The 55,115-nt window shown below is 59.5% G+C and carries 59 protein-coding genes, 1 tRNA gene and 3 pseudogenes (2 of these 63 cut by a window edge); 23 read left to right on the plus strand and 40 right to left on the minus strand.

Features of this window, described 5'->3' with window-relative positions; all coding sequences use genetic code 11:
- The 4 genes from D3M70_RS13145 to D3M70_RS13160 form a co-directional block, all read right to left on the minus strand.
- Positions 1–962, minus strand: the 5' portion of a protein-coding gene (locus tag D3M70_RS13145) for an MFS transporter (RefSeq protein ID WP_120126184.1). The gene continues 379 nt to the left of window position 1, outside the view; only the first 962 of its 1,341 coding nucleotides appear in the window; the start codon lies at positions 960–962; its stop codon lies off the left edge, out of view.
- Positions 963–1,047: 85 nt separating this feature from the next.
- On the minus strand, positions 1,048–1,980 hold the full coding sequence (locus D3M70_RS13150) for a 3-keto-5-aminohexanoate cleavage protein (protein WP_120126185.1): 933 nt from the start codon (positions 1,978–1,980) through the stop codon (positions 1,048–1,050).
- A 127-nt stretch (positions 1,981–2,107) separates the two neighbouring features.
- Positions 2,108–2,896 carry an SDR family oxidoreductase gene (locus D3M70_RS13155; protein WP_120126186.1) on the minus strand — a complete coding sequence of 263 codons (789 nt, stop codon included), beginning with the start codon at positions 2,894–2,896 and terminating at the stop codon, positions 2,108–2,110.
- Entirely contained in the window at positions 2,893–3,615 is a 723-nt protein-coding gene (locus tag D3M70_RS13160) for a GntR family transcriptional regulator (RefSeq protein WP_120126187.1), read from the minus strand. The genes D3M70_RS13155 and D3M70_RS13160 overlap by 4 nt, the downstream gene beginning before the upstream one ends.
- Before the next feature lie 194 nt (positions 3,616–3,809).
- Here D3M70_RS13160 and D3M70_RS13165 point away from each other — a divergent pair, with 194 nt between their 5' ends.
- From D3M70_RS13165 to D3M70_RS13175, 3 genes are read left to right on the plus strand one after another with little or no spacing between them, the layout of a single operon-like run.
- Positions 3,810–4,838, plus strand: coding sequence for an acyl-CoA dehydrogenase (locus D3M70_RS13165; RefSeq protein WP_120126188.1), 1,029 nt, complete (start codon positions 3,810–3,812; stop codon positions 4,836–4,838).
- Positions 4,835–5,596 carry a PIG-L deacetylase family protein gene (locus tag D3M70_RS13170; RefSeq protein WP_120126189.1) on the plus strand — a complete coding sequence of 254 codons (762 nt, stop codon included), beginning with the start codon at positions 4,835–4,837 and terminating at the stop codon, positions 5,594–5,596. Before D3M70_RS13165 ends, D3M70_RS13170 begins: the two co-directional genes overlap by 4 nt.
- On the plus strand, positions 5,593–6,192 hold the full coding sequence (locus tag D3M70_RS13175) for a class I SAM-dependent methyltransferase (RefSeq protein ID WP_120126190.1): 600 nt from the start codon (positions 5,593–5,595) through the stop codon (positions 6,190–6,192). The genes D3M70_RS13170 and D3M70_RS13175 overlap by 4 nt, the downstream gene beginning before the upstream one ends.
- Before the next feature lie 325 nt (positions 6,193–6,517).
- Here the strand turns inward: D3M70_RS13175 and D3M70_RS13180 are convergent, their stop codons facing one another.
- From D3M70_RS13180 to pedF, 6 genes and pseudogenes are all read right to left on the minus strand, one after another.
- Positions 6,518–8,248, minus strand: coding sequence for a PAS domain-containing sensor histidine kinase (locus D3M70_RS13180; RefSeq protein ID WP_120126191.1), 1,731 nt, complete (start codon positions 8,246–8,248; stop codon positions 6,518–6,520).
- On the minus strand, positions 8,232–9,395 hold the full coding sequence (gene ercA, locus D3M70_RS13185) for an alcohol dehydrogenase-like regulatory protein ErcA (RefSeq protein WP_120126192.1): 1,164 nt from the start codon (positions 9,393–9,395) through the stop codon (positions 8,232–8,234). Before ercA ends, D3M70_RS13180 begins: the two co-directional genes overlap by 17 nt.
- 158 nt (positions 9,396–9,553) lie before the next feature.
- Complete coding sequence (pqqA, locus tag D3M70_RS13190; RefSeq protein ID WP_020289857.1) at positions 9,554–9,625, minus strand: pyrroloquinoline quinone precursor peptide PqqA; 72 nt, start codon at positions 9,623–9,625, stop codon at positions 9,554–9,556.
- A gap of 354 nt (positions 9,626–9,979) precedes the next feature.
- Positions 9,980–11,755 carry a PQQ-dependent methanol/ethanol family dehydrogenase gene (locus tag D3M70_RS13195; protein WP_120126193.1) on the minus strand — a complete coding sequence of 592 codons (1,776 nt, stop codon included), beginning with the start codon at positions 11,753–11,755 and terminating at the stop codon, positions 9,980–9,982.
- A 257-nt stretch (positions 11,756–12,012) separates the two neighbouring features.
- Positions 12,013–12,897: pseudogene (locus D3M70_RS13200) on the minus strand (substrate-binding periplasmic protein); the annotation flags it as partial.
- A gap of 5 nt (positions 12,898–12,902) precedes the next feature.
- On the minus strand, positions 12,903–13,379 hold the full coding sequence (gene pedF, locus D3M70_RS13205; protein ID WP_120126195.1) for a cytochrome c-550 PedF: 477 nt from the start codon (positions 13,377–13,379) through the stop codon (positions 12,903–12,905).
- Positions 13,380–13,499: 120 nt separating this feature from the next.
- Between pedF and D3M70_RS34200 the strand changes: the two are divergent.
- Both D3M70_RS34200 and sodC read left to right on the plus strand, forming a co-directional pair.
- Positions 13,500–13,580: pseudogene (locus tag D3M70_RS34200) on the plus strand (PaaI family thioesterase); the annotation flags it as partial.
- 149 nt (positions 13,581–13,729) lie between these two features.
- Positions 13,730–14,248 carry a superoxide dismutase family protein gene (gene sodC / locus D3M70_RS13210; protein WP_120126196.1) on the plus strand — a complete coding sequence of 173 codons (519 nt, stop codon included), beginning with the start codon at positions 13,730–13,732 and terminating at the stop codon, positions 14,246–14,248.
- Positions 14,249–14,368: 120 nt separating this feature from the next.
- On the opposite strand, the gene D3M70_RS13215 is transcribed toward sodC, so the two are convergent.
- From D3M70_RS13215 to D3M70_RS13225, 3 genes are all read right to left on the minus strand, one after another.
- On the minus strand, positions 14,369–15,088 hold the full coding sequence (locus D3M70_RS13215; RefSeq protein ID WP_120126197.1) for a dienelactone hydrolase family protein: 720 nt from the start codon (positions 15,086–15,088) through the stop codon (positions 14,369–14,371).
- 32 nt (positions 15,089–15,120) lie between these two features.
- The gene (locus D3M70_RS13220) at positions 15,121–15,909 is read right to left on the minus strand and encodes an SDR family oxidoreductase (protein ID WP_120126198.1); all 789 of its coding nucleotides are present in this window, start codon (positions 15,907–15,909) and stop codon (positions 15,121–15,123) included.
- A 73-nt stretch (positions 15,910–15,982) separates the two neighbouring features.
- Positions 15,983–16,522 carry a sterol desaturase family protein gene (locus tag D3M70_RS13225; RefSeq protein ID WP_120126199.1) on the minus strand — a complete coding sequence of 180 codons (540 nt, stop codon included), beginning with the start codon at positions 16,520–16,522 and terminating at the stop codon, positions 15,983–15,985.
- A 249-nt stretch (positions 16,523–16,771) separates the two neighbouring features.
- On the opposite strand from D3M70_RS13225, the gene ppnN reads away from it, so the two are divergent.
- The 4 genes from ppnN (at position 16,772) to D3M70_RS13245 (ending at position 20,041) form a co-directional block, all read left to right on the plus strand.
- Positions 16,772–18,145, plus strand: coding sequence for a nucleotide 5'-monophosphate nucleosidase PpnN (gene ppnN / locus D3M70_RS13230; protein ID WP_120126200.1), 1,374 nt, complete (start codon positions 16,772–16,774; stop codon positions 18,143–18,145).
- A 140-nt stretch (positions 18,146–18,285) separates the two neighbouring features.
- Positions 18,286–18,879: a GNAT family N-acetyltransferase gene (locus D3M70_RS13235; protein ID WP_120126201.1), complete on the plus strand. Its 594-nt coding sequence runs from the start codon at positions 18,286–18,288 to the stop codon at positions 18,877–18,879.
- A 136-nt stretch (positions 18,880–19,015) separates the two neighbouring features.
- Positions 19,016–19,423 (plus strand): type III secretion system chaperone, encoded by a 408-nt coding sequence (locus D3M70_RS13240; protein ID WP_120126202.1) that lies wholly within the window; start codon positions 19,016–19,018, stop codon positions 19,421–19,423.
- A gap of 171 nt (positions 19,424–19,594) precedes the next feature.
- The gene (locus D3M70_RS13245) at positions 19,595–20,041 is read left to right on the plus strand and encodes a CBS domain-containing protein (protein ID WP_120126203.1); all 447 of its coding nucleotides are present in this window, start codon (positions 19,595–19,597) and stop codon (positions 20,039–20,041) included.
- A 104-nt stretch (positions 20,042–20,145) separates the two neighbouring features.
- Here the strand turns inward: D3M70_RS13245 and D3M70_RS13250 are convergent, their stop codons facing one another.
- A complete protein-coding gene (locus D3M70_RS13250) occupies positions 20,146–20,895 on the minus strand; it encodes a hypothetical protein (RefSeq protein ID WP_120126204.1) in 750 nt (249 codons plus the stop codon).
- Positions 20,896–21,115: 220 nt separating this feature from the next.
- On the opposite strand from D3M70_RS13250, the gene D3M70_RS13255 reads away from it, so the two are divergent.
- From D3M70_RS13255 to D3M70_RS13265, 3 genes are all read left to right on the plus strand, one after another.
- The gene (locus D3M70_RS13255; protein ID WP_120126205.1) at positions 21,116–22,273 is read left to right on the plus strand and encodes a murein transglycosylase A; all 1,158 of its coding nucleotides are present in this window, start codon (positions 21,116–21,118) and stop codon (positions 22,271–22,273) included.
- 198 nt (positions 22,274–22,471) lie between these two features.
- On the plus strand, positions 22,472–23,686 hold the full coding sequence (locus D3M70_RS13260) for an MFS transporter (protein WP_120126206.1): 1,215 nt from the start codon (positions 22,472–22,474) through the stop codon (positions 23,684–23,686).
- A gap of 177 nt (positions 23,687–23,863) precedes the next feature.
- Positions 23,864–24,292 carry a MarR family winged helix-turn-helix transcriptional regulator gene (locus D3M70_RS13265; RefSeq protein WP_120126295.1) on the plus strand — a complete coding sequence of 143 codons (429 nt, stop codon included), beginning with the start codon at positions 23,864–23,866 and terminating at the stop codon, positions 24,290–24,292.
- A gap of 51 nt (positions 24,293–24,343) precedes the next feature.
- Here D3M70_RS13265 and D3M70_RS13270 read toward each other — a convergent pair whose 3' ends face one another.
- From D3M70_RS13270 to D3M70_RS13280, 3 genes are all read right to left on the minus strand, one after another.
- Positions 24,344–24,547 (minus strand): DUF2934 domain-containing protein, encoded by a 204-nt coding sequence (locus tag D3M70_RS13270; protein ID WP_120126207.1) that lies wholly within the window; start codon positions 24,545–24,547, stop codon positions 24,344–24,346.
- 222 nt (positions 24,548–24,769) lie between these two features.
- Positions 24,770–25,105: a hypothetical protein gene (locus D3M70_RS13275; RefSeq protein WP_120126208.1), complete on the minus strand. Its 336-nt coding sequence runs from the start codon at positions 25,103–25,105 to the stop codon at positions 24,770–24,772.
- Between the two features lie 160 nt (positions 25,106–25,265).
- Entirely contained in the window at positions 25,266–25,487 is a 222-nt protein-coding gene (locus tag D3M70_RS13280) for a DUF6021 family protein (protein WP_120126209.1), read from the minus strand.
- A gap of 168 nt (positions 25,488–25,655) precedes the next feature.
- Between D3M70_RS13280 and D3M70_RS13285 the strand changes: the two genes are divergently transcribed.
- A complete protein-coding gene (locus tag D3M70_RS13285; protein WP_375232965.1) occupies positions 25,656–26,207 on the plus strand; it encodes a hypothetical protein in 552 nt (183 codons plus the stop codon).
- A gap of 132 nt (positions 26,208–26,339) precedes the next feature.
- Here the strand turns inward: D3M70_RS13285 and D3M70_RS13290 are convergent, their stop codons facing one another.
- Positions 26,340–26,654, minus strand: a complete 315-nt coding sequence (locus D3M70_RS13290) for a hypothetical protein (protein WP_120126211.1) — start codon at positions 26,652–26,654, stop codon at positions 26,340–26,342.
- A gap of 186 nt (positions 26,655–26,840) precedes the next feature.
- Between D3M70_RS13290 and D3M70_RS13295 the strand changes: the two genes are divergently transcribed.
- Positions 26,841–28,064, plus strand: coding sequence for an acyltransferase (locus D3M70_RS13295; RefSeq protein WP_120126212.1), 1,224 nt, complete (start codon positions 26,841–26,843; stop codon positions 28,062–28,064).
- A 2-nt stretch (positions 28,065–28,066) separates the two neighbouring features.
- Positions 28,067–28,534, plus strand: coding sequence for a hypothetical protein (locus D3M70_RS13300; protein WP_120126213.1), 468 nt, complete (start codon positions 28,067–28,069; stop codon positions 28,532–28,534).
- 299 nt (positions 28,535–28,833) lie between these two features.
- Here D3M70_RS13300 and D3M70_RS13305 read toward each other — a convergent pair whose 3' ends face one another.
- Positions 28,834–29,994: an acyltransferase gene (locus tag D3M70_RS13305; protein WP_120126214.1), complete on the minus strand. Its 1,161-nt coding sequence runs from the start codon at positions 29,992–29,994 to the stop codon at positions 28,834–28,836.
- A 266-nt stretch (positions 29,995–30,260) separates the two neighbouring features.
- Between D3M70_RS13305 and D3M70_RS13310 the strand changes: the two genes are divergently transcribed.
- Positions 30,261–31,484, plus strand: coding sequence for an acyltransferase (locus tag D3M70_RS13310; protein WP_120126215.1), 1,224 nt, complete (start codon positions 30,261–30,263; stop codon positions 31,482–31,484).
- Positions 31,484–31,963 carry a hypothetical protein gene (locus D3M70_RS13315; protein WP_120126216.1) on the plus strand — a complete coding sequence of 160 codons (480 nt, stop codon included), beginning with the start codon at positions 31,484–31,486 and terminating at the stop codon, positions 31,961–31,963. The genes D3M70_RS13310 and D3M70_RS13315 overlap by 1 nt, the downstream gene beginning before the upstream one ends.
- 113 nt (positions 31,964–32,076) lie before the next feature.
- On the opposite strand, the gene D3M70_RS13320 is transcribed toward D3M70_RS13315, so the two are convergent.
- Positions 32,077–32,559, minus strand: a complete 483-nt coding sequence (locus D3M70_RS13320; protein WP_133306467.1) for a hypothetical protein — start codon at positions 32,557–32,559, stop codon at positions 32,077–32,079.
- A gap of 331 nt (positions 32,560–32,890) precedes the next feature.
- Here D3M70_RS13320 and D3M70_RS13325 point away from each other — a divergent pair, with 331 nt between their 5' ends.
- Both D3M70_RS13325 and D3M70_RS13330 read left to right on the plus strand, forming a co-directional pair.
- Positions 32,891–33,964, plus strand: a complete 1,074-nt coding sequence (locus D3M70_RS13325) for a heparin lyase I family protein (RefSeq protein ID WP_120126218.1) — start codon at positions 32,891–32,893, stop codon at positions 33,962–33,964.
- Between the two features lie 139 nt (positions 33,965–34,103).
- Positions 34,104–34,313: a DUF6434 domain-containing protein gene (locus D3M70_RS13330; RefSeq protein ID WP_120126296.1), complete on the plus strand. Its 210-nt coding sequence runs from the start codon at positions 34,104–34,106 to the stop codon at positions 34,311–34,313.
- Between the two features lie 117 nt (positions 34,314–34,430).
- Here D3M70_RS13330 and D3M70_RS13335 read toward each other — a convergent pair whose 3' ends face one another.
- The 10 genes from D3M70_RS13335 to thrS all read right to left on the minus strand — a co-directional run bounded on the left by D3M70_RS13335 (position 34,431) and on the right by thrS (position 42,664).
- Positions 34,431–34,649, minus strand: a complete 219-nt coding sequence (locus D3M70_RS13335; protein ID WP_120126219.1) for a hypothetical protein — start codon at positions 34,647–34,649, stop codon at positions 34,431–34,433.
- A 504-nt stretch (positions 34,650–35,153) separates the two neighbouring features.
- Positions 35,154–35,230: transfer RNA gene (locus D3M70_RS13340), tRNA-Pro, on the minus strand.
- A 90-nt stretch (positions 35,231–35,320) separates the two neighbouring features.
- Positions 35,321–35,677, minus strand: coding sequence for a MerR family transcriptional regulator (locus D3M70_RS13345; RefSeq protein ID WP_081566855.1), 357 nt, complete (start codon positions 35,675–35,677; stop codon positions 35,321–35,323).
- Positions 35,658–35,960, minus strand: a complete 303-nt coding sequence (ihfA, locus tag D3M70_RS13350; protein WP_002553164.1) for an integration host factor subunit alpha — start codon at positions 35,958–35,960, stop codon at positions 35,658–35,660. The genes D3M70_RS13345 and ihfA overlap by 20 nt, the downstream gene beginning before the upstream one ends.
- 3 nt (positions 35,961–35,963) lie before the next feature.
- Positions 35,964–38,345: a phenylalanine--tRNA ligase subunit beta gene (gene pheT / locus D3M70_RS13355; RefSeq protein WP_120126220.1), complete on the minus strand. Its 2,382-nt coding sequence runs from the start codon at positions 38,343–38,345 to the stop codon at positions 35,964–35,966.
- Positions 38,346–38,428: 83 nt separating this feature from the next.
- Positions 38,429–39,445 carry a phenylalanine--tRNA ligase subunit alpha gene (gene pheS / locus D3M70_RS13360; protein WP_120126221.1) on the minus strand — a complete coding sequence of 339 codons (1,017 nt, stop codon included), beginning with the start codon at positions 39,443–39,445 and terminating at the stop codon, positions 38,429–38,431.
- 105 nt (positions 39,446–39,550) lie between these two features.
- Positions 39,551–39,907 carry a 50S ribosomal protein L20 gene (gene rplT, locus D3M70_RS13365; protein WP_007905879.1) on the minus strand — a complete coding sequence of 119 codons (357 nt, stop codon included), beginning with the start codon at positions 39,905–39,907 and terminating at the stop codon, positions 39,551–39,553.
- A gap of 28 nt (positions 39,908–39,935) precedes the next feature.
- Positions 39,936–40,130 (minus strand): 50S ribosomal protein L35, encoded by a 195-nt coding sequence (gene rpmI / locus D3M70_RS13370; RefSeq protein ID WP_002553160.1) that lies wholly within the window; start codon positions 40,128–40,130, stop codon positions 39,936–39,938.
- A 60-nt stretch (positions 40,131–40,190) separates the two neighbouring features.
- Positions 40,191–40,742, minus strand: coding sequence for a translation initiation factor IF-3 (gene infC / locus D3M70_RS13375; protein WP_177418420.1), 552 nt, complete (start codon positions 40,740–40,742; stop codon positions 40,191–40,193).
- Positions 40,742–42,664 carry a threonine--tRNA ligase gene (gene thrS / locus D3M70_RS13380; RefSeq protein WP_120126222.1) on the minus strand — a complete coding sequence of 641 codons (1,923 nt, stop codon included), beginning with the start codon at positions 42,662–42,664 and terminating at the stop codon, positions 40,742–40,744. The genes infC and thrS overlap by 1 nt, the downstream gene beginning before the upstream one ends.
- Before the next feature lie 394 nt (positions 42,665–43,058).
- On the opposite strand from thrS, the gene D3M70_RS13385 reads away from it, so the two are divergent.
- Positions 43,059–43,373, plus strand: coding sequence for a hypothetical protein (locus D3M70_RS13385; protein ID WP_120126223.1), 315 nt, complete (start codon positions 43,059–43,061; stop codon positions 43,371–43,373).
- A 297-nt stretch (positions 43,374–43,670) separates the two neighbouring features.
- On the plus strand, positions 43,671–43,883 hold the full coding sequence (locus D3M70_RS13390) for a cold-shock protein (RefSeq protein WP_003179963.1): 213 nt from the start codon (positions 43,671–43,673) through the stop codon (positions 43,881–43,883).
- 62 nt (positions 43,884–43,945) lie between these two features.
- Here D3M70_RS13390 and D3M70_RS13395 read toward each other — a convergent pair whose 3' ends face one another.
- A complete protein-coding gene (locus D3M70_RS13395) occupies positions 43,946–44,269 on the minus strand; it encodes an I78 family peptidase inhibitor (RefSeq protein WP_120126224.1) in 324 nt (107 codons plus the stop codon).
- Between the two features lie 319 nt (positions 44,270–44,588).
- Here D3M70_RS13395 and D3M70_RS13400 point away from each other — a divergent pair, with 319 nt between their 5' ends.
- Complete coding sequence (locus D3M70_RS13400) at positions 44,589–44,786, plus strand: hypothetical protein (protein WP_120126225.1); 198 nt, start codon at positions 44,589–44,591, stop codon at positions 44,784–44,786.
- A 6-nt stretch (positions 44,787–44,792) separates the two neighbouring features.
- Here D3M70_RS13400 and D3M70_RS13405 read toward each other — a convergent pair whose 3' ends face one another.
- The 7 genes from D3M70_RS13405 to D3M70_RS13435 form a co-directional block, all read right to left on the minus strand.
- Positions 44,793–45,821, minus strand: a complete 1,029-nt coding sequence (locus tag D3M70_RS13405; RefSeq protein WP_120126226.1) for a nucleoside hydrolase — start codon at positions 45,819–45,821, stop codon at positions 44,793–44,795.
- A gap of 43 nt (positions 45,822–45,864) precedes the next feature.
- Complete coding sequence (rbsD, locus tag D3M70_RS13410) at positions 45,865–46,269, minus strand: D-ribose pyranase (protein ID WP_120126227.1); 405 nt, start codon at positions 46,267–46,269, stop codon at positions 45,865–45,867.
- Positions 46,266–47,183: a ribokinase gene (gene rbsK, locus D3M70_RS13415; RefSeq protein ID WP_120126228.1), complete on the minus strand. Its 918-nt coding sequence runs from the start codon at positions 47,181–47,183 to the stop codon at positions 46,266–46,268. Before rbsK ends, rbsD begins: the two co-directional genes overlap by 4 nt.
- 38 nt (positions 47,184–47,221) lie before the next feature.
- A complete protein-coding gene (locus D3M70_RS13420; protein ID WP_120126229.1) occupies positions 47,222–48,244 on the minus strand; it encodes a LacI family DNA-binding transcriptional regulator in 1,023 nt (340 codons plus the stop codon).
- A 1-nt stretch (position 48,245) separates the two neighbouring features.
- On the minus strand, positions 48,246–49,241 hold the full coding sequence (locus tag D3M70_RS13425; RefSeq protein ID WP_120126230.1) for an ABC transporter permease: 996 nt from the start codon (positions 49,239–49,241) through the stop codon (positions 48,246–48,248).
- Positions 49,241–50,791, minus strand: a complete 1,551-nt coding sequence (locus D3M70_RS13430) for a sugar ABC transporter ATP-binding protein (protein WP_120126231.1) — start codon at positions 50,789–50,791, stop codon at positions 49,241–49,243. The genes D3M70_RS13425 and D3M70_RS13430 overlap by 1 nt, the downstream gene beginning before the upstream one ends.
- Positions 50,792–50,856: 65 nt before the next feature.
- Positions 50,857–51,816 carry a sugar ABC transporter substrate-binding protein gene (locus D3M70_RS13435; RefSeq protein WP_120126232.1) on the minus strand — a complete coding sequence of 320 codons (960 nt, stop codon included), beginning with the start codon at positions 51,814–51,816 and terminating at the stop codon, positions 50,857–50,859.
- Between the two features lie 288 nt (positions 51,817–52,104).
- Between D3M70_RS13435 and D3M70_RS13440 the strand changes: the two genes are divergently transcribed.
- Positions 52,105–52,377, plus strand: coding sequence for a hypothetical protein (locus tag D3M70_RS13440; RefSeq protein WP_120126233.1), 273 nt, complete (start codon positions 52,105–52,107; stop codon positions 52,375–52,377).
- Between the two features lie 77 nt (positions 52,378–52,454).
- Here the strand turns inward: D3M70_RS13440 and D3M70_RS33155 are convergent.
- Together D3M70_RS33155 and D3M70_RS13445 are read right to left on the minus strand one after the other, a co-directional pair.
- Positions 52,455–53,362 (minus strand): (Fe-S)-binding protein (locus D3M70_RS33155; protein ID WP_256659834.1); only part of this gene is annotated, 908 nt, incomplete at its 5' end.
- Position 53,363: 1 nt separating this feature from the next.
- Positions 53,364–55,115: pseudogene (locus D3M70_RS13445) on the minus strand (FAD-binding and (Fe-S)-binding domain-containing protein); its annotated part runs 325 nt beyond the window's last position; the annotation flags it as partial.

Below are 55,115 nucleotides of genomic sequence, written 5' to 3' on the forward strand. Positions count from 1 at the left end.
ACCAGCATGCGCCGCGACCGCTGCGCCGTGGTGGCGAAACGGGGCAAGGCAATGGCGCCCAGCGCTGCCGCGATCCAGGGCAGCGAGGTCAGCAGGCCGATCTGAACCGTGCTCAGGTCGCCGTCTTTGCCGATGATCCCCGGTAGGAAGCAGATCACGGTGTAGACGGTGATCTGATGGCAGAAGTAGCCGACGCTCGCCAGCAGGATCTGCGGCGTCAGGCATTGTTTGAGCGCATGACCGCCGTGCCCGGCACCCTCCTCGGCTTCCGTCGCCAACTGGCGCTCGATCTGCTGCGCTTCGGCTGGGCTCAACCAGCTCGCCTTGCTCGGGCGGTCCGGCAATTTCTTCCACACCACGATGGCGAAGAACACCGCCGGCAACCCTTCGAGCATGAACATCCACTGCCAGCCATGCCAGCCGAACAGGCCATCGAGCTGCATCAGTGCGGCGCCCAAAGGGCCGCCGATGATGTTGGCCACACACACGCCCAGCAGGAAATAACCGGTGGCGCGGGCGCGCTGCTCACGTCCGAACCAGTAAGTGAGGTACAGCATTACGCCGGGAAACAGACCGGCTTCGGCAATCCCCAGCAACAAGCGCAAGACGTAGAACGACGTTTCGCCCTGGACGAAAGCCATGGCCGCCGAAATAAGCCCCCAGGTCACCATGATCCGGGCGATCCAGAATCGCGCGCCGACCTTGTGCATGATCAGGTTGCTCGGCACCTCGGACAGCGCATAGGTCAGAAAGAACAGCCCCGCGCCCAAGCCATAGGCCGCCGCGGAAATCCCCAGATCGACATCCAGCTGATGCTTGGCCAACGCGATGTTGGTGCGGTCGAGAAAACTCAGCACGTAGGCCGCGATCAGCAGCGGCATGAGTTTGACGAACAACAGCTTGTTCAGCGTGGCGGCATCGCGGGGTGAAGAAGGCGCTTCGGGCGTTTTTGTCATTGTCATTGCACGAACCTCGTTAATCTGGCGGCGGTATTGAACGGTGCGACCCGGCCGGCGGGCGCGCACCGTGTAAGCCCTGTGAATCGGATCAGAAATCCACTTCGTTCTTGCCCTTGAGTGCGAGCATCTCCCGCGCCTCGTCCGGGGTCGCGACACGGCCACCGAGCGCCTCGATCACGGTACGAATGCGCTTGACCTGATCGGCGTTGGACGCCGCCAGTTTGCCGGGACCGTCCCACAGCGAATCTTCAAGGCCGACCCGCACGTTGCTGCCCATCGCCAGGCCCATGGTGCCCAATGGAATCTGGTTGCGGCCGGCGCCCAGGATCGACCATTCATAGGCATCGCCGAACAGGCGGTCGGCGGTGCGACGCATGTGCGCCAGGTCTTCGGGGTGACCGCCGATACCGCCGCGCAGGCCGAACACCGACTGAATGAAGATCGGCGCCTTGAGCAGCCCGCGTTGCAGGAAATGCGCGGCGGTGTAGAGATGGCCGATGTCGTAGCACTCGATCTCGAAACGGGTGCGGTTCTCGGCGCAGGCGTTGAGGATGTGGGCGATGTCACGGAAAGTGTTGCGGAAGATGCGGTCGTCGCTTTCTTCCAGATACGGCCGCTCCCAGTCGTGTTTGAACTCGGTGAAACGGTCGAGCATTTCGTACAGGCCGAAGTTCATCGAACCCATGTTCAGCGACGCCAGTTCGGGCTTGAGCTGTGCCACCGGCTGCAGACGTTCTTCGACGCCCATGGTCGGTGCGCCGCCGGTGGTGATGTTGATCACCACATCGCTCTGGGCCTTGATCTGCGGCAGGAACTGGCGGAACAGATCGACGTCCTGACTCGGGCGGCCGTCGAAGGGGTCACGGGCGTGCAAGTGAACGATGGCAGCGCCGGCATCGGCGGCACAGATGGCGGCCTCGGCGATTTCCTGCGGGGTGATCGGCAGGTGCGGCGACATGGAAGGCGTGTGAATCGCACCGGTAACGGCGCACGTGATGATGACCGGACGCTTTGTGGACATGTGTGTTCTCCCTTGTTGTTCTTGATGAGAGTTGTTGTCGAGCTGTTTTGGTGAGCGCTGTTCGTGGTATGAGCGGGTATGGATGTGTCGCTGTTGGTGGTGTTGAAAACGGTGAATGCCGGTGCGCTCAGAGGTACTCGACGTTGCCGTCGACGCTGATGGCCTGCCCGGTCACGTTGCGGGCCGCCGGCGAGCAGAGGAACAGCGCCATGGCGGCGACGTCTTCGGCGGTGACCATGCGTTTCAGGGAAATCTTCTTCAGGTACTCCTGACGCATCTCGGATTCCGGCACATTCAGTTGCTCGGCGCGGGCGCGAATCACCCCATCCATGCGCGGGCCTTCGACGATGCCAGGCAGCAGCGCGTTGACCCGGATGTCGCTCTCGCCCAGCTCCGAAGCCAGGGATTTCATCAGGCCGACGATGGCCCATTTGGTCGCCGCGTAAGGCGTGCGCCAGGCATACCCCAGACGTCCCGCCACCGAGGCGATGTGGATAAGATGCGCGTTTGACGATTCCTTCAGCAGCGGCACGGCGTGGTGAGCGAAGCGATATTGCGCGGTGAGGTTGATGTCTATCGTGCGCTGCCAGTCCTGATCGGTAATGGCGTCGATCCCGGCCGTGGGCCCAGCGATGCCGGCGTTGTTGACCAGCACGTCGAGACCGCCGAACCGCTCGCGCTGCACCTTGAACACCGCCTCGATCTGCGCGGCATCGCCGACATCGGCGCGGGTCGCCACGCTGTCCGGAAAACGGTCGCGAAATGCCGCCAGCGCCGATTCGCTGACATCGCACACGTGCACCTTGGCACCCGCTTCGATGTAGGCCGCGGCCAGCACTTCACCGATCCCGGCAGCACCGCCGGAGATCAGAACCCGCAGGCCGCTGTAGGGAATCAATCGATTGAGAACGCTCATGCTTTTTTCACTCCTGAAGCAGACGACCGCGCACGGTCGTCGTTGACGAGCAGACGCGCCAGCGAATCGGCGGCCTGCATGATGTCGTCGGTCACCGCCGCCCGTGCCGCCGAACCATCGCGGGCGGCGAGCGCTTCGACGATGCGGTTGTGGGCCTCCATCGAGCGCTGCAAATGCGCCTTGTCTGGCGCGACCAGGGCGAAACACGGCCCCATGTGCAGCCAGAAATTCTCAACGGCAGCGACGGTCAGTTCAGCCTGGGCCACGGCGTAGATGCGCCGGTGAAAGGCGAAGTTGGTCCACAGATAGCGCGACACGTCGACCTTGTCGGCGGCTTGCTGCATCTGCCGGCACAGCTCGCTGATGTCAGCCAGATCGGCGTCGTTGAGCAGCACCACCGCGCGCTCGGCCAGCAGGCCTTCGAGGGCGACGCGGGCATCTCGAATCTCCCGCAGGCGCTCCGGCGTCATGACGCGCACCCTCAGGCGGGCAGTTTCGGTGACTTCAAAAGCGTTTTCCGCGCTCAGCCGGTGCAGCGCTTCGCGCACTGGCATGGGGCTTGAGCCCAGCGCGTCGGCAAGGCCACGGATGGTGAGTTTCTGACCGGGCTGAAAGCGCCCGCTCATCAATGCTTCGCGGATCTGCCGGTAGACCTGATCCTGCAAGGTGTCGCGCGAGACCGGACGCAGGGTCGGCAAGGGAATGGGGCGATCTGTCATGGGGAGAGAAGCCTTGTGTTGTCGTTCTTGTGGTTGAAATATGTGATCACAAATCAAATAAGTCAAATCATTTCCCAGTATGACTTTGTGTGACGGGCGCAGATTGTTTGAACCCCGCCCCGCCACGGCTGCCGAATCTGATGGGCAACGCGCGCATGCCGCGACAGCGTTGAAATGGACGAAGAGGCTCTGCAATGCAGGACGACGCACAAGGCATTGAGGCGGTGCTGGCGGATTTCGCCCGCCGGCCCAACCCGACGATGATCGACGACAGGCTGCGCGATGCCATGCGCCTGTGCGTCCAGCGAGGTCTGGATCAGCTGCCATTGCCCGGCGGCGGCCACACCCTCACCCGCTGGCAGCGACTGGCGGCGGTCGGCGGAATCGACCTGGCGCTGCTCAAACTCTATGAAGGCCACACCGACGCCTTGGCGATTCTGCGCGAACTTGATTGCCAGCCATTCAGCGAGCCCGGCATCTGGGGTGTATGGGCTGCCGAACCGCCGAATGCGCGGGTCATTATCAGCGAGCGTCGCGGCGACGAAGTACGCTTGAATGGGCTCAAGGCGTGGTGCTCCGGCGCGCAGCAAATCGACTACGCGCTGATCACTGCCTGGACCGAGCAGGAGCAACCGCAACTGATCGCCGTGAATCTCGATCAACCCGGTGTGAACATTGATGCCCAGGCCTGGCAAGCTGTCGGCATGGGCAGCACGGCGAGCGTCGACGTGCATTTCGAAGGCGCCCTCGGGCAGTGCGTCGGCAACAGTGGCGCGTATCTGTCCAGGCCCGGATTCTGGCAAGGCGGCGCTGGCATCGCAGCGGCCTGGTATGGCGCGGCCGTGGCACTGGCTCTCGCGCTGCATCGACAGCGGCAGAACGGCCGTCCCGATCCCCACGCTGACGCTCATCTGGGCGCGGTCGATGCTGCGCTCTGTGGGGCGTCCTCCGCCTTGCGAGCCTGTGCGACGTGGATCGATGCTCACCCAGATGACGATGCGAGTTTGCCGGTGCAGCGGGTTCGCGCCCAGGTCGAAATGGCGGTTGAACAGGTCTGCCGGCACGTCGGGCGAGCGCTGGGTGCCGCGCCGTTTTGCCGCGATCCGCACTTCGCCCGACTGGCGGTGGACTTGCCGGTGTTCATCCGACAAAGCCACGCCGAGCGGGACCTGGCGAATCTCGGCCAGGCGATCGCCGCCACGACACAGGAGTGGTCACTATGACTGCGGCACAACCCTTCGGCGTCAGCGGAACCCCTTTGAGTGAATGGCAGAACAGCACGGCGTTGCGCGGCGCATTGGCGGTGACTGTCGAGGAGCTGGTGCCTGCGGGTGCGAGGCTGGTGGTGCTCGCGCCCCATCCGGATGATGAAATCCTGACCTGCGGTGGTCTTCTGGCTGCGATGCTCGAGCGCCAGGATGACGTGCAGTTGATTTCGATCACCGACGGCGAAGGCAGCCATCCCGGTTCCGTCCAGTGGCCCACATCTAGGCTGCGCATCGCCCGCCAAAGAGAAAGCGAGTGCGCGCTGGCGAGCCTGGGTTTCGATGTGCCTCGGTTGTCCTGGCAACGGCTTGGCATCGCCGACGGGCAGGTCGCGGAACACGCCGAGTCGCTGATTGCACTGCTGAGCGAGGATCTGCGTTCGAGCGATGTACTGCTGACCACCTGGCGCCACGATGGGCACTGCGATCATGAGGCGGTGGGACACTGTGCAGCGCAAGCGGCGGCCAACGCAGGCGCGACGCTGCTGGAGGTGCCGGTCTGGGCCTGGCACTGGGCCGAGCCGAACGACCCGCGAATTCCTTGGGACCGGGCGCGCAAGCTGTCACTGAATGATGATCAACAGATGCGCAAACGTCGAGCAATCAATGCGCACCTCAGCCAATTGCAACCCGACTGCAGCACCGGCGCCCCACCGGTGCTTGACCCCATCACGCTGGAGCGACTGCTGCAGCCTTTCGAACTGGTGTTCCTGTGAGCCTTCCTGCCGACTATTTCGATGAACTGTTTGCCGACAGCGATGACCCGTGGGCCTTCCGCACCCGCTGGTATGAACAGCGCAAACGCGACCTGACCCTCGCCGCCCTGCCCCGTCAGCGCTATAGCCGAGTATTCGAACCCGGCTGCGCCAATGGCGAACTGAGCCTGCGCCTGGCGCAACGCTGCGACACGCTGCTGTGCATGGACATGAGCGCCAGAGCCGTGGAACTCGCCCGCGGTCGGTTGGCTCCCTACCCGCGGGCCGAGGTCGTCGAAGGTTGCCTGCCTGGCGACTGGCCGCAAGGCACGTTCGACCTGATCGTGATCAGCGAGTGGGCGTATTACCTGGAGCCCGCGCAGTTCGTGCAGGTCATCGAACGCATCGTCTCAAGCCTCACACCCGATGGCGCGGTGCTGGCCTGTCACTGGCTGCACCCGATCGACGGCTGCCCGATGCAGGCTCACGAGGCCCACGCCCTGCTCGATGAACACCTCTCGATGCCCCGCACGCTCAGGCACGAAGAAACGGATTTTCTCCTGGAACTGTGGAGCCGACAGCCAGGCGGGATCGATCTGGAGGAACGGATCCTGTAAGACCGTGCGGTCATCAGCGAGCCGGACTGCTGCAGAAATCGCGGTGGACCGACCTGTGCTGCGCGCAAGCCTGCGGTGTAGGAGTGAGCTTGCTCGCGATAGCGGTGAATCAGCCATGCACGCGTCGGCTGAACCACCGCTTCGCGACCGTCATAACCTCCGATTGCTCCTACAGGGCTTGCGTCGTGGCGCGGAGCGTGGGAACGATCATGGAAATCATCAACGCTTGTGGAACACGTCAGGTGGCGGTGGCACCTGCTTTTGGTTCTGGCCGAAGACCTTGGAAGCCGGGTGCCAACCTCAACCTTGCGTGATGGGCTGCCGCCTACCCCAGCAACTGACTCACCACCGCCCGCAGCTTCCCGGGTTTTACCGGTTTGTTCAGCAAGGGCGCATTGAGCTTCTGCAACGAACGGCGGCACAGGTCCGTGCGATCGGCAGTGATCATCACGCAGGGAATGTCCAGGGCGAAATGCTCGCGAATGTGCGCCACGACATCACACCCCAGCACCCCATGGTCGAGGTGAAAGTCGAAAAGAATGATCTCCGGCGCGCGTTCTTGCAGCACGCTGTAACAGGACGCCTGATCAGTCGCAGTCAAAACTTCACAGCCCCACTGCCCCAATAACGCCGCCATGCTCTCCAGGATGCTGGTTTCGTTGTCCAGCACCAGCAGCCGACGCCCAGGCAATGGATTTCCGGTACTGGGTATCTGTTGCGCGACAACGCTGATCGGCACGGGCATTTCTTCGGAAAGCGGCACGTCGATGGCGAATACCGACCCCTTCCCCGGTTGCGAACGCACCTGGATCCGGCAGCCGAGAATGCGGCCGATCCGCTCGACGATGGCCAGTCCCAGCCCCACGCCCTTGCGATCCGCTGCGCGGCCGACATCCAGTTGGTTGAACTCCAGAAAAATGGAGTCCAGGCGATCTTCGGCAATCCCGCGCCCGGTGTCCCATACCTCGATACGCAGCCCTTCGCCACGCTTGCGCGCGCCCAGCAGAATGCCGCCGTGTTCGGTGTAGCGGCAGGCGTTGCTGAGGAAGTTGCGCAGGATGCGGGTCAACAGGCGCAGATCGGTGCGAATGGCAAACTCGGGAATGCGCGAACGCAAGGTCAGGCCCGCTGCCGCCGCCACCGGTTCGAACTCGGAGACCAGTGGCGCGAGGACTTCCTCCAGCCGGTAGAGATCGATATCGGGCTTGATGGCCGCGCGGTCGAGTTTGGAGATGTCGAGCAGGTCAGTGAGCAGGTCCTCTGCCCCTTCCAGCGCCTGATGGGTGCGCTCTACCAGAGTTTGCTCGGCGTCAGGCAGGGTGCGTTCGCGCAACGTCGAAATCAGCAGCCGAGCGGCGTTCAAGGGTTGCAGCAGGTCATGACTGGCCGCTGCGAGGTATTTGTCCTTGCTGCAGTTGGCGGCTTCGGCGGCGTCGCGGGCGTCGCGCAGGTCATGTTCGATGCGTTCTCGTCGGGCGATCTGCTGTTGCAGGTTACGGTTGGCGTCCAGTAACTCATCGGTGCGGGCGGCAACGCGCAGTTCGAGCTGATCATTGAGTTCCTGCAAGCGCTGCTGGGCCAGCTTGCGTTCGGTGATGTCGGCGACAAAGCCTTCGAAAAGCCCTTCCTCATCGGGCTTGAGCAACAGGTTCATCAACACATCGACGTAACTGCCGTCCTTGCGCCGCAATCGGGTTTCATAACCTTGCAGGCTGCGTTCGCGCTGCAAGACCTGGGCGATGGCGTTCATTTCGACCTGACCGCCAATGAACAGCGTGCTGGCCAGGTCGTCGAGGAACAGCAGAATCTCCTGCTCGTCGCGATAGCCGAGCATCCGCGCCAGGGCCGGGTTGGTCGCCCGCAGCCCCTCATGCAGGCTGGCCTGAAAGATGCCGTGAACGGCGTTCTCGAACAGCCATTTGTAGCGGTTGCGCTCGGTTTCCAGTTCGCCGAGGCGCAGGGTCAGTTCCGGGTAATGGCTCTTGCGTGTCGAGTGGTTGCCCAGCCCGAGCAGCGCGGTCAGTGCGCGTTGATGCGTGTCAGAGGGCTTCGCCATAGACCACTTCGACGTCCCGCTGACTGGAAGCACGGGGGTTGGTCAGGATGCAGGGATCGCCCATCGCGTGCTGGGACAGGAATGGAATGTCGGCCGTGCTCACGCCGTGCAGGCTCAGGGTCTCGTGGAAACCGACCTGATGCTTCAGCGCGATCAAGTGCTCGACCAGACGCTTGCTGATCGCGACATGATTCAGACCACGGCAATCGATGCCCAAGGTCTCGGCGATGACCTTGAAGCGGTCCGGCGCCGAGCTGTAGTTGAACGCCACCACGTGCTCGACCAGCACCGCGTTGCACAGGCCGTGGGGCAGATCGAGAAAACCGCCCAGGCTGTGAGACATCGCGTGAACCGCCCCGAGAATGGCGTTGGAGAACGCAAGGCCAGCCTGCATGCTGCCGAGCATGATCTTCTCGCGCAGGGCGATGTCGGCAGGATTGGCAATCATCTGCACCAGATTGCCGTTGATCAGGCGCATGGCTTCCAGCGCGTGGGGGTCGGTCAGCGGCCCATGGCCCGTGGAAACGAATGCTTCGATGGCATGCACCAGCGCGTCGATGCCGGTACAAGCCGAAAGAAACGGGTCCATGCTCAGGGTGGTTTCCGGGTCGATCAGCGAGACGTCCGGCACCACCGCCTTGCTGACGATGGAGAATTTCATGCGCTCCTGCTGATCGGAAATGATCACGAACTGCGAGACATCGGCGGACGTACCGGCCGTGGTCGGGATCAGGATCAGCGGGGGGCTCGGCACGCGGATGGTGTCGACGCCTTCGAATTCGAGGATGTTGCGCCCGTGGGCGACTGCGATGCCGATGCCCTTGCCGCAATCCATGGGGCTGCCGCCACCGACCGCGACGATCACGTCGCAATGGTGTTCGCGATACAGCTCGGCGCCGAGCATGACTTCTTCGACCCGGGGATTGGGGGATACGGTGCTGTAGATGAAGTACTCAAGGCCTTGGGCCAGTAGGCTGGCTTCGACATCGGCGACCCAGCCGGCGGCGATGACGCCGGGATCGCTGACCACCATCACCTTGCGTGCGCCGAAGGTTTTCGCGTAATTGCCGACGCTGTGCCGACTGCCGGCGCCGAAGATGATTTCCGGGGACACGAATTTACGCAGCTGGTTGAGGCTCTGGCTCATATCAAGCGCATTCTTGTTGTTATTAGAGAATGAACGCCAGCCTAGAGTATCTGCCGGGTAATGCAACAAGACCAATGTCTGACGGTGTCGGCTCATGGCAAGGGTCTTCTGGCGGGAGGGTGAACCCGGTCAACGCGTCGATTGACCGGGTGGGTCGATCAGCGGCTGGCGAAGTACATCGTCACTTCAAAACCAATGCGCAAATCGGTGAACGCAGGCTTTTTCCACATGGACTGTTCCTCTTTTCGTTTTCTGGTTATGCCGAGTTGGTCCGGCACTGCCATTAGGGCATGAGGAAGGTGATGGGCGAATAGTACTTTGGCACTGAATTGATCGCCCCGGACGCTCTGCGTCCACACGAAAGCCGACGCGGAGCGTCGAGGGATGCATTCCCACGCGGAGCGTGGGAACGATCACGTCTCGCGAATGATTTGATGATCGTCCCCACGCTCTGCGTGGGGATGCCGCCCCGGACGCTCTGCGTCCACAACAGCGCCGACGCGGAGCGTCGAAAGCTGCATTCTCGTGCGGAGCGCGGGAACGATCACGTCTCGCGAATGGTTGAGCTCCAACAAGTTTGTGCCTCAGCGCCGGGTCACCCACTCCTTGGGCAGTTTGAAGGTCCAGAGCATGCCGCCCTGGTTGAAATCCTTCACTCGTTTGGCCACCTCTCCGCCCCACAACGGCACCGCGCCGCCCCAACCGGACAACACCGAGACGTACTGCTCGCCGTCCATCTCCCAGGTCACTGGCGAACCCAGTACCCCGGAGCCGGTCTGGAACTCCCAGACCTTGTCGCCGGTCTTCGCGTTGAACGCCTGAAGGAAGCCTTCCGGCGTGCCGGTGAACACCAGATTGCCCTTGGTCGCCAGCACGCCACCCCACAGCGGTGCGTAGTTCTTGTGGCGCCAGACCTCCTTGCCGGTCTTCGGATCGATGGCGCGCAGCACGCCGATGTAATCCTCGTTCAAGGGTTTGATGGTGAAGCCTGCGCCGAGAAACGCCGCACCTTTCTTGTAGGCAATGCCCTCGTTCCAGATGTCCATGCCCCATTCGTTGCCCGGCACATAGAACAGGCCGGTGTCGGGGCTGTAGGCCATGGGCATCCAGTTTTTCGCGCCGAGGAACGCTGGCGCCACGAACGCCGCCGAGCCCTTGGCCTCACCTTCCGGCGCACCGGGACGGCTGGCTTCGACGTAAATCGGCCGGCCATCTTTATCCAGTCCGCTGGCCCAGGTGATTTTGTCGGCGAACGGGAAACCGCGGATGAATTTGCCGTCCTTGCGGTTGAGCACGTAGAAGAAGCCGTTACGGTCGGCGGTCGCGGCCGCCTGTATGGTTTTGCCGTTTTCCAGGTAGTCGAAGGAAATCAGCTCGTTGACGCCGTCATAGTCCCAGCCATCATGGGGCGTGCTCTGGAAGTGCCATTTGATGGTGCCGTCGTCGGGATTCAGCGACAGTCGCGACGAGGAATACAGGTTATCGCCCGGGCGCATGTGCGAGTTCCAGGGCGACGGGTTGCCGGTGCCGATCAGGATCTGGTTGTTGCTCGGGTCGTAATAGCCGCCCAGCCAGGGTGCGGCGCCGCCGGTCTTCCACAGATCCCCCGGCCAGGTCTTGTTCGCCTCACCGCCGGAGATGCCGTTTTCGACGGCCTGGCCGTCTTTGTAGACGTAGCCCATGTTGCCCTCGACGGTGGGGCGCGACCACAGCAGCGTGCCGTTTTTCGGGTCGTACGCCTCGACCTTGCCCACCACCCCGAACTCACCGCCCGCTACGCCCGTGATCAGCTTGCCGTTGACGATCATCGGCGCGGCACTGATGGAATAACCTGCCTTGTGGTCGGCGACCTGTTTACTCCACACGACTTTGCCGGTGTCCTTGTTCAGCGCAACGAGTTTGGCGTCGAGCGTGCCGAAGTACACCAGATCGCCGTACAGCGCCACGCCACGGTTGATCACGTCGCAGCATGGACGAATGTCGTCAGGCAGACGGGCGTCGTATTGCCAGAGTTTCTTGCCCGTGTGGGCATCCACGGCGAACACCCGAGAGTAGGAGCCGGTGAGGTACATCACCCCATCCTTGACCATGGGCTGGGCTTGCTGACCGCGTTGTTTTTCACCACCAAAGGAGAACGCCCAGACCGGGCGCAGGTCCTTCACGTTCTCGGTGTTGATGATGTCCAGCGGGCTGAAGCGCTGACCCTGAACCCCCAGGCCATTGGTGACGATCTGGTTGGGGTTCTTGGGGTCCTGAAGGATTTCCTCGTCGGTCACAGCAGCCAGGACACTGCCGGCCGACAGTATGGCGCTGACCAGCAGGCCGAGGGCGAAGCAATGGCGAGGTGAGGGTTGGATCATGGCGGCGGCCTCTGCGGTTTATTGTTGTTTTCATCGGGTCGGGAAATGTTCCCGATCCAGCCGATTGTTAGGGGTCGGGCGAGCCCCAACAATTGCCCGCAGTGTGGAGGTTTCTAGTTCTTTGGTCGGTGACTGCAAACGAGGGTCGATGCGCTTTTGATTGTGCCCGCAGGGGGTAGGAGTCCGACGTGTCGGCGATCTGGCGCGAAGTGGCAGCACATCTGGCGACCACGGTCCACGGCCCCGTGCCGGTTTCCCTGGTACATCTGCGGCACGTCGTAACGCATGCCGTACGCAGCATAGATGCGCGGCACCTCGCCCTCGCGAATCAGCGTCTCCAGCGCCTCTTCGATGGCATAGGCCAGTTGACGGTTGCTCTCATGCACCGCCATGCCGACTTCCCAGGTCTGGCGACCCATGTTCGGGTAGGCGTTTTCGGCCAGCGACCACTGCTCGTCATGGGCCCGATGCAGTTGCCAGTCGACCTCGCCGCGCATCGCCATGACCGCATCGACCTTGCCGTCGTGCATCGCGGTGAACGCTTCCCGCACCGACGGAAAATGGTGGGTGCTGCCGGCAAACTGCGCGTTGAAGATCGAGGTCAGGTAAAACGACGGCACGCTGTCAATCTCGACACCAACGGGATGCTCGGCGAACACCGCGACGCTGGGCACCGAGTCCAGCCGACGACGGTCGAACGCCACTTGCCAGCGTTCGGTCTGATACGGCCCGAACATCACCACGTGACCGTTCTCAAGCTCCCCGACATCGTTGCGCCTCTGCGCGTAATCCTTGTCGTAGGGCACGCGCATCATCAGGTCGGCCAGTTGCTGACCGCGCAACTGACTACCGCGCCAGATCAGGTCGCGCAGGTCGTCGTCCAGCTTTTCACCGGGCGGCGCCCACATCAGTTCCAGCCGTACACCAAGAAGCCTGGCCAGGGCGGTCGCCAGATCGACATCCACGCCCTTGGGCGCCCCTTCTACCTGAAAGCTGTAGGGAGGGAAATCCTGATACACCGCCACCCTGATCACCCCGGCGGCGACGATGCTGTCGTAATTGCGGACCTGCGCGCTGGCGGGCTGGAACATCAGCCCCAGGCAACCGCACAGCAACCAGAAAAGCGCGGCGAACAGACGCATGCCGGTCATTCCTCGGTGTGGACGCTGTCCAGGTAGGTGCGCACCGCCCACAGCGCTTCCTGACTCAGGTAATCCGCCATTTTCGGCATGTACACCCGGCCATCGCGCACCGCGCCGTTGCGCACACGCTCGACGAACCACTCATCCCCCAAGGCGCCGACATCCAGGTGCCGAAGATCAGGCGCGATACCGCCGGAAATGGCTTCCAGGCCGTGACAGGCGGCGCAGTTCTGGGTGTAGGCCGATTTACCGATCTCCAGTGCCTTGTCGTGATCCTTCGATTCGCGATACGGATTTTCCGCGCGCCATTCAGGGCCCAGTTGCTCAAGGCCATCGGTGGCGACAGCGTGGGGTACGACGTCACCGTGGGCCTGTGCCAGATTGCCGAGCAGCATCCCACCGAGCAGCACGGCGCCCATCAGCAAGGCTCGCTTGTCGGCGCGGGTGACAGGTTCAGGCGGGGTCGCGGGAGCTTTTATCATTGTTATGTCCTCAAGAGTGCACGCAGAAGCAACGCAGCCATCTTAAGAACCGAGTCCAGCGGGCCGAATGCTGCTTTGGTGGCCGCGCACTCGTTCTTTGGTCGTAGAGCGTGTGGGGCAGGTCAAGTCGATGGGCTTTGCCCCACGCTGATGGCTGCCGCCGATGTCGCACTGTACGTCGCAGTACTCGGGGTGATCGGCACCTACGCCATCCCGCCCCGACTCCTGCGCTGAGGGCACATCGAACGAACCTCCGGCCACGGGCACACTCAAAACCGTGGCAGCCTGCCAAGGCTGCGGGTCGTTCAGCTAACCTGAACGTCGAACCCCACCACTGCGATGGAAGGCTTATGAAACGTTATCTCTGGCTCGGTCTCCTCGGCTCGCTGTCCCTGAGCGCCCAAGCGGCCACCCTCGACGTCCCCATGAATCTGGTCAGCGCTGACGGCGCGCCACAGCCCATCGGCCAGGTGACCATCAGCGAAACCGCCTATGGCCTGGTCTTCACCCCTAAACTGAGTTCCTTGCCTGCCGGCGTTCACGGCTTCCACGTGCATGAAAACGGCAGTTGCGATGCCGGCACCAAAGACGGCAAGAAAGGCGCCGCGCTCGCCGCTGGCGGCCACTTCGACCCGAAGAAGACCGGCAAACACCTCGGCCCTTACGCTGACGGTCATCTGGGCGACCTGCCGGCGATTTTCGTGACCGCCGACGGCACGTCCACCAACCCGGTGCTCGCGCCTCGGCTGAAAAAGATCTCGGAAATCAAAGGGCACGCGCTGATGATTCACGCCGGCGGCGACAACCACTCCGACATGCCGATGCCGTTGGGCGGTGGCGGCGATCGGGTGGCCTGCGGCGTGATCTGAGCGAAGCGTCCGCACGCCCCTGTCACCCATGGGCAGCGCAGCGGGCAAAAGACGTTCGTTCAGTCACCGCAACGGTGACTGAACGAACCCGAACCCGAACTGCGCTGCTCTGACGAACGCTCAACCCCAGAGCGTGCGCCCGAAGAACGTCAACGTGCGGTCCCACGCCAACTGCGCCCAGACCGGATCGTATTGGGTGCCGGCGATGCGTCCGGTGCCGACGGCCTCTTCGTTGGTGAATGCATGGTGCGCCAGATAGCGGTGGAACTCGATGTCCACGCCGCCTTCACTGAGTTTCTCTTCCAGCTTGTCGACGTTTTCTGCCGGGAAGAATTCATCCTGCGTCGCCCAGTGCGCCTGAACCGGCACCTTGATGGCGGCAGGATCGAGGTACTCCAGCGGCGGCATACCGTAGAACACCACCCCCGCCGACAACTCGGGAATGAAGTTCAGCGCCAGCAAAGTCAGCGCCCCGCCCATGCAAAAGCCGGTGACACCCACATTGTGCGTGTGGCCCTTGAGGTACTGCACGGCTCCACGGATGTCCTGCGTCGCGGCGTCGGCGAAGTCGAGCTTGCTCATCAGGTGGTGGGCCTCCTCTTCTTCAACGGTGGATTCGCCACGGTACAGATCCGGCACCAACGCCAGATAGCCCGCTGCGGCCAGGCGATCCGCGACACCACGGATCTGATCGTTCAGACCCCACCATTCCTGGATCACCACGATGGCCGGCGCGCCTTCGGTCTTTGCCGGGCTGGCGAGATAACCGCTGACGTCCTTGCCGTCCGGACGCTTGAAGCTGACGGTCTGGCCAGCGGACTGTTTGCTAGGTTGAGTCACGTTGATCTCCTTGATGTGAAAGAAAGAGGCAATTAAAACGTACCGGGATAGCCACCGCCGTCCAGCAACAGATTCTGACCGGTCATGAAGCCTGCCTGTTCACTGCACAGAAAAGCACAGAACGCCCCGAACTCATCGGCAGTGCCGAAGCGCTGAGCGGGCACGGCCTTGCGTCGCTGATCGGCCAGGGCTTCGACGCTGACGCCGTTCTTGTCGGCCGCCAGGGTGATGTTCTTTTGCAGCCGTTCAGTGTCGAACGGCCCCGGCAGCAGATTGTTGATGGTGACGTTCTTGCCCGCCAGTCGCGGCTGGCGAGCGAGGCCGGCGATGAACCCGGTCAGGCCGCTGCGGGCACCGTTGGACAGACCCAGCGTATCGATGGGGGCTTTCACTGCGCCGGAAGTAATGTTGATCACCCGGCCGAAGCCTCGGGCGGCCATGTCGTCGACACAGGCCTTGATCAGCTCGATGGGGGTCAACATGTTGGCGTCCAGCGCCTTGATCCAGTCCTCGCGCTGCCAGTCGCGGAAATCGCCAGGGGGTGGACCGCCCGCGTTGTTCACCAGAATATCGACCTGCGGACAGGCCGCGAGCACCTGCTGACGAACCTCGGCCTGACTGATGTCACCGGCAACGGTTCGCACTTCGATCCCCGGCGCCAACGTGCGCAACTCGGTGGCCGCGGCCTGCAAGGCCTCGTCACCCCGGGCATTGATGACCAGATTGACGCCCTCTTTGGCCAGCGCCTTTGCGCAGCCCAGGCCCAAGCCCTTGCTGGCGGCGCAGACGATCGCCCAGCGTCCCGACAATCCAAGATCCATGAAAAGACTCCCGTTCATTCGAAGATGAAAACCCAGTGGGCAAACTTAGCACCAAGTGACGGGGGGAGCGCGATCAACCGTTTTGCAGATCGGAGCCGATGGAGGGGTTGCAGAGGTCGGCGCGAGGTTGCGCGCGGGACGCAGCCCGTTCGGCGTCGCGCATTTTACGCAGTTGCTTTTTCAGGGTTGGCACCGAAGGCGCGTAGAGAAAACCGAACGACACACTGTTGCGACGTCCTTTTACCGCGTGGTGCATGAGATGGGCGTGATAGAGGCGCTTGAGGTAGCGACTGCGCGGTTTGGGCCGCACGGGCCAGTGACGATGGACGATGCCGTCATGAACCAGAATGTAGATCAGCCCGAACGCCGCGACCCCTGCGCCCACCCACTGCAACGGGTCGTGACCACTGTTGCCCAGGACGATAAGGCCGACCGCGACCAGCCCCAACACCAGCAGGTAGATGTCGTTGGTCTCGAACGCGCCCAGATGCTCTTCGTGGTGAGAGCGATGCAGGAACCAGCCCCAGCCGTGCATCACGTACTTGTGCGCAAGAAAGCCGACACCCTCCATGGCGATCAGGGTGCCGAGGAAAATTGCGAAGTGGTAGATCATGAAAGTGCAAACCTAGTGTCGAGATTGCCGCAGGCGTCCAAACGTCGAGGTGCAGCATACCGGGGCGCACCGGAAAATCAAAAGCCGCAGGCCTAATGGCGATGCCGTGCCAAAGATTTCACTCACAACGTTTGCTTTCCTGACCGAGCGATGTAAAAAATGGCCCCAAGGGTGGGCGTGCATGGCGCTCACTGTACTAATGCCGGCAGCCGACGACGGTGGGCAGGCATCGCTTTCAAGGAATTCAGAATGGCTCCAAGACACGTAATCAACGCTTCGGTCAGTCCAAAAGGTAGCCTGGAGACTCTGTCGCAACGTGAAGTACAACAGCTCAGCGCCGCAGGCTCTGGCAGCACCTACAACCTCTTCCGCCAGTGCGCCCTGGCCATCCTCAATACCGGCGCCCATGTCGACAACGCCAAGACCATTCTCGAAGCCTACAAGGACTTCGAAGTGCGCATTCACCAACAGGACCGCGGCGTTCGCCTGGAGCTGCTGAACGCTCCGGCCGATGCCTTCGTCGACGGCGAGATGATCGCCAGCACCCGGGAAATGCTGTTCAGCGCCCTGCGTGACATCGTCTACACCGAAAGCGAACTGGACAGCCAGCGCATCGACCTGAGCACGTCTCAGGGCATCACCGATTACGTCTTCCATCTGTTGCGCAACGCCCGCACCCTGCGCCCCGGCGTCGAGCCAAAGATGGTGGTGTGCTGGGGCGGTCACTCGATCAACACCGAAGAATACAAATACACCAAGAAAGTCGGCCACGAACTGGGCCTGCGCAAGCTGGACATCTGCACCGGTTGCGGCCCCGGCGTGATGAAAGGCCCGATGAAGGGCGCGACCATCGCCCACGCCAAGCAACGCATCAATGGCGGCCGCTATCTGGGGCTGACCGAACCCGGCATCATCGCCGCCGAAGCGCCGAACCCCATCGTCAACGAACTGGTGATTCTGCCGGACATCGAAAAGCGTCTGGAAGCCTTCGTCCGCGTTGGCCACGGCATCATCATCTTTCCGGGCGGCGCCGGCACCGCTGAAGAGTTTCTGTACCTGCTCGGCATCCTGATGCACCCGGACAACCAGGGCCTGCCGTTCCCGGTGATCCTGACCGGACCGAAAAACACCGCGCCGTACCTGGAACAACTGCACGCCTTCGTCAGTGCCACCCTGGGCGAAGAGGCGCACAAGCACTACCAGATCATCATCGACGACCCGGCCGAAGTCGCCCGCCAGATGACTGAAGGTCTGAAAGAGGTGCGTCTGTTCCGCCGCGAGCGCGCCGACGCGTTCCATTTCAACTGGCTGCTGAAAATCGAAGAAAGCTTCCAGCGCCCGTTCGACCCGACTCATACCAACATGTCCAGCCTGCAACTGAGCCGCAGCCTGCCGCCCCACGAACTGGCGGCGAATCTGCGTCGGGCGTTCTCCGGTATCGTCGCGGGCAACGTCAAGGACAAGGGCATCCGCCTGATCGAGGAGCACGGCCCGTACGAGATTCATGGCGACGCCGAAGTCATGAAGCCGCTGGACAAGCTGCTGCAATCGTTCGTCGAGCAGCACCGGATGAAACTGCCGGGCGGCGCGGCGTATGTGCCGTGTTACCGCGTGGTGTCCTGACCAAACGGCGGCCCGTGCCACGCCTTCTGTAGCAGTCCGGCTTGCCGGCGGTTGCGACTTGGACGACGCCACCGCCAGCAAGCCGGACAGCTACAAAGGCATCCTGTAACGCTCCGACTCGTTTACCTGATGGAACCCCCATGATTCAGATCCGCCCCATGACCGCCGAAGATTTCGAGCGCTTCTGGCCCACTTTCCAGGCCGTGACCCAGGCACAGGAAACCTACGCCTACGATCCCGGCCTCAGCTATGAACAGGCCCTGCACCTGTGGCTTGAATACCCGCTGCACACCCTTATCGCAGAAGAGGACGGCGTACTGCTCGGCAGCTACTACCTGAAGGCCAACGCCGCAGGCCCCGGCAGCCATGTGTGCAATTGCGGCTACATGGTGACCCCTGCCGCCCGCGGGCGTGGTGTCGCGCGATTGATGTGCGAACACTCTCAGCAACTGGCCGTGGACAGCGGCTTCTCGGCCATGCAGTTCAACTCCGTGGTGTCGACCAACGAAGTCGCCGTCGCCCTCTGGCACAAACTCGGTTTCGAAACCGTTGGCCGCCTGCCCCGCGCTTATCGCCATGCCCGACACGGCCTGGTCGATTGCCTGGTGATGTACAAATGGCTGGCGGACATGCCCGCCTCGCGCAAGGCGAAAAGCCCGATGCTGATCGGACGCAAGAACATCGAGTCGGTGGTGTCGCGGCCAAGACGCCCCGCGCCTGGCAAACCCGCCTGAGTTTTCGACCGGCTGGAACCACTTCCCTTCTGACGCCACTCATTGCGCACAGTAGCCCTGTATGGACGGCGTCAGCATGGGCCTTATCCGGCCATCCGCCGCCCGCCCTCCTGGACCGGATTGAAGGACATCGACCATGGCCGCAGCAACCGCACTGATCAACGCGCTCGCAAAACAGCTGGGCACCGCTCTGCACCTGGAAAACGGCGTATGCGCACTGTTCGATAACGACCGCGAGGTGGTGATCATCGAAATGCCCACGGCGGGTGATGTCGTGATCCTGCACTGCAAACTGCTGCTGCGTCCTGATCCGGGCCTCTACGAACGCATGCTGCGCCTGAACTTCGACACCGGCGCCATGAGCGGCTGCTGGCTGGCGCTGGACGAGAAGGCGCAGGTGCGCCTGTGTGCCGAGCTACCGCTGGACACCCTCGGGGAAATGGCATTCGTGCATTGGGTGCAGGGGTTCGTCCGTCAGACCCAGGACATCCCCGGCCTGTTGCGCGGGCACACGACGCCGGCAGTGTCGCGCCGCATGGGTTGACCGTCGTTCGGCGAACCTGTTGACGTGTTCCAGGGGGAATCGGCACCGACTGACGTTTTTTAACCGCTGCGGGGCGTTTTCGAACTTGCCGGAATGCCATCTCTCTACGATTCTGTATGCACGGCCCGCATGACGTGGCCGAGCTCACAAATACGCGCCGGAGAGGCCAGCATGACGACCGTAGCCGAACTACTGAAGTTGAAAGACAAGCACCACGGTGAAGTTCACACCGTCAGACCGGACCAGATGGTGATCGACGCGATCAAGCTGATGGCCGAGATGAACATTGGCGCCGTGCCAGTGGTTCAGGGCGGCAAGGTGGTCGGAATCGTCAGCGAACGCGATTATGCGCGCAAGATGGAACTGGCCGGACGCGCCTCGGTGGGCACGCCGGTCAGCGAAATCATGACCCATGACGTCAAGACCGTGGACTCCCATCACACCGTGGATCAGTGCATGAACATCATGACCGACCGCCGCCTGCGACATCTTCCGGTGGTCGACGAGGGCCAGTTGGTGGGGCTGCTGTCAATCGGCGACCTGGTCAAGGCAGCGATTGCCGAACAGGCCAGGCTGATCGACAAGATGCAGGAATACATTCGCGGCGAGAGTTATTGAGTATTGATCATCAAGGTCATGCGCGAACCCTTCTACTCAATGGGCGTGGGAGTTCGGCTTGCTCCCACGGCCTTTGGGCAGGATCAACAGCCCCGTGCATTCCTCTACTGAACCGGCAAGAAATTCAGGAACAGCAGGCTCTGCGCGTAATTCAGACCGATCCGTCGATAACGCTCGTCCAGCATCTGGGTCAACAGGTCCAGGCGCGCGACGATTTTGCCGAACTCTGTTGCAAAACTCAGGTTGCTGCCCTCCTCCGAAATCTCGTTTGAAAACAGCATCAACTCGCCGTTGGCATTCTGCCGCTGGCTCAACAGCCAGGTGGCCTTCTCGATGTTGCGCGCCGCGTTGTTGACGAAGGTCGGGTTGATCTGGTCGGTCATGAAAAACTCCAGTCGCCCACCGTGTGCGGTGACCAGCATGCTGCCGATCGCATAGATGAACGCACCCACACGGTCACCGAGAAACTCGTGGCTCAAGGCATAGCTGAGGGCGGCAAGATCGCGACGATTGCCCAATTGGGCCAGCGGCCTTTGCTGCTCGATGGCATTGCGCACGTTGCGTTCGGCGGAGCTTGCATCGACGAAGCCTGACTTGCGCCACTCGGCCGGGTTGCGCAAATACAGCTTGTTCATCAAAAGATACAAACTTTCCAGATTGTCATGCATGGCGAGAGTGGCCATGCGATCAACGCTGGTCTGGAAGAACTCCTGAGGTTTGGTTGCACTGAATTGCGTTGCCACGTCGCGGCCATCCTGGCGCGTACAACCTGCGCTGCAGAGCGTCAGCAGACAGACCGCCAGCAGGCTGCGAGCATTGCGGTTAATTGAAAAACGGGAAGAAACAACAAGCATCTATCAAAAGCTTCGACAATCTGGACGCCGCGTGAATCGCGGCGTACCGGCCATGCATAGAGCGACGGACCGACAAAAAGTGCGATCCGGGCCTGAAATGATCGCCGCTTACCGATGGATGACCCTTCTACTGGCCGCTAGCATGGCGCAAGCATTTGACGGCGCCCTCGCCTTTCACCAAGCTAGCCGACTTCACTTGCTTCAAGGAACATCCCGCGTGATGACCCCAAGCCTGCACTGGCGCCGCTTTCTGTTCTGCCTCGCTCCGCTGATTGCCCTGCTCGCTGCCTGCGACGGCGGCGCGCCCAAGACCAAGCCCTCCGAGGCCACGACCTATGTCAGCGTTGAATGGGACAAACTGCCTGCGGTCAGCGATCAGGACCTGATGGCCGGGTTCAACAGTTGGTTCTCAGCGTGCAAGCGACTGGCCAAGGACCCCGTGTGGGGTCCGACCTGTGCCCTGGCCGCGCAAGTGCCGGCGAATCCTGCCGCCGTGCGCGACTTTCTCAAGAACCAGTTGCAGGTCTACAGCCTGCGGTCCTCCGAGCACGGCGCCAACGGCCTGATCACCGGCTATTACGAACCCATCTACAAGGGCAGCGAACAGCAGAACGATCAACACCCGGTGGCCATCTATGGCGTGCCCGATGACCTGATCATCGTCAATCTCGACAGCATCTATCCCGAGCTCAAAGGCAAACGCCTGCGTGGCCGGCTCGATGGCCGGGTGCTGCGCCCCTACGACGATGCCGCCACCATCGGCGAGAAAGGCGTCAACGCGCCGGTGCTGGCCTGGCTGGAAAACCCCATCGACTTGCAGTTCCTGCAGATTCAGGGATCCGGCCGGGTGCAGCTGGAAAGCGGTCGGCAATTGCGCATCGCTTACGCCGACCAGAACGGCCACCCCTACAAGCCGGTGGGTCGCTGGCTAGTCGAACAGGGCCAGTTGACCAAGGACGAAGTGTCCATGGGACGGATTCGTGACTGGGCCATCGCTCACCCTGATCGCGTCCACGAACTGCTGGCGAGCAACCCCAGCTACGTCTTCTTCACGCTACGTCCGGACAGCAACGAAGGCCCGCGCGGTTCTCTTAACGTACCGCTCACCGCCGGTTACAGCGTCGCCATCGACCGCAAAGTCATCCCGCTGGGCAGCCTGTTGTGGCTGTCGTCGACCCGGCCGGACGGCACGCCACTGGTGCGCCCTGTCGCCGCTCAAGACACCGGCGGCGCCATCGCCGGCGAAGTCCGCGCCGACATGTTCTGGGGCACCGGCGACGCCGCTGGTGAGCTGGCGGGCAACATGAAGCAGCAAGGACAGATCTGGATGCTGTGGCCCAAAGGCGCAGCCCTGCCCAATGCCAAACCCAAGGATTGACGGAACCGGGACCGTTGACGCGGACATCGAAACCTCATCGATGACGCGTGGCCCCAGGTAAAGGCCCTGCCGCTGGCGAGACAGGAAGCGGATCGGTCAATCGCGCGGTTATCCACGAATGCCGGTTTCAGGTTGATCTGAAACCGGTTTCAGGTATAACAGCATGTTTCGTCACTTAACTTCCTCGCCAGTCCTCACATGAAAACCACTCCAAACACCCCACACGACTTTCACATGGGCTGGCTGCTGTTTGCCCTGGCGATGGGCGCATTTGCCATCGGCACCACCGAATTCGCCTCAATGACCCTGCTGCCGTTCATTGCCGGCGACTTCCAGATCACTCAACCGCTGGCCGGTCACGCCATCAGCGCCTACGCGATGGGCGTCGTGGTGGGATCGCCGGTGATCATGGTACTGGGCGTGAGGCTGGAGCGCCGGGCATTGCTGGTCGGCCTCGCAGCCTTCATCGGCATCGCCAACGCCTTGAGCGCTGTCGCCCCTTCGCTGCCCTGGCTGGTGTTCTTCCGCTTTCTCAGCGGCTTTCCCCACGGCGCGTACTTCGGCGTTGCCATGCTGCTGGCCGCCTCTCTGGTGCCTACCAACCAGCGCGCCCAAGCGATATCCCGGGTGTTCATGGGCCTGACCATCGCCACCATCATCGGCGTGCCGTTCGCGACCTGGATCGGCCAAACCATCGGGTGGCGCTGGGGCATGGCCATTGTCGCCGTACTGGCAGCCATCACCGCGTTGCTCATTCGCTTTCTCGCGCCCGTTTCCCCCGCTCAGGCAGACGCCAGCCCCTTGCGCGAACTCGGCGCACTGCGCTCGCGCCAGGTGTGGCTGACCTTGGGTATCGCGGGGATCGGCTTTGGCGGCGTGTTCTGCGTCTACACCTATCTGGCGGCGACACTGATCGAAGTCACCCATGTCTCGGACTTCATGATCCCTGTGGTCATGGCCGTATTTGGCTTGGGTACAACGGTAGGGAATCTGGTTTGCGGCTGGGCGGCGGATCGCGCCACCATGCGCGCGGCGGGCATTTCCCTGGCGTTCACCGCGCTGGTGCTGGTGCTCTATCCCTCCGCCACGGAAAACCTCTGGCTACTGATCCCGCTGGTGTTCTTCGTCGGCTGCGGCGTCGGCCTGGCCGCGATCCTGCAAACCCGCCTGATGGACGTCGCACCCCACGCGCAATCCCTCGCCGGAGCCTTGGTGCAGAGCGCATTCAACCTGGCGAACGCCATCGGCCCATGGGTCGGCGGGATCATCATCGCGGCGGGCTTCGGATTGCCGGCGACCGGCTATGCAGCGGCCGCTCTCACGCTGGGGGGACTCGCCATGTGGTACTGGGCGCTCACCGATGCACGCCGCGCCGAACAGCGTTTTGCCCGACAGACCGCCAGCGAGGCGTGAGGTCTGCGCTTCGACATGCGTCATCGTGTCACCGATCAGTTGACCGAAAAAGCCTTGTCCAGCGTTCCAAGGCAGGCATAATTCACGCTATCTCTTGCCAGCAGTGAGTAACAGGCTTTGAAAAGTGCGACGACCGGCTCAGATCCTGTCATGGCCAGCAGGTGCGCGAACGCCTCCGTGCGCCGCGCCTCCCGCCGCTTGGGGCAAATCTACGACGAAGCCTTCACCGCTTGCGGCCTGAAAGCCACGCAATACTCATTGCTGTCGCAAATCGCTCGCAGCGATCAGCCCAGGATGCGCGACCTCGCCCAAGCCCTGGTCATGGACCTCTCAGCCCTTGGCCATACCCTAAAGCCGCTGGTTCGCGATGGGCTGGTCGCGTTGCAAGTGGACGAAACCGACCGACGTAGCCGACGCGTGCTGCTCACCGAAGCCGGACAGCAGAAATACGCGGACGCCCGCAAAATCTCCGAACGGGTGTCTGACGTCTTCGACAAGACATTCGGCGCCGAAGAAACCGTGAAACTGCGCCAGGCGCTGGACTTCATCGCTTCAGAGGGGTTTGCGCATTCCCTGCTCGAAGAGTTGCAGGCGACCAACGCCTGACGCCGACAGCGCAGCATTCCCCCTCAAATCGGGCCCACTGGCCCAAACGCTCTAATCGCCGTCAGATCGATCGTCCGGTGCCGGAAACAACGTATCGACCCGGTGACGACTGGACGTGCGCACCGGCGCCATCGCCGCAGACTCCGCCAACTTGGTCGCCATTTCCCAGTGCCGGCTTTCCTGCCCCTCAGGTCGGCCTTCAGTTTCCCAGATCAGTTGTGCAAGTTGACGAACAGCTTCTTCGTCCACACTCATGCAATTCCCCCTTATCAACCGCTGCAGATCGTTGCCCGGCATCAAATAGATCCCATGGCCATTGTCTGTCGCTACACCGGACAGCCCCGATATAAGCGCGGAAAGCGAGCACGGTTGCGATTGGTTTTCGTAGCGTCTACAGGGCACCGAAAGGGAGAATCGCCCTCCCGGGCCTCGTCTCAGGGTCGCAATGACACGATGACGGTTCACAATGGATGCCCCTTAGCGTTGTTTGCGCAAAAGCAACAGACTCAGCAGCAGCCCGACTCCCGCAGCAGCCCCTACTGCCGCCCAGGGACGAGCCACCACCCAGCCCTTCGCCTGCCCCACCGCTCGCGTCAACGGCGGCGGACCTTCCAGTGGCTGCACCGAAACATCAACCCCCTTCAGAAATGCCGCCAGCCGCTCCCGCGCCTGCTCGGTCCTGTCCTCATGCAGCGCGTCACCTGCCGCCAACAACGCGTTTGTTTCATCGAGAAACCTGTTCAACTGTGCGCGCGTCTTCTGATACAGGTCTTCGCGCAAGGTTGCAGAGATATCACTGACAATGGGAGTCATGATGGGCACCGGATTCGGGTTGTCGAAATAAGTTGACCGGGCGCGGGAACGGTTGGTTCCGAGCAATCGCCCTTGAACAAACGTGCGGCCAATCGATGTTGTACAGACCGTTCAATCGGACCGCAGCCTGAACGAGCGCGGTCCAACGGGTGTTCTTGAATCAAGATCCGGGCTTCACGATCGATCTATCCGTTGGCCCTTTGGATGGCTCGGGGTCATTGCTGGTGCGCGCCGGGTGCACCGGGTCGACTTGCGGATCGGAAATATCCGGAGAGTCCGGATCAAAACCCAGCTCCTCATCGACGCCACCTTGCGTCGAGCGATTGGCGTCACCGTTTTCTTCCGGCTGAAAATTCCCGGGTTTATTGGAGTTCACGTTCATGTTGGGCTCTCCCTTATCAGCGCATGGATTGTCCACGCATGAGGGTGTGATGCAGTTGGGACGTGGGAGTGCCGGTGGGGGGACGAGTGGTTCACTGGAAGACATTGACGCTATCCAGCGCAAGAATGTGCGCAGAACAGTGATAAAAAACAGAGCAGCTCATAACAAATGACCGCCACTATCGTAAACTCACCCGCCATGACCATCAGCCGATTGGGTAGCCATTACCAGCGACGGGCTGCCACCAAGGAAAAAGACATGTACAAAAGGTTTGTTGCGGTAAGTCTGTTAGCGATAGGAGCGATTTCACTTTCAGGCTGCAATGACAAGGTTGAAAACAAGACCATTACCCACTACTCGACTGACCAATGCTTTGTTGACCTCATCGCGGGCAAACCAGACGCCACAGCTTATGTCCAGCGAAATACCGTGGAATTCATGGGCTGGGCGATCGACACCTCCACTCACGCTGCGCCAGAACAACTGAGGCTTCGCCTGACAGGTCTCCAAGGGATTCCTCACACGTTCGGCGATGCGGTTGCAGTTGACCGTCCGGACATTGCCAAGGCTTATAACAACGAGAATCTGAAAAAGGCGGGTTTCTACTTCAAGGCAGACCTATCGTCCCTTGAGCCCGGCGGCTACGGGATAATCCTGGAGATGCCCCATGGCAAATCCATGCTTGTGTGTCAGGTCAAGAAGACGCTGGTCATTCAATAAGCGCTCTTTGCACCCGTCGAACCAACGTGTTGGCAGCACCACCTCTGTACAGGGTGGTGCACTGGCGAATTAAGGCGTTCACGCTGAGTCAGCCAAGCCGGTTTACGGTCAAAAACGCCCACATGATGAACATCATGCAGCGTTGGAAATTATCTCTAACCGCAGCCGCAGAGCGATATCCCCAGAGACATTCGCCTTGAGAAGATCCTGACTGGAAGAAACTATCTCGCCCCCGAATATTCGACCGTCCTCCATTTGTGCAACAGCGCCAATGGCAGACGAGCAGCTTGCGAACTGAGAGTATTGCCCTTCAAGCAATATCACACTGAAGAGGTTGACGCCTGCCTCAGGCTCCAGATAAACCGGCGTTGAATTCAGGCCGGCATAGTAGGTGAGAGACTCCGACGGCACATCGAGCACCAGATGCTTAATCCTTCTGTACGGCATATTTGCTCCTTTCCCATGGGCACGTGGAAAGTTTATGAGACACCATTGCCGACCCTGACACCAGAGTTTTCCTATGCCATTCTCATTTCAGAGCGACATGCCGGGCCCCGACGAGTCATATCCCTACCATTCCTTCCCCTACAAAGTTACGATACGCACCCCGCGTAAAGCACACGAGAATGGAATGTGAACGTAAAGCACCGATTGGACGCCTTAACCGCGCTACGTTTTTTTGCTGCCGCTATGATCGTGCTGACTCACGCCCATCCTATCTTCGGTTCCTTCGGTATCGCCGACGCGGCTCCGCTAGGCCAGGGCGTTTCATTTTTTTTCGTCCTGAGCGGATTCATTCTCGCCTATAACTATCGCGACTTTTCGCGAGACGGCTCGATCTCGCGGTTCCTGGTAGCGCGATTCGCCAGGGTATGGCCACTGCACTTGGTCACGTGCGTGATCTGGATAGGTTTGATTTTCCACTTCGACAGAGAGACCTATTTCACCGGCGAAGTCGGAATGATCCGACTCATCTCAAACCTGACCCTGACGCAATCCTGGATACCGCTCAAAGTCTGGTCATTGTCGTTTAACGGCGTTGCCTGGAGCATCTCGAACGAGATGTTCTTCTATTTGCTATTTCCCCTCTTCATCGGGATGTGGAGCAAGCACTGGGCGAAGCTTTTTTTCGTTGCAACTGCAGCGCTGGTCGCATTCCTTTGGGCAGGTAACGCGCTGCAGTTAAAGACATCGGACTATTATGAGGGCGTGAGCCTACTCGGCACTGTCTACTTCAACCCTCTTGTGCGCGTTTTCGAATTCATGTTCGGAATTTTTATTGCCAAGGTATTCATGACGCCGGCGATCCACGACTTCAAAGCTAGCCGTTTTGGATGGCTTTACATTGAGCTAATGACCCTGGGACTGGTGGTAGCTGCGATGCTCCTGGCGGGAAATCCAGGAAGAATCGCTGATACTTTTGGCACTTCCGTGGGTTACTACTATCAACGCGAAGGGATCTGGCTATTTTGGGGGTTACTCATTTTGGTGTTTGCGCTTAGCAAAGGCCCGATTGCAGCTCTTTTATCAACCAAGCCACTGGTCTTTCTAGGTGAAATCAGCTTTTCGCTCTACCTCGTCCACGCCATCCTTATCACGCTCATAGAACCCCACGCCGAGGCGATCAAGCAATACGGCCTGACGGGCTACGGTCTATTCTGGATAGTTGCACTGGTATCTTCCGCCCTTCTTTACAAAGGTGTGGAGGATCCCTGCCGGCACTTCATCATGAACGTTTGGGATCGCCGGCATTCCTCCGTTCGTGAAAACTTCCTTGCGAGTTACAAACCCGCAGCCATTGGTAGCGCCGCGCTTATTGTTCTTGCCGTCGCTGTCGTCCACCTGAACAGGTTTTGAATATGAAAAAATATTGGATCATTCCCGCTATAGCAATAGTAGCCATCGCTGGGGGCATGGTTTACTCCATGTCAACCCCTGACAAAACTGTAGTCGTACAAAACTCAGCCACTTTCGTTGATGGCACTAAAATCACCGACGTGAAGTTCCAGCCATCTGATGCAGCGGATAAACACTTGGTCGCTGTCATAAAACTCGTTCCCGGGACCGAGAAAGGGCTGAGCTTTGCTGTCCACCTCAACGACGCCGATAAGAAAATTCTTACCAATGTCGGGGACTTCCCACTGGCAACCTACTGTAAAGGTGATGCCGCATTGGAATGCAACATTCCTATCGCAAGCGACAGCTTCGATAAGTCCTCCTCACTGGGTATCGCGGCCTATAAAATTCCTGGCCAGTTGATGCAGGTCCGGGAAGGCGTTTCTGACTGGGATGACCATCGCGCTATTTTTCTCACAAAGGCACCCTAAGGTGTCGGTTTAGCTCGGCGCAAGCCTGGTTATTTGAAAGGCCCACCCAATGGTGGGCCTTCTCGTTTCTGAGGCACCTGCGCCACAGCAGGCGACAGCCACCCTTCAGGAATGCGACAGCTCCCCCGCGAACTAGTCCCAACGTGGCCATTGATCTAGTGCAGCCCTTCAAACACTACCGCCCGGGCGGCGCCTGATAGAAAAGACTGTTGATTTAAGGGCTTAATCAATATCGTCACGTGATCTTTGATGAAAAAAAAGCCCGCCTAATGGCGGGCTATTTTCTTGTGTCCGCTGGGTTACAAAGCGGGTGAAGGCTGCGCATGAGTCCGTGCACGAATCTTCTCGAACAGTTTCCTGATCAAGGACTGCGCGGGTTTCTCAACCCACTGCCACAACTCATACGAGAGGATGAGTGACAGAACAAAGAGAAAATACGGCTTGGCAGCGGGACTGATAAACATAAACTGGTCCTGATGCGAGATGTAGTACCTGAGCAAAATTTGATGAACCAGATAGAACGAGAAGCTTATTTCCCCGAGCGTGACGAAGAATCTGAACGACAACAAGTCAGATATGTACCCACGGCACTTTGCAAACACCACGACGACCAGCGCAAAGAAGAAGGCCGAAAAATAGTGCGAGAAATATTCCGACATGGCGGGCCCCGTCCGGAAACCGACGTTTTTCAGCCAGTAGTAGAACGTCACGAACGACAGCAGAAACGCTGCAATCATCACAAATTCAAGCGCAGTGGACACGACTTTTGACTTCAATGCACTGAAACTGACATGACGAACCAGAACATTAGCCATCACGCCAATACAGAACTCCTGGAACCGACTGATGGGGCTGATATAGGTTATCCCATGGGAGTTGAAGACCGAACTGTCAGCCGGGTAGTACGCCAATCCATTCACAACGCAGACGTATGCGATCACGAACCCTACCAGCGAAACAGCCAAGAAAGACCAGAGCGCAAACTTCAAGCCACGGCCGACCGCAAGGACCACGGCCGGAAACGCGAGATAGAAAACGAACTCCGTTGAAATGCTCCAGGACACCCAGTTAAACGAAAAATAATAATCAGGAATGGGTATCAGCGAGTGCAGCATGGTGACGTTGGAAGCGACGGCCAGGGCCACGTTGACCCCATCCTTCACCCATTGCTGTTCCGGAAGGATCGAGACCAGCAGAACGAGGGCTGCGATATGCGCGGGCCAAACCCTTGCAAACCGATACACCAGAAATTTTGTGCTATCGAGCGGCTTGTCCGAGGACAGGTAGACATGAGAAAGAATGTACCCGGAAAGCACGAAAAAAAACCCCACGCCAGTGGAAAGCGGCAGCTTCTCAGTCGGGCCGGTAATCAAAATACCATTGCAATGGTGAATGAAGATTGCCAAGGCTGCGAAGAACCGAAGCGACGTCAAGCTGGAAATGACACTAGGACTTCTCATCGCCCCTCCCTGTAATGGCAAAAATGCGGCACGGCATCCTACCTTTGTAGATACTCGTAAGCAATCTGATACGAACCTTTTCAGCCTAATATTGTCGGGATAAATGGCGTGTTCGTTAGCCCGTCTGTCGGAAGCTCCCGACCTTTCAGTGCGAGCTTGATACTCGCCTGACAAATTACGCTTACAGGGCCCGTAATACGGTGCCTCCAGCAACACGTTACGCGGACAGCCTCCGCACCGCTGACACTCACTACGGAGAACGCCGGGTGCAAACAGTCACACGACTAGACGCGCTAACCTCGCTTCGATTTTTCGCCGCAGCCATGATCGTCATTGGCCATGCCGACCACATTTTTGGGTCTTTTGGGCTCGCTCAGCACCTGTCACTTTCTCAAGGCGTTTCATTTTTCTTTGTGCTGAGTGGATTCATCCTGACCTATAACTACCAAACGCTATCAACAAAGAAAGAAATTTCGCGATACCTCTTGGCCCGGATCGCTCGAATATGGCCGCTTCATCTGGCAACCGCACTCATCTGGATTGCCCTTGTCTTCCACTTCGACCGCCAAACTTACTTTCCCGGTATAACAGGTGTTATCAAGCTACTCTCCAACATGACGCTCACTCAATCGTGGCTGCCTTACGTGAACTGGGCGATATCGTTCAACGGCGTTTCATGGAGCATCTCTAACGAGTTTTACTTCTACCTGATGCTTCCCGTGTTGGTTGCCATTCCCAAGAAATACTTACCGGTCGCGTTCATGACCTCGGCATTAATTGCCTTGGGCTTTATCATTACGGGCCAATTACTCGACCTCAAAGCATCAGATAGTTATGAGGGTGCAGGCCTACAGGGCATCCTGTATTTCAACCCGCTCGTGCGCATACTCGAGTTCGTCTCTGGCGTTTGCACAGCTGTGCTATTTAGACGATACAGCCTGAACCCACTTGTGATGTCGCGTACAAGCTGGCTTGCAGTTGAGATAGGTGTCATCGCTATCGCTGTCGCGACGCTAAGCACGGTTGGCAGGTCTGACTTCCTTCAGAGACTTGGCCCCTCTTTCAACTACTACATGCAACGAGAAGGATTGTGGCCAATCTGGTGCGCATTGATCTTTGCCTTTGCATCGAGCAGAGGTCCCATACAGAAACTGCTGTCTATTAAACCACTGGTATTTTTAGGGGAAATAAGCTTTGCCATATATCTCATTCACGCAACAATACTGGCGGTCGCCCCCGCTCACATGACGGTTGTTACATTGTGGAAATTTGGATATATCGGCTTCTGGATGGTGCTTATCGTCGCTGCAAGCATGCTCCACATAGGGATCGAAGAACCTTTCAGAAAAATGATGCTCGCCGCGTGGGACAAACGAAACTCATCAATCTCTGACAACTTCAGATCAAGCTACACTCCCGCCGCGCTGAGTTGTGCCTTGCTCATGATGTTTGCAGGCGTCGCGGTAGCCCTCAGAATCGGAGTGCAGTAATGAACAGATATTACTTGGCACCCGTGACGGTGACCATCGCGATCATGCTTGCGATGGTGCTTTCTATCGCTGTAAACGAAAAGCCCAAGCAGGTTGCCGGACAGGCAAAATTCAAAGACGGCACGGTTATTTCGAACCTTCGCTTTGAAACATCTGACTCCGAAGATGGGCACAAAATAGCAGTATTCAGTCTTCATACTGGCACAACCGGAAATCTGAAATTCGCGGTCCATCTTAACGACTCGAGCCACAACATTCAGGCAAAAGCGGGAGATTTTACCGTCGCATCATTCTGTAAGGGCGAGGGAATATTGACCTGTTCAATTCCTATCGAGCATGTACCGTTTGATGAGGCTGCCACGGTGGGCATTGCCGCCTACGCCACACCCAATGAGCTCATACCGGTGATAGAAGGCTTGTCTGACTGGGACGAACATCGCGCACTTTTCCCCAAAACGACTCCACCAGACATTCTTTAATTGAGCCTGCCGTAATCACAGCAACCGGGTCCAAAAAACAGCCCTTCTACGGGCTGTCAATTTCGTCGTCCCTGTTGGGAACCCAACTAAAATCCTCCACTGAACCAAAATCACTACCCCACTCTATCATTGAGCTCCGAGGCCTTGGTGTAGTGGAAGACCAGCCCATTGGCCTCTAGATAGTTCTGGATATTCTGGTCGCTGCCCGCGCTGATGTCGTGAATGTTTGCGCCTCCGTGCGACTCCGGGCTCCTCGGAAACTGAACGTCCAGAGTCTGGCCGTTGTTGTGCACCAGTTGCAGACTGTCTCCGTTCCGGTGCACGTACGCCGTATGCGTCATCGTTCCACTCCGGGAATGCTCAAAATTCAGGATGCCGGACTCCGTGATGTTGCGTGAGTCGAAAACGCCACTGGCACTGTTCGCATTGATGCCCATCAAGTCCTTGTACCGCTGAGAGTAATTCCGTTCGCCCATCAGTTGTTCCTCTGCGCGTTGACTTAGCGTATTCCCCGCACGGCCCGCATGAATAGCGAACTGATAACAGATCTGTGGCTGCCGATCGAGGCTTTGAAGCTGTTCGAACCGTTTGTTCATATTCGACTTCAATTTGTTGGGAGTGGCCGGCCCCGCTGCGACATTATTTGCGTCCTGGTAATGGCTTGGTATGCATGAAGAAAAGACTCTGGAAACCGCTTGCATTGCTCTGACTCCATTAGATCGAGACTCTGTGAGTGGTCTGTCCGATGACAGGGTTCCACGCTCAATTAGCTTCCCTAACCGACTCATGGATGCGCATCAGGCAGTACCCTTCGCTTCCGGCCAGTACATGGAACCCACTGCGGCGCAGTTGCCACTCACTCCACACAGAGATTCCCAGCCGCCGTCGTGCTGACAGCGCGTTTTTTTTCAGCTATAGGACGAGACCATGACCCCGATCAATTCGCTGATCCGCCCCACTGCGCTCGATCTGTCCAGTACTCAGCATCTTCCAGCGCCAGGCGCTCAGCAAGGGCACGGGATGCTGGCGGGCACTGGCAATGCTCCGGTGTCCTTCATCTCCCAGCCGCAGAACTCAAAGGTGGACTTCGGCGGCACGGGCAATCTTGCTCAGCAACCACACAATGCTGCGCTCAGAGACCCGGGCAATCAGACCGATCCGCTCACTCAATTGATCTCACTGATCCAGGACATGCTTCAGCGGTTACAGGCGTTGATGCAAGGCGGAGCTGACGCTCCCGGCCACGCCTCCAACAACGCGGTGACGGGCGCCGGTAAAACGCCTGCTCAAAGGGGTCATAGCCCTGTGGGCGGCCAGCCCTCCCCTGTACATTCGGCGCAGACGGGCAACGGTGGCGGCGTCAGCTCGGCCAATGGCAACTTTTCCGAGCATTCGCTGGGTAATCAATTGAGTGTGCAGAAGTCGCCAGAGGACCGCATCGGCATGGCCAGGGATCCCGAGCGCGGGGATGTGATCAAGGTCGATTTCAACAAGGGCCACTACACCGAGCATTCCACCAGCCCACGTGCCGAGATCAAGGATGGCACCAAACTTCAGGAGGGACAGCCCTATGGGTTCAAGTTTGGCATGAAGCGCGAGGCCAACAATGACGGTACATTCTTTCAGGTGCTCGACCATAACAACGCCAAACCGAGCCCTCGCGCCTGGCTCGCCACCAAGGACGGGCAGTATCAGTTGCACCTGAAAACCAGTGAAGACAGCAATGCACCCTCAAAGGTGTTCAACATCGGCAAGCCCGGGGATGCGGCAAAAGATGTAGGGAAATGGGCGGATTTCCAGATCGATTTCAAGCGCGGCATCGGCAACGGTGAGATTTCGGTCACGAAGAACGGCGAGAACGTGTTCGACAAGAAAGGCATCTCTACGATGTTCGACACCCACAGTAGCGACTCATACGCCAAGTTTGGCCAGTACCGCAACGAGGGCGATCATCAACCGGCGACCAGCCTGTTTTCGGGGTTCAGTGTGGCGAAGGGTTGAAGTGCGGTTATAAACTTGCCGCGCCTGTCCTGAGAAGCGATCTCCATCCATAACGTCCTCGCAGCGACTTCACTACGTGTTGCAAGTTGCTATTCTCATCGGCGCGCCGAAAGAAATCGGCATCATCCAAGGAATGACCATGGCTTTCGATTGGCACTCAGAACCCATTACCCGAATTACCCCACTGGACAAGAACTACCGCAATACGCAAAACGTTCGGCGGTTCCTGACTTCTCAATGTGGTGAAGCATTCAAATTCGACCGACCGTTCATGGAGTGGATCAAGTCGAATGAGTCGCTGACCATGGGCGATGTGGCAGATGAGTGGCTTCGTCTGAATCGCTCCTAGCTCCGGCGCTGGGGTACCTTCGCCAGGAGGCGCCCTAAGTTTCAGCCGCCTTTCGGAATCTACCATCGCAGTCCGGGCTCAATCACTCACCCATGCCTGCCCGCGAAGGGCGGCCAGTCACGCGATGCTCAGCAGCCGCGCTGGTGGCTTTTCGTCTGCTTTCCGATAGAGGTAGTCGCGCCAGTTCCGGAACGCCCGCTGCTGACGCTCGAAGGCATCCTGCCAGTGAGGGCTGCCAACTTGATCGACCCCTATCTCCATCATCTGCTCTGTAGCGTCATCCAGCTCTTTGACGAGGTCGAGCGCGTTAGGTGTTTCACAAATTGTTGGTCGCATAAATTCCATTTCCTTTGGCTATCCCATTGAGTAGCCAACCTCTTGATAGTGCTAGAGTTCCGACGAACGGCTCAACAAGAGGCTATGGTTCGGCATTCGCCTGTTGTCGGGGTAGACCTACTTCTCAATTGCGCCAGTTCTCCGCCCTCCCCCATATGAACCGCACGGAGGTAGCCAATCTGACGCACGCCAGAACAGCCAGGGCGACAGGCACACCGACAGGATTTATCCGGTTTGACGATGGGCCTTAACACATTGTTACGGGAGAAACGACCGGGCCTTTTCGGAGATCTGCCGGCGCACCTGCAGAGGAAGACCTTGTTTGTCACTGCTTGGCAGCAAAGCTGATCAACTCACAAGCTCAGATAGGGCAGTAACCGACTCGCTTGGGCCGGTTCTGACAAATTTGAGAGGAGGTAGGCATGAAAAGACGACGAGTCACGCAAAAGTCACTATGGCAAAAACAACAAAGCCACCCGAAGGTGGCTAAGTCATTGAAAAATATGGTCGGGACGGAGTGATTCGAACACTCGACCCCTAGCACCCCATGCTAGTGCGCTACCGGACTGCGCTACGCCCCGACTAGGCGTGAATCTGTTGTCGCTCTTGCGAGGACGTCGAGGAATATACCCTAAGCGTTTGAATGATGGAAGTATTTTGATGTGACTGCGCTATTTGCGCAGCACGACCAAAACGTCTTCCAGCTCAGCAATCATCTGCTTGATCAACTGCTTGTATTGCAGGGAATCGTCCTTGACCTCATCGCTGGACATGCGCAGGCGCGCGCCACCGATGGTGAAGCCCTGATCGTAAAGCAGCGCGCGGATCTGTCGGATCATCAGCACGTCCTGTCGCTGATAATATCGACGATTGCCGCGCCGCTTCACCGGGTTGAGTTGAGGAAACTCCTGCTCCCAATAACGCAGAACGTGCGGTTTTACCGCGCAGAGCTCGCTGACTTCACCAATGGTGAAGTAGCGTTTGCCAGGAATGGGCGGTAGCTCGTCGTTATGACTTGGTTCCAGCATAAGCCTCAACTCGGGCCTTCAATTTCTGCCCTGGGCGAAAGGTGACCACACGGCGAGCCGTAATCGGAATTTCTTCCCCTGTCTTGGGATTTCGACCCGGTCGCTGGCGTTTATCTCGCAGGTCAAAATTGCCGAATCCGGACAATTTGACCTGCTCGTTATCTTCCAGAGCGTGCCTGATTTCCTCAAAGAACAGCTCAACCAGTTCCTTGGCTTCTCGTTTATTCAGGCCTAGCTCTTCGTACAGACGTTCGGCCATCTCAGCTTTCGTCAGAGCCCCCATACGCTACTTCCTTAACGTGGCGTTTAACCTTTCCTCAAGCGAGGTGAGAATTTGCTGCGTCGAAGCGTTTACCTCATCGTCAGTAAGAGTGCGCGATGGATGTTGCCAGGTCAAGCCGACCGCAAGGCTTTTTCTATGCGGATCAATGCCTTTACCCTGATAAACATCAAATAGCCTGAGGTCTGTCAGCCATTCCCCTGCATTTTCACGAATAACGTCCATGACTGAAGTGGCCGCAACCTCGCGATCCGCCAGCAGCGCGAGGTCACGGCGGACCTCAGGGAAGCGCGACAACTCGTGGAATTTCGGCAGACGACCTTTGGCAACATCCGCCAGAACCAACTCGAACACGAACACTGGACGGTCCAGGCCCAGCGTCCTGGACAGCTCAGGGTGCAGAGCACCGATGTAACCAACCTCGCGACCATCACGCTCGATCCGGGCGGTCTGACCAGGATGCAACGCAGGATGTTTGCCCGGTACGAAACGGAAATCATCCAGTGCGCCGGCGAAACCCAGCACCGCTTCCACGTCAGCCTTGACGTCGAAGAAGTCCACTGCGTCGCGTCCCTGAGCCCAACCTTCGGGCAAGCGGCTGCCGCAGATCACTCCTGCCAGCATAGGCTCCTGTTTCAAACCTTCCAGTTGGCCGACGAAACGAAGACCACTTTCGAACAAACGGACACGATCCTGCTGGCGATTGAGGTTGTGCTGAAGCGACTTGACCAGGCCCGGCCAGAGCGACGAGCGCATTGCAGCCATGTCCGCGGAAATCGGGTTGGCCAGCAGCAATGGCTCTACGCCCGGATTGAAAAGCTCGAACCATTTCTGATCGATGAAGCTGTAGGTGATCGCTTCCTGGTAACCGCGCGCAACCAACAGACGGCGCAGCGCAGGCAGGTCGCCTTGAGCCTCGGCCCGTGCTTGTGGGGCAAGGCGCGCTTGCGGATACCGGACCGGCAGGCGGTTGTAGCCGTAGAGACGGGCCAGTTCCTCGATCAGGTCGACTTCAAGGGTGATGTCGAAACGATGACTTGGCACCTCGACGAGCCATTGGCCTGTCGCGGGCGAAGAAACGGTCAGACCCAGTGCGCTGAGCAGACGTTCGACCTCGGCCGCTTCCATCGGCATGCCGAGCATTTGCTCGATACGATCGGCGCGCAGGGTGACTGGCGCGACCGAAGGCAGGTGCTGCTCACTGACGGTTTCAATGATCGGGCCGGCTTCGCCGCCCGTGATTTCCAGCAGCAGGCCAGTGGCGCGCTCCATGGCTTCACGGGCCAGTCGCCAGTCCACGCCACGCTCGTAGCGATGGGAAGCATCGGTGTGCAGGCCATAGGAGCGCGCTTTGCCGGCGACGGCGATCTGATCGAAGAAAGCGCTTTCCAGGAAGATGTCGCGGGTCGTCGCGGTGTTGACGCCGCTGTGCTCACCGCCCATGACGCCAGCGATCGCCAAGGCGCGCTGGTGGTCGGCGATGACCAGCGTGTCGGCACGCAGGCTGACTTCCTGACCATCCAGCAGCACCAGCTTCTCGCCCTCTTCGGCCATGCGCACGCGGATGCCGCCATTGATCTCGGCGAGATCGAAGGCGTGCAGCGGCTGACCCAGTTCAAGCATCACGTAGTTGGTGATGTCCACTGCGGCATCGATGCTGCGCACTTCTGAACGACGCAGACGCTCGACCATCCACAACGGGGTCGGACGCGACAAGTCGACATTGCGAATGACGCGGCCCAGATAACGCGGGCATGCAGCCGGAGCGAGAACCTCGACCGGGCGTACCTCATCATGCACAGCCGGCACAGCGGCTACTTGCGGGCGAGTGACGACAGCGTCATACAGTGCGCCAACTTCACGGGCCAGACCTGCAACCGACAGGCAATCTCCGCGGTTCGGCGTCAAATCGACTTCGATGCTCGCATCATCCAGCTCCAGATAGACGCGAAAATCCTTGCCTGTCGGCGCGTCGGCTGGCAGCTCCATCAAGCCGTCATTGCCCTCGCCCACCTGTAGCTCGGCCTGGGAGCAGAGCATGCCGTTGGATTCGACGCCCCGCAGCTTGGCCTTCTTGATCTTGAAGTCGCCCGGCAGTTCGGCACCGATCATCGCGAACGGAATCTTCAGGCCTGGACGCACATTTGGCGCACCACACACTACCTGGAAGGTTTCCGAACCGTTGCTGACCTGGCACACGCGAAGCTTGTCGGCATCCGGGTGCTGCTCGGTGCTCAACACTTCACCCACCACGACGCCGCTGAATACACCAGCCGCCGGGGTCACGCTGTCGACCTCCAGACCGGCCATCGACAGACGAGCCACAAGCTCGTCACGGGAAACTTGCGGGCTTACCCAGCCGCGCAGCCATTGTTCACTGAATTTCATCCTGCTCTCCTAATCGATTCGTTACGGACCTACGACCCGGTTACTGCGCGGCACCAGCCCTGAAGCCGGCTCGCACAGAGCCCCTAGCGAAATTGCGCGAGGAACCGCAAGTCGTTGTCGAAGAACAGGCGCAAGTCATTGACGCCGTAACGCAGCATGGCCAGACGTTCTGCACCCATGCCGAAAGCAAAGCCCTGGAATTCTTCCGGATCGATGCCGGACATACGCAGCACGTTCGGATGAACCATGCCGCAACCCATGACTTCCAGCCAGCCAGTCTGCTTGCAGACACGGCAGCCTTTACCGCTGCACATCACGCATTCCATGTCGACTTCAGCGGATGGCTCGGTGAACGGGAAGTACGAAGGGCGGAAACGCACCGCCAGTTCTTTTTCGAAGAACACTCGCAGGAACTCTTCGATGGTTCCCTTGAGGTCGGCGAAGTTGATATCACGGTCGATCAGCAGGCCTTCGACCTGGTGGAACATCGGCGAGTGGGTGATATCGGAGTCACTGCGGTACACACGACCCGGGCAAACGATGCGGATCGGTGGCTTGTTCGATTCCATGGTGCGGACCTGTACCGGCGAGGTATGGGTGCGCAGCAACATGTTGGCGTTGAAATAGAAGGTGTCATGCATCGACCGGGCCGGGTGGTGGCCGGGGATGTTGAGTGCTTCGAAGTTGTGGTAATCGTCTTCCACCTCAGGGCCTTCGACAATGCCGTAGCCAATGTGGGTGAAGAATTGTTCGATACGTTCCAGAGTCCGGGTAACGGGATGCAGACCGCCAGTGGTCTGTCCGCGGCCAGGCAGGGTCACGTCAATGGATTCGGCGGCGAGTTTGGCAGCAAGATCTGCCTCCTCGAACGACGCCTTGCGCGCATTGAGAACCTCTGTGACACGCTCCTTGGCAACGTTGATCAGCGCACCGACTTGCGGACGCTCTTCAGCCGGCAAATTCCCCAGGGTCTTCATCACCTGAGTCAATTCACCCTTCTTGCCGAGGTAGTGAACCCGGATTTGCTCCAGGGCATTGATATCTTCGGCGCTTTGCACAGCCTCAAGTGCTTGAGAGACCAGCGCGTCCAGGTTTTCCATGTACAGACTCCAGATACGAAATAGGGGAAGAGCTTACAAGGCTCTTCCCCTATCTATGACGTTTAACACCGAACCCCGAAACGAGGTCCGGTGATTGCCGGGGACTTAGGCCAGAGTGGCTTTAGCTTTCTCGACAATCGCAGCAAACGCCGCTTTTTCGTTCACTGCCAGATCAGCCAGAACCTTGCGGTCGATTTCGATCGACGCTTTTTTCAGGCCAGCGATGAAACGGCTGTAGGACAGACCGTTGATACGCGCACCAGCGTTGATACGAGCGATCCACAGAGCGCGGAACTGACGTTTTTTCTGACGACGGTCACGGTAGGCGTATTGGCCAGCCTTGATTACCGCTTGCTTGGCAACACGGAATACGCGTGAACGCGCGCCGTAGTAGCCTTTAGCAAGTTTCAGAATTTTTTTGTGACGCTTACGGGCAATGACGCCACGCTTTACACGAGCCATGAGTTACTTCCTCTATTCTTGATCAAAATTAACGAAGGCGCAGCATGCGCTCGACTTTTGCCACGTCGGACGGATGCAGCAGGCTGCTTCCGCGCAGTTGACGCTTACGCTTGGTCGACATTTTGGTCAGAATGTGGCTCTTGAAAGCGTGTTTGTGCTTGATGCCATTCGCGGTTTTCAGAAACCGCTTAGCTGCACCACTTTTAGTCTTCATCTTTGGCATGTTCGGATACTCCGCATTCAGTTGATAAACATAACCGCAAGGCCTGCCGTGCCCTGGTGGTTATTTCTTCTTTTTCGGGGCGATGACCATGATCAGCTGGCGTCCTTCCATCTTAGGATGCTGTTCGACGGCGCCGTATTCGAGCAGGTCTTGTTCAACCCGCTTCAACAGCTCCATACCCAGCTCCTGGTGGGCCATCTCACGACCGCGGAATCTCAACGATACCTTGGCCCTGTCCCCGTCACTCAGGAAACGTACCAGGTTGCGTAGTTTTACCTGGTAATCCCCTTCCTCCGTCCCTGGACGAAACTTGATTTCTTTAACCTGAATCTGCTTCTGGTTTTTCTTCGCTGCAGCAATCTGCTTCTTCTTCTCGAAGATCGATTTGCCGTAGTCCATCACGCGACAGACCGGCGGTACTGCGTCGGCAGAAATTTCTACCAGATCGAGCTTGGCTTCTTCAGCTATACGAAGCGCTTCATCAATCGAGACGATGCCAACCTGCTCGCCGTCAGCGCCAATTAACCGAACCTCGCGTGCCGAGATATTCTCGTTGATCGGGGCCTTCGGTGCAGCTCGTTTATCTTGTCTCATTTCACGCTTAATAATAATTACTCCGAATCTTGGCGACCACGCCGGGAAACCGCTTGTGCGAGGAACTCCGAGAACTGGGCGACCGGCATTGAGCCGAGGTCTGCGCCTTCACGGGTACGCACAGCGACAGTTTGCGTTTCAACCTCCCGATCTCCGATCACAAGGAGATAGGGAACCTTGAGCAACGTATGCTCGCGGATTTTAAAGCCGATCTTTTCATTTCTCAAGTCGGACTTGGCACGAAACCCGCTTTCAGCCAGTGTTTTTTCCACCTCAAGGGCAAAATCTGCCTGTTTATCAGTGATATTCATGATCACTGCCTGAGTTGGAGCCAGCCACGCAGGGAATGCACCTTCGTAGTGCTCGATCAGAATTCCGATGAAACGCTCGAACGAACCGAGAATCGCACGGTGCAACATGACCGGATGCTTGCGTCCGTTGTCTTCCGAAACGAATTCGGCGCCCAAACGGATTGGCAGGTTGAAATCGAGCTGCAATGTACCGCATTGCCAGACGCGACCCAAGCAATCCTTGAGGGAAAATTCGATTTTCGGACCATAGAACGCTCCTTCACCTGGTTGCAGGTCGTACGGCAGACCGGCGCTGTCCAGTGCGGCGGCCAGAGCAGCCTCGGCGCGATCCCACAGATCATCGGAGCCAACACGCTTCTCCGGACGGGTCGAGAGCTTCATCTCGATGTCCTTGAAGCCGAAATCGGCATAGACGTCCATGGTCAGCTTGATAAAGGCTGCGGACTCGGCCTGCATCTGCTCTTCAGTGCAGAAAATGTGAGCGTCGTCCTGAGTGAACGCGCGTACGCGCATGATGCCGTGCAACGCGCCCGAAGGCTCGTTGCGGTGGCAGGCACCGAACTCGGCCAGACGCATCGGCAGTTCGCGGTAGCTTTTCAGGCCTTGATTGAACACCTGCACGTGGCAAGGGCAGTTCATCGGCTTGATGGCGTAGTCGCGGCTTTCCGACTCAGTGGTGAACATGTTTTCGGCATAGTTGGCCCAGTGCCCGGACTTCTCCCACAGAGAACGGTCGACGACTTGCGGCGTCTTGATCTCCAGATAGCCGTTTTCACGCTGGGTCTTGCGCATGTACTGCTCGAGCACCTGATACAGGGTCCAGCCGTTCGGGTGCCAGAACACCATGCCCGGCGCTTCTTCCTGAGTGTGGAACAGGCCCAGGCGCTTGCCAATCTTGCGATGGTCGCGTTTTTCCGCTTCTTCGATGCGCTGGATGTACGCTGCCAGCTGCTTCTTGTCAGCCCAGGCGGTGCCGTACACACGCTGCAGCTGTTCGTTTTTCGCATCGCCGCGCCAGTAGGCACCGGACAACTTGGTCAGCTTGAACGATTTGAGGAAGCGAGTGTTCGGCACGTGCGGGCCACGGCACATGTCGACGTATTCTTCGTGGTAATAAAGGCCCATGGCCTTCTCGTCCGGCATGTCCTCGACCAGACGCAGCTTGTAGTCCTCGCCGCGGGCCTTGAACACTTCGATCACTTCCGCGCGCGGAGTGACCTTTTTGATGACGTCGTAATCCTTTTCGATCAGCTGCTGCATGCGCTGCTCGATCGCCGCCATGTCTTCTGGCGTGAACGGGCGCTCGTAGGCGATATCGTAATAGAAGCCGTCATCGATGACCGGACCGATGACCATTTTGGCCGTCGGGTACAACTGCTTGACCGCGTGACCGACCAAGTGCGCGCAGGAGTGACGAATGATCTCCAGGCCGTCCTGATCTTTCGGGGTGATGATTTGCAGACTCGCGTCGGCGTCGATCATGTCGCTGGCGTCGACCAGTTGGCCGTTGACCTTGCCGGCCACGGTGGCCTTGGCCAGACCCGCGCCAATGGACGCCGCAACTTCAGCTACGGATACCGGGTGATCGAAAGAACGTTGACTGCCGTCGGGAAGAGTAATAGTTGGCATGGCGCCTCCTCTCCTAGTGGTGACCCCTACCAAAGGTCACGTGGGTTGGGATAGAGCCAGTACGCGATTCGGTGGTGTACCTGCCTCACAGTGGCAGGAGCCCGAGGGCCAACCATTTGACCGAACCAGAGTGACTGGAATTTACGAAATCGACAGATTTGGCACAGACGCAAACCTGACCCGCGAGACGCGAGCGAATCTACAGGACGCGCATCCTAGCACAGCCGAAACGCCGCGAGTCAGATAACCGTTCGTCCGCAGCGTATAAACTTTTCCGCACACGGGGCGGGAATGATCCACGTACTGAACTGGCGCGATTCCATGCCGTCAGATTAACCGAGGCCCGTTAAAGACCTGTGTGCTCGCAGGTCCCACCGACAAAAAGGAATCAACCATGAAGCTTCTAAGTGTTGCCGCCCTCCTCGCACCGTTGGCGTTGACTCTCCCGCTCAGCGCTCATGCCGCCATGGACGCCAAGACCAAAACCACCTACATGAATGAATGCACCGCTGCGGCCACCCAGAATAATACGGGGATGGATGCCAAGGCCGTGCAGGCACATTGCGAATGCGGTGCGCAGCAGATCAACAAGAATTTCTCGGACAAGGAAATCGCTTCGCTGAATGACAAAACGACGCCTCCGAGTACCGAAATGACCTCACGCCTGCAAAAAGCCGTGAGTGAGAACTGCCTGAAGGGCAAAAAATAAAAAATTTACATTCCGCGCGAGGGACACTTGGTAAATCGTACGACGGGCATCGCCCATGACTGCTGAAGCCCACGTATCTCGTGGGTTTCAGACATTCGTAAAGAACGAAAGGGCGAAATTGCGCGGCGCTGAATCAGTGGAATGGCAAATCATTTCCACGCCGATATTTGCGGAACAGGTGCAAAGTTCTTACTGAAAAAGTCCAGCATTCACACAATTCGACTATGATAGCCACCGTGTGCCCAGTTGGCCTGAGCAACACAGCACTACTGAAAATTATGTTTCTGGAGATACACCATGTCTAATCGCCAAACCGGCACCGTAAAATGGTTCAACGATGAAAAAGGCTTCGGCTTTATCACTCCACAGGGTGGCGGTGACGACCTGTTCGTACACTTCAAGGCTATCGAATCCGACGGTTTCAAAAGCCTGAAAGAAGGCCAGACTGTTTCCTTCGTGGCTGAGAAAGGCCAAAAGGGCATGCAAGCCGCCCAGGTTCGCCCGGAGTAATCCGAGCGTTCTGAAAAAACCCCGTCATTGACGGGGTTTTTTATTGCCTGCTGAAAAGGCGCTCAACCACAGTTGACGCGATTGACGGTGGCCGCCTGATCGGTGTTGAGGTTCAAGCGGTCTGATCGGTATTCGAGCGTAATCATGTCATTGGGGCCCAGAACTCTGGCCGTCTGTGCGCCAGCTTTGACGCGGGCCTGCTCCAGCAAAGCGGGTGACGCCGACTTGCCGACTGCGAACTGTGCAGCGGCTGCATCACAACGGGATTGACCGGTTTCGGTAGCCGCGGAGCCCTCGGACGGGGCCGACGACTCATACGTGCTGCTGCAACCTGTAAGCAGCGCCACTGCCAGAACCAGACCCGATGATGCGTATTTCCAGGGCATACAGCCTCCTTGAGTTAAATATTAACCAGAACTTCTGCGACCGCGGTTACCCCGCATGGTTTCGCCGACGGCTTTCAAAATCCATCTCCGATCATTGTCGAAACGGTCTGAAGTCTGCCCTGAACGGCAATTGCCTGTGACAGGCAAATCGTCACAAAACGTTTGGAATGATGTTCCCGCCGTTCTGAAGCAGGGTTCCTTCATGCCTAAGTATCAGTGCGAAAAACCCGACAAGATGATTTACTGCTGCCCTGCCCCAAGGCTCAAGCCCGGGCAACGATGTCGGGATCCGCTATTTTTCTGAGAGGGACGTAACAGCATGGCAATCGTATCCATCGATGCTGACATCAAGGCCAAGTGGCCCCAGGGACATTGCGCCCACAGTCCGGGCAGCCCAGAGGAGCTGGCGATCATCGCGATCGACCTGCTGGTCAAGGAACTGGGCACTGGCGGCGCCCAGAACTTCATGAATCAGGTATTTGTGCGTTATTCGACCGAGGCGTTGACCAGCGCCTGATCAGGCTTACTTCAGCCGTGCCAGACGCTGGGTCAGCAGATCGAAAAAGCCTTGGGCATCGCCGTTCTCGACCCAGAATACGTTTTTGTTCTGGCCCAGCGTGTCGTACCAGTCGGCCACGGTCTGGCCGAAGCCCGGCCCTTCCCGACTGTCGATCACCAGATTGATCTGCTTGCCCGTGAACAGCTCAGGCTTGAGCAGCCAGGCGATCACGCTGGCATCGTGCACCGGGCCGCCGGGCAAGCCGTAATGCACCATATCGGCTTTGACGTATTCGTTGAGGATGTTGCCCACCAGTTTGCCCGCCTGATTATTCAAGGCCTCGATCTGCCTCAGGCGTTGCTCGCTGGTCAGGATCTTGTGCGTCACGTCCAGCGGCACATACGTCAGCTTCACGCCGCTGGCCAGCACGACCTTGGCCGCGTCGGGATCGGCATAGAGGTTGAATTCAGCGACCGGCGTGATGTTTCCGCCGTTGAAGTGCGCGCCGCCCATGACCACCACTTCCTTGATGCCCTGGGTGATTTCCGGGGCTTGCACCAGCGCCAGCGCCAGATTGGTCTGCGGCCCCAGCATTGCGATCGTGATGCTGTGCGGCGCCGCTTTCTTCAGGGTATCGACCAGATACTGCACGGCATTGCCTTCGGCCAGGCCCTTCTTCGGCTCGTGCACCTCCACCCCCGGCAAGCCTTCCTTGCCATGGATGTTCTCGGCGTAGATCGGCGTTCGCACCAGCGGCCTTCCAGCACCGGCATACACCGGAACCTCTTCACGACCGGCCCACTCACGGGCCAGACGAGCGTTGCGCGAAGTCTTGTCGATGCGCACGTTACCGGCCACGGTCGTGATCGCCATCACGTTCAATTCTTCCGGGGAGGCCAGCGCCAGCAGCAGCGCCACTACATCATCGGCGCCCGGATCGGTGTCGATGATCAGGTTGCGCTTTTCAACGGCCTGGGCAGCGGTGGCGGAAAAAATGGCCAACAGTGCAACACTCCTGATCAGTTGAACGACAAATTGACGGCATGATTGCATGGGAAACTCCCTGTTTCTTGGGTATGGAACGTAAACGGTGCGATCAGAACACCACGCCCGACACCAGCGCGATGTTGGTGTAGGGCTGGCACTCACCCGTGCGTACGATGGCGCGAGCGCTGCGACTCATGTGCTTCAACGCTTCGTGACTGACCAGACGCTGCTCGCCCAGGCTGCCCGCCGCGTTCAACTGGTCGACGACGGCGAGCGCGGGGGGTTGCTTTGTGCGCATCTCATCCGCCAACACATGACTCTCGACCTGCATTTCGGCGAGCACCGTCTTCAGCACACTGATGAAGTCCGCAACGCCATGGGTCACGGCCAGATCGATCAGCTCGACGCCAGGCGGCACAGGCATGCCGGCGTCGACGATCATCAGCACATCGCCATGCCCCAGCGACGCGACGACCCTGGACAACGCAATGTTGAGCAGCGGTGTTTTTTTCATGGTTGAAAGCTCTGGACTTCGTTGAAGGTCGGAATGGAGGGCTGGGCGCCGGACCGCGTGACAGACAACGCCGCCGCGATCTGTCCAAAACGTATCGCTTCGGATTCGGACTTGCCCTCGGCCAGCGCCGCGGCGAAACCGCCGACGAAGGTGTCCCCTGCCGCCGTGGTGTCGACCGGTTTGACCTTGGGTGCGGGGAAATGCTGCGAACTGGCTTGATTGGCAAACAGTGCCCCCTGGGCTCCCAGCGTCACGATGACCTTGCCCACGCCAGCCCTTAGCAACGCGGCAGCAGCGGCGTCGGCACTCGCCACGCTGTCGACGGCAAGGCCGGTCAGCGCAGTGGCTTCGCTTTCGTTGGGGATCAGGTAGTCGATCCAGGCGTACCACTCGGCCGGCAATGCATCGCTGGCAGGTGCTGGATTGAGGATGACGGTCTTGCCCAGTTCACGCCCTCGCTTGAGGACATGGCCGACCGTGACCATCGGTATTTCCAACTGGCAGATGATGACCTCGGCTTGCCCCAGCAGCGCGTCAAGATCGTTGACCACCTCTGGGCTCACATGGCCATTGCCGCCCGCGACGATGACGATCGCGTTCTGACTGTTGTCGTCGACCACGATCAGCGCTACGCCCGTCGACTCCCCTGGAATAGCGGTCACAGCCTGGCAGTCGATGCCCTCGGCCAGCAACGCCGAACGCAGTTGTTCGCCGTAGGCGTCGTCGCCCACGCATCCGATCATCGCGACACTGGCACCCAGGCGCGCCGCGGCGACTGCCTGGTTGGCACCCTTCCCGCCGGGCACTGTCACGAACGACTCTCCGGCCAGGGTTTCCCCAGCGCGTGGCAGACGTGGCGCGCGCGTCACCAGGTCCATGTTCAGGCTGCCCACTATCACTACTTTTCCTTGCATGACGTCTTTACTCTTCAATCCGAACACCAGGGTTCGGCTCAGCGGAACTCGTTGAATGCGTTGGTCGGAGGCGCGGTGGATTCGCGCAGCACAATGCTCGGTGCAACGATCAACTGCTGAACCGGGCTTTCACCGCGCGTCGAGATCCGACGCAGCAACACTTCGGCGGCGCGCTCGCCCAGTTGCAGTATCGACTGCCCCACAGTGGTCAGCGCCGGGTATACGTACTGGCTCATCTGGATGTCGTCGAAACCGATCACTGACAGGTCGGTCGGCACGCGCACATTGCGTTCGGCGGCGGCGCGCAGAACGCCGATGCCGACCATGTCGTTGGCCGCAAAAATCGCAGTCGGGCGATCATTTTCCAGCAGTGTACAAGCCGCGCGATAGCCACTTGGGCCCGTGAAGTCGCTTTCTACCACCCAGCTTTGCGGGACTTCGATACGAGCTTCCTGCATCGCACGGTGGTAACCGGCCAGACGCATCCGCGCCACACTGGTTTCAGCCGGGCCGCAGATACAGGCGATGTGGCGATGCCCCAGTTCCAGCAGATGAGAGGTCGCCAGATAAGCGCCCAGTTCGTGGTCGATCCGCACAAGATCAGCACTGATGTTTTCCAGGTCCCGGTCGACGATGACCATCGGGGTACGTACGGCCGACAGGCTTTCCACCAGACTGTCGCCGCCGCCCACTGACGAAACGATCAGGCCATCCACGCGCTTTTCCAGCAGCACTCTTAAATAGCTGCGCTGTTTGTCCAGATTGTCATCGGAGTTGCAGAGAATCACACAAAAGCCATTGCGCTCGCAGTAATCCTCGATGCCCCGGGCCAGTTCCGCGAAGTACGGGTTGATGCCATTGGGAATCAGCAAGCCGATGGTCGCCGTGGACTTGGCCTTGAGCGAACGCGCCACGGCACTGGGCACGTAGTCCAGTTGTGCAATGGCGGCTTCGACTTTCTTGCGAACCTCGTCACTCACCGGTCGCGTTCTATTCAGAACGTGGGACACGGTGGTGTAGGAAATGCCTGCAATTGCAGCGACGTCTTTAATGGTTGCCATGTCAGCCGCGCCGCCTTGCGCGATTGCTGCGGTAGGTGTCGAGAATCACTGCCACGACGATCACCGCGCCGGTAATGATGCGCTTGGTGGGTTCCGTTGCGCCGATCTGCGCCAGGCCCGCCGCCAGCACCGAGATGATCAGGACGCCGAAGAAGGTGCTGATCACCGAACCGCGCCCACCCATGAGACTGGTGCCGCCGATCACCACCGCCGCAATCACCTGCAGTTCCAGACCGGAACCGGCATTAGGGTCGGCCGCTTCCAGACGGGAAATCTGAAACAGCGCGGCGAGGCCCGCCAGCAGCCCCATCAGCGAGAACACCAGGATCTTATAGGGTTTGGGATTGATCCCTGCCAGACGCACCGCTTCTTCATTGGTGCCGATGCCGATCAGGTAACGTCCGAAGACCGTGCGCGTGAGCACCGCCTGAGCGGCGAAGATCACGATCAAGGCGATGACGAACGACGGAGAGATGCCGAACGCGAACGGATTGGACAGCCACGCGAAGGAATCGCCGATGTAGGCGGTGCGCGAGTCAGTCAGTTGATACGCCACACCTCGGGCCATTTCCAGCACGCCCAGCGAGACGATGAACGAGGGAATGCGCCAGGCGACGGTGATGGATCCGGTCAGCGTGCCAGCGGCCGTCGCACAGGCCATGCCCAATAACGCCGAGGGAAAAACGCCCCAACCCCAGCCAAGCATCGCCACGCTGACCGCCGACGCTGCAAGCGCCAGCACGGACCCCACCGACAGGTCGATCCCGCCGATGATCAGGATGAAGGTCATGCCCACCGCCAGCACCATCAGATCCGGGATCTGGTTGGCCAGGGTGCTGAACGTTTCATAAGACAGGAAATGATCGCTGAGAAACGAGAACAGCACGATCATCGCCAGCAAGGCGCCGGCCAGACCCAGATAGGTACCGAGGCCGAAGTAGTTGCCGCTGCGTTTGCCCGGTGAAGGCAGTGCGGCAGGTGTGGTGGAGGTTTTCATTAGGGATTCCCGAGCGCCGCTTCAGACAGCAGCGCATCACGTTTTTGATAGCCGGCGAAGGCTGCGGCAAGCAACTCGTCCTGAGTCCAGGTATCGCGTTCGAATGTGTCGATCAGGCGGCCGGCGGACAACACGCCGATGCGATCACAGATCAGCATCAGTTCACGCAGATCGCTGGAGACCACCACCAGCGCCCTGCCCTGACGGGTCAGTTCGCCCAGCAGGGCATAAATGTCGAATTTGGCACCGACGTCGATCCCGCGTGTTGGCTCATCGAACAGCATCACGTGGCAATCGCGCTCCAGCCAGCGGCCGATGACCACTTTCTGCTGGTTGCCGCCGGACAATTCCGACACCAACTGCGTCGGGCTGGAACTGCGGATGCGCATGGCGTCCACCTGACGTCTGGCCAGGGACATTTCCGCACTGCCGTTGACCACGCCGGCACTGGAGATCGCCTGCATGTTGCCCAGCGCGATATTGGCGCTGATCGACTGGGTCAATAAAAGGCCTTCGCCTTTGCGATCCTCGGTGATCAGGGCGATGCCGTGGCTCACGGCGGCCACCGGCGAATTGACGCGAACCGCCTGCAACGGGCTGCCGACCTCGATAGAGCCGCTGTCCGCCGCATCTGCACCATAAATCAGGCGCAATAGCTCGGTGCGACCGGCGCCGATCAAGCCGGAAATACCGAAGATTTCCCCGGCACGAACATCGAAAGAAACGTCGCGCACCTTGTCGGAACGGCTCAGGCCTTTCACCGACAACGCCACCGCGCCAATCTTTCGCTCCCCCAGGTCGATGTGCTCGCCCAGTTCACGGCCAACCATCAGCGTCACCAACTGCTCGCTGTTGTAGTTGGCCATGGCGTCGACACACACCAGCTTGCCATCGCGCAGCACGGCGATACGCTGGGCGACGCGAGCCAGCTCTTCCAGGCGATGGGAGATATAAACGATGGAAACGCCGCGCCCCTGCAGGCGGGTGATCTGCTCGAAGAGCATTTCCACTTCGCGGGCCGTGAGCATTGCCGTCGGCTCGTCGAGAATCAGCACGTGACAATCGCCGATCAGGTTGCGGGCGATCTCCACCATCTGCTGGTGGCCGATGCCCAACTCGCTGACCAAGGTGTCCGGGTCGATGGCTTCCAGCCCCACTTGGGCCATGGCCTTGATTGCATCTTCACGCAGCTTTTTACGGTTGATGAAACCGGCCCGGCTGGGCAGGTTGTCGAGGAACAGGTTTTCCGCCACCGACAGCGTTGGCAACAGATTGAGTTCCTGCATGACCATGCGCACACCGAGCTTCTCCGCCTGGGTGCGACTGGCAGGCTCGTAAGGCTGGCCCTGGAACTGCATCTGGCCGGTGGTGGGTGTCACCAGTCCGCCGATAATTTTCGACAAGGTGCTTTTACCCGCGCCGTTTTCCCCGGTCAGTGCCAACACTTCCCCACGCATCAGGGTCAGGTCGATGTCACCGAGTACAGGTTGGGCGTAGGTTTTGCCAATGCCGCTGACAGATAGAACAGCGGCCTGAGCAGACGCTGACATAACGCTCTCCACGCGCCAGCACTTGCGCGCTGGCGGTATTTACGGATGTAGAAGGCCAGCCAGCCTTACTGTGGCTTGGTGACCAGTTCGACCGGGGTCTCGATCACGCCGTCCTTGATGTCGAGCTTTTCGCCCTTGACCATCTTCAGTGCGGTGTCGATCCCATACACAGCCTGCCGCGCGGCAAACTGGTCAGCGGTGGCCAGCACGCGACCGTCCTTGAGCATCGGCTTGATGGCATTGATGTTGTCGTAACCGACGACCTGCACCTTGCCCGCCTTGCCAGCCGCGCGAACCGCCGACACCGCGCCGAGCGCCATGCTGTCGTTACCGGCCAGCAGTGCCTTCAGATTCGGGTATTCGTTGAGCATCGCCGAGGCGACAGCGTTACCTTTGTCGATTTCCCAGTTACCCGATTGGGTGGAGACGATCTTCATCTGCGCCGCGTCCATCGCATCCTTGAAACCGGCGGTGCGTTGTTGCGCGTTGGTGGTAGTCGGCACGCCTTCGATGATGCCGACCTGGTCACCGGCCGTCAGCTGCTTGGCCAGGTAATCACCCACCAGCTTGGCGCCCTTGCGATTGTTCGGGCCTACGAAGGGCACTTCCATGCCCTTGCCTTTCAGCACGTCGGCATCGAGCTGGTTGTCGATGTTGACGACCTTGATGCCCGCGTCCTGGGCCTTCTTGAGTACCGAAGCAAGTGCTTTGGAATCGGCAGGGGCGATGACCAGGGCGTCGACTTTCTTGACGATCATCTGGTTGACGATGTCGATCTGTGCGGCGGTATCGGACTCGTTCTTGATGCCGTTGGAGATCAGGTCGAAATCGGCGGAATGGTCTTTCTGGTAAGCCTTGGCGCCGTCTTCCATGGTCAGGAAGAATTCGTTGGCCAGGGATTTCATCACCAGCGCGACGGTCGGTTTTTTCGCGTCGTCGGCGTAGGCAGAAGAGAGAGGCAGGGTAACAGCGCTCGCGGTGAGCATGGCAACAGCAAGAAGACGTGCAGCGAATGGCAGCTTCATGGAATCACTCCGACATTATGATTATTTTATCGGCACCGTATGCAGGTCGAGTTTTACAGCCTTCGACCAATCGCAAACGTTTGCGTGAGTGAAACTATGAGAATCGTCACGGATTTTGTCAACTGCGTCGTTACACGGCGCTCTACCCCGCCACTCGCGGGGCCAAACATATTCGTCACCGGCAGTTCTGCGCCCCGGAAGGCTGCGCTAAGATGTGTGGCATTCAGGCATCATCGATTCTCAAACATACGATGCCGCCATTATCGAAGGACTCCTGGAGCAGTAACGATGGACCCGGCCGTAAAGGATATTCGAACCGAGGAAGCAGCAGACCCCGCCTCGGATTTCGTTCAATCGATCATCAGCGCCCTGCCCGGCTCAAGCGCCGTTGCCAAGAGTCGGCAAGCACAGCGCCAGTGGTATGAATCCCTGTCCGAAGAAGAACAAATGCAGGTCCGCGACAAGCTCCGTGATGAGATCTCGCGGGTCAGAGCACAGTTCGGCAAACGCACGGACTCCCTGTCATCCTCCTACCCGATCAGACTCCGCGACCACGGCTGAGCTGCGACGCCTCTCGGCACTCACACCCCAGGGCCATCGCTTGCTAACCGACAGCGTGGCCCTGGGACAACCCTCGCTCAAGCGCCTTGTTTGGTCAACAACCGCTCCAATACCACTTCCAGCGGATGTCGCAGCTGCTTGTCGGCCAGGCGCTTGACCTGACTGCGGCAGGAATAACCGGTCGCCAGCGCTTCGCCTTCCTTGCCCAGCTTGGTGGCCCAGGACTGCTCGAAAATGGTCCGGGAGGTTTCCTGATTACGGGCTTCATGGCCGTAGGTCCCGGACATGCCACAGCAGCCGGTTGCCTCGGTCACCAGCTTGAGGCCCAATCGGCCGAAGACCTTTTCCCACTGCGACGTGCTGGCCGGCACGTTGGTCTTCTCTGTGCAGTGGGCCATGAGACGGAACGTCCGAGAGGCAGACTGCGGCTGATCAGGCAGCGCATCGATGAGCCATTCCTGCGGCAACAGGACCTTCGGGCAATCGCTCAGGCCCGGGACCTTCTGGTACTCCTGGCGATAGACCAGCGTCATGGCCGGATCCAGCCCGACCAGCGCCACGCCACAGTCAGCCAGTGCCTTGAGTTGTGTGCCGTTGCGCACGGCGGCCTTGGCGAAGGCGCCGAGGAAACCCTGCACATGCAGCGGCTTGCCGTTGGCGCTGTACGGCGCCAGAAATACGCGGTAACCCATCTGGTGCGCCAGTTGAATCAGGGACGCCAGCAGCGGGGTTTCAAAGTAGCGGGTGAACGCGTCCTGGACCAGCACCACGCTGCGCTGACGTTGCTCTTCGGTCAGTTCGCGCAGCGCTGGAACGCTGGCCACACCGACCTTGCACGCACTCAAGGTCGCTTGCAGGTTGTAGCGATGGATCAGCGGGCTGTCGAGCATGCCGACATGGCGTTCAAGCAGACGGCTCACCCACTTGGACCCCATCACCGCGTTGTACAGACCTGGCGCGTAGGCCATGTAGGGGATGCTGAACTNGGTACAGCTCGAGAAAGCGCGAACGAAAATCCGGAACGTTGACCTTGATCGGGCACTGGCCCGCGCAGGATTTACAGGCCAGGCAACCGGCCATGGCGTCGTAGACCTCGTGGGAAAAATCCGCTTCGCCACGTTGCCGAGCCCGGTTATTGCGCACTCGCGCCGGCAGCCCCTTGACCCAGGACAGCTTGCCTCGCGCCGCTTGCAGCACGTCGATGTTGGCCGCGCCTTGCAAGCGCAGCCATTCCCGAATCAACGAGGCACGGCCCTTGGGCGAATGCTGGCGTTCGCGGGTGGCTTTCCATGACGGGCACATGGCGTCATTGGGGTCGAAGTTGTAACAGGCGCCGTTACCATTGCAATGCACCGCGCTGCCAAAACTCTGCCAGACACGCTCGTCGATGGTCCGGTCCAGATCGCCACGCAGGGTCACTTCGTTGACTTTGAGCAAACCTTCGGCGGCATCCGGCGGGGTGCATATCTTGCCGGGGTTGAGCTGGTTATGCGGGTCGAACGCACCCTTGAGCGCTTGCAGCGCAGGGTACAGTTCGCCGAAGAACGCGGGCACGTATTCAGAGCGCAGCCCCTTGCCATGTTCGCCCCACAGCAGCCCGCCGTAGCGTTGCGTCAGCGCGGCGACCGCATCGGAAATCGGCTTGACCAGCGCGGCCTGGGCCGGGTCTTTCATGTCCAGCGCCGGGCGCACGTGCAACACGCCCGCGTCGACATGCCCGAACATGCCGTAGGCCAGGCCATGGCCGTCGAGCAACGCGCGGAACTCGGCGATGTAATCGGCCAGTTGCTCCGGTGGCACGGCGGTGTCTTCCACGAACGGCTGCGGACGAATCTCGCCTTCGACGTTGCCCAACAGGCCGACCGAACGCTTGCGCATGGTGTAGACGCGAGTGACTGCCTCGGCGCCTTCGGCCAGGGTGTGGCCCAGACGCTCAATGGTGGTGTCGGCTTGCAGATGCTCGACGAAGGCCGCGACGCGCGCGTTGACTTCATCGACTTCATCGCCGCTGAATTCCACCAGGTTGATGCCCAGCGTAGGGCGCTCGGCGTCGGCAGGAAAATATTCGGCAACGCTGTGCCAGACGATGTCCTTCATCGCCAGCATCAACACCTTGGAATCGACGGTTTCGATGGACAGCGGCTTCTTCGCGAGCAGCGCATTGGCATCGCGCAAGGCGTCCATGAAGCTGCTGTAGCGTACGTTGACCAGCACCGAGTACTTGGGAATCGGCAGCACGTTGAGCTTGGCTTCGACCACGTAACCCAACGAACCTTCGGCGCCGCATAACACGCTGTTGAGGTTGAAACGGCCCTGCTCGTCGCGCAGGTGCGCCAGGTCATAGCCGGTGAGGCAGCGGTTGAGTTTGGGGAAAATCGACTCGATCAGATCGGCCTGGGTTTCCTGGATCTGCCGCGCGGTGCGATAGACCTCGCCGATACGGCCGGGCTGCGCGCACGCCGCTTCAAGCTCTGCATCGGACAGCGGCTGGCTGTGCAGACGTTCACCGCCGAGCAACACACTGTGTAGTTCCAGCACATGGTCACGGGTCTTGCCGTAGGTGCAGCTGCCCTGCCCGCTGGCGTCGGTGTTGATCATGCCCCCGACTGTGGCGCGGTTCGATGTGGACAGCTCCGGGGCGAAGAACAGACCGTGGGGTTTGAGCGCGGCGTTGAGCTGATCCTTCACCACCCCTGCCTGTACACGCACCCAGCGCTCGGCAACGTTGATTTCCAGGA

Source organism: Pseudomonas sp. LS-2, assembly GCF_003605735.1.
Classification (GTDB): Bacteria; Pseudomonadota; Gammaproteobacteria; order Pseudomonadales; family Pseudomonadaceae; genus Aquipseudomonas.

Bases quoted from the DNA above. Each gene is read 5' to 3' on its own strand.
- D3M70_RS13150 (WP_120126185.1), bottom strand. From the start codon at position 1,980: ATGTCCACAAAGCGTCCGGTCATCATCACGTGCGCCGTTACCGGTGCG.
- D3M70_RS13220 (WP_120126198.1), bottom strand. From the start codon at position 15,909: ATGGATCTTGGATTGTCGGGACGCTGGGCGATCGTCTGCGCCGCCAGC.
- D3M70_RS13245 (WP_120126203.1), top strand. From the start codon at position 19,595: ATGACGACCGTAGCCGAACTACTGAAGTTGAAAGACAAGCACCACGGT.
- D3M70_RS13285 (WP_375232965.1), top strand. From the start codon at position 25,656: ATGACCGCCACTATCGTAAACTCACCCGCCATGACCATCAGCCGATTG.
- D3M70_RS13430 (WP_120126231.1), bottom strand. From the start codon at position 50,791: ATGTCAGCGTCTGCTCAGGCCGCTGTTCTATCTGTCAGCGGCATTGGC.
- ercA (WP_120126192.1), bottom strand. From the start codon at position 9,395: ATGAGCCAGAGCCTCAACCAGCTGCGTAAATTCGTGTCCCCGGAAATC.
- D3M70_RS13385 (WP_120126223.1), top strand. From the start codon at position 43,059: ATGAAGCTTCTAAGTGTTGCCGCCCTCCTCGCACCGTTGGCGTTGACT.
- pheT (WP_120126220.1), bottom strand. From the start codon at position 38,345: ATGAAATTCAGTGAACAATGGCTGCGCGGCTGGGTAAGCCCGCAAGTT.
- D3M70_RS13435 (WP_120126232.1), bottom strand. From the start codon at position 51,816: ATGAAGCTGCCATTCGCTGCACGTCTTCTTGCTGTTGCCATGCTCACC.
- D3M70_RS13225 (WP_120126199.1), bottom strand. From the start codon at position 16,522: ATGATCTACCACTTCGCAATTTTCCTCGGCACCCTGATCGCCATGGAG.
- D3M70_RS13170 (WP_120126189.1), top strand. From the start codon at position 4,835: ATGACTGCGGCACAACCCTTCGGCGTCAGCGGAACCCCTTTGAGTGAA.
- sodC (WP_120126196.1), top strand. From the start codon at position 13,730: ATGAAACGTTATCTCTGGCTCGGTCTCCTCGGCTCGCTGTCCCTGAGC.
- pheS (WP_120126221.1), bottom strand. From the start codon at position 39,445: ATGGAAAACCTGGACGCGCTGGTCTCTCAAGCACTTGAGGCTGTGCAA.
- pedF (WP_120126195.1), bottom strand. From the start codon at position 13,379: ATGATAAAAGCTCCCGCGACCCCGCCTGAACCTGTCACCCGCGCCGAC.
- ihfA (WP_002553164.1), bottom strand. From the start codon at position 35,960: ATGGGGGCTCTGACGAAAGCTGAGATGGCCGAACGTCTGTACGAAGAG.
- D3M70_RS13330 (WP_120126296.1), top strand. From the start codon at position 34,104: ATGGCTTTCGATTGGCACTCAGAACCCATTACCCGAATTACCCCACTG.
- D3M70_RS13270 (WP_120126207.1), bottom strand. From the start codon at position 24,547: ATGAGTGTGGACGAAGAAGCTGTTCGTCAACTTGCACAACTGATCTGG.
- D3M70_RS13420 (WP_120126229.1), bottom strand. From the start codon at position 48,244: ATGGCAACCATTAAAGACGTCGCTGCAATTGCAGGCATTTCCTACACC.
- D3M70_RS13240 (WP_120126202.1), top strand. From the start codon at position 19,016: ATGGCCGCAGCAACCGCACTGATCAACGCGCTCGCAAAACAGCTGGGC.
- D3M70_RS13315 (WP_120126216.1), top strand. From the start codon at position 31,484: ATGAACAGATATTACTTGGCACCCGTGACGGTGACCATCGCGATCATG.
- D3M70_RS13250 (WP_120126204.1), bottom strand. From the start codon at position 20,895: ATGCTTGTTGTTTCTTCCCGTTTTTCAATTAACCGCAATGCTCGCAGC.
- D3M70_RS13165 (WP_120126188.1), top strand. From the start codon at position 3,810: ATGCAGGACGACGCACAAGGCATTGAGGCGGTGCTGGCGGATTTCGCC.
- D3M70_RS13195 (WP_120126193.1), bottom strand. From the start codon at position 11,755: ATGATCCAACCCTCACCTCGCCATTGCTTCGCCCTCGGCCTGCTGGTC.
- D3M70_RS13280 (WP_120126209.1), bottom strand. From the start codon at position 25,487: ATGAACGTGAACTCCAATAAACCCGGGAATTTTCAGCCGGAAGAAAAC.
- D3M70_RS13400 (WP_120126225.1), top strand. From the start codon at position 44,589: ATGGCAATCGTATCCATCGATGCTGACATCAAGGCCAAGTGGCCCCAG.
- D3M70_RS13390 (WP_003179963.1), top strand. From the start codon at position 43,671: ATGTCTAATCGCCAAACCGGCACCGTAAAATGGTTCAACGATGAAAAA.
- rpmI (WP_002553160.1), bottom strand. From the start codon at position 40,130: ATGCCAAAGATGAAGACTAAAAGTGGTGCAGCTAAGCGGTTTCTGAAA.
- rplT (WP_007905879.1), bottom strand. From the start codon at position 39,907: ATGGCTCGTGTAAAGCGTGGCGTCATTGCCCGTAAGCGTCACAAAAAA.
- thrS (WP_120126222.1), bottom strand. From the start codon at position 42,664: ATGCCAACTATTACTCTTCCCGACGGCAGTCAACGTTCTTTCGATCAC.
- D3M70_RS13275 (WP_120126208.1), bottom strand. From the start codon at position 25,105: ATGACTCCCATTGTCAGTGATATCTCTGCAACCTTGCGCGAAGACCTG.
- D3M70_RS13345 (WP_081566855.1), bottom strand. From the start codon at position 35,677: ATGCTGGAACCAAGTCATAACGACGAGCTACCGCCCATTCCTGGCAAA.
- D3M70_RS13300 (WP_120126213.1), top strand. From the start codon at position 28,067: ATGAAAAAATATTGGATCATTCCCGCTATAGCAATAGTAGCCATCGCT.
- D3M70_RS13405 (WP_120126226.1), bottom strand. From the start codon at position 45,821: ATGCAATCATGCCGTCAATTTGTCGTTCAACTGATCAGGAGTGTTGCA.
- D3M70_RS13235 (WP_120126201.1), top strand. From the start codon at position 18,286: ATGATTCAGATCCGCCCCATGACCGCCGAAGATTTCGAGCGCTTCTGG.
- D3M70_RS13395 (WP_120126224.1), bottom strand. From the start codon at position 44,269: ATGCCCTGGAAATACGCATCATCGGGTCTGGTTCTGGCAGTGGCGCTG.
- D3M70_RS13425 (WP_120126230.1), bottom strand. From the start codon at position 49,241: ATGAAAACCTCCACCACACCTGCCGCACTGCCTTCACCGGGCAAACGC.
- D3M70_RS13155 (WP_120126186.1), bottom strand. From the start codon at position 2,896: ATGAGCGTTCTCAATCGATTGATTCCCTACAGCGGCCTGCGGGTTCTG.
- rbsD (WP_120126227.1), bottom strand. From the start codon at position 46,269: ATGAAAAAAACACCGCTGCTCAACATTGCGTTGTCCAGGGTCGTCGCG.
- D3M70_RS13320 (WP_133306467.1), bottom strand. From the start codon at position 32,559: ATGAACAAACGGTTCGAACAGCTTCAAAGCCTCGATCGGCAGCCACAG.
- D3M70_RS13440 (WP_120126233.1), top strand. From the start codon at position 52,105: ATGGACCCGGCCGTAAAGGATATTCGAACCGAGGAAGCAGCAGACCCC.
- D3M70_RS13335 (WP_120126219.1), bottom strand. From the start codon at position 34,649: ATGCGACCAACAATTTGTGAAACACCTAACGCGCTCGACCTCGTCAAA.
- D3M70_RS13255 (WP_120126205.1), top strand. From the start codon at position 21,116: ATGACCCCAAGCCTGCACTGGCGCCGCTTTCTGTTCTGCCTCGCTCCG.
- ppnN (WP_120126200.1), top strand. From the start codon at position 16,772: ATGGCTCCAAGACACGTAATCAACGCTTCGGTCAGTCCAAAAGGTAGC.
- D3M70_RS13180 (WP_120126191.1), bottom strand. From the start codon at position 8,248: ATGGCGAAGCCCTCTGACACGCATCAACGCGCACTGACCGCGCTGCTC.
- D3M70_RS13305 (WP_120126214.1), bottom strand. From the start codon at position 29,994: ATGAGAAGTCCTAGTGTCATTTCCAGCTTGACGTCGCTTCGGTTCTTC.
- D3M70_RS13160 (WP_120126187.1), bottom strand. From the start codon at position 3,615: ATGACAGATCGCCCCATTCCCTTGCCGACCCTGCGTCCGGTCTCGCGC.
- rbsK (WP_120126228.1), bottom strand. From the start codon at position 47,183: ATGCAAGGAAAAGTAGTGATAGTGGGCAGCCTGAACATGGACCTGGTG.
- D3M70_RS13290 (WP_120126211.1), bottom strand. From the start codon at position 26,654: ATGCCGTACAGAAGGATTAAGCATCTGGTGCTCGATGTGCCGTCGGAG.
- D3M70_RS13260 (WP_120126206.1), top strand. From the start codon at position 22,472: ATGAAAACCACTCCAAACACCCCACACGACTTTCACATGGGCTGGCTG.
- D3M70_RS13325 (WP_120126218.1), top strand. From the start codon at position 32,891: ATGACCCCGATCAATTCGCTGATCCGCCCCACTGCGCTCGATCTGTCC.